General features: G+C 66.3%; 50 protein-coding genes and 1 pseudogene (2 of these 51 cut by a window edge). 28 read left to right on the plus strand and 23 right to left on the minus strand.

Annotation, left to right across the window (positions count from 1 at the left end):
* The 3 genes in view from ACAH41_RS16005 to cydX are tightly spaced (at most 36 nt apart) and all read left to right on the plus strand, a layout consistent with a single transcriptional unit that may run on beyond the window.
* Positions 1-507, plus strand: the final stretch of a protein-coding gene (locus tag ACAH41_RS16005) for a cytochrome ubiquinol oxidase subunit I (RefSeq protein WP_325649976.1). Its footprint begins 1068 nt before the window's first position; the window shows 507 of its 1575 coding nt (coding positions 1069-1575); the start codon falls outside the window, past its left edge; the stop codon is at positions 505-507.
* Between the two features lie 24 nt (positions 508-531).
* Positions 532-1677, plus strand: coding sequence for a cytochrome d ubiquinol oxidase subunit II (cydB, locus tag ACAH41_RS16010; protein WP_325649974.1), 1146 nt, complete (start codon positions 532-534; stop codon positions 1675-1677).
* A 36-nt stretch (positions 1678-1713) separates the two neighbouring features.
* The gene (cydX, locus tag ACAH41_RS16015; RefSeq protein WP_325649973.1) at positions 1714-1827 is read left to right on the plus strand and encodes a cytochrome bd-I oxidase subunit CydX; all 114 of its coding nucleotides are present in this window, start codon (positions 1714-1716) and stop codon (positions 1825-1827) included.
* Between the two features lie 62 nt (positions 1828-1889).
* Here cydX and ACAH41_RS16020 read toward each other — a convergent pair whose 3' ends face one another.
* The 8 genes from ACAH41_RS16020 to ACAH41_RS16055 form a co-directional block, all read right to left on the minus strand.
* On the minus strand, positions 1890-3269 hold the full coding sequence (locus tag ACAH41_RS16020; protein WP_325649972.1) for an HlyD family type I secretion periplasmic adaptor subunit: 1380 nt from the start codon (positions 3267-3269) through the stop codon (positions 1890-1892).
* A complete protein-coding gene (locus ACAH41_RS16025; protein WP_370538366.1) occupies positions 3266-5575 on the minus strand; it encodes a type I secretion system permease/ATPase in 2310 nt (769 codons plus the stop codon). Before ACAH41_RS16025 ends, ACAH41_RS16020 begins: the two co-directional genes overlap by 4 nt.
* Positions 5576-5589: 14 nt before the next feature.
* Positions 5590-7488 carry a tetratricopeptide repeat protein gene (locus ACAH41_RS16030; RefSeq protein WP_325649969.1) on the minus strand — a complete coding sequence of 633 codons (1899 nt, stop codon included), beginning with the start codon at positions 7486-7488 and terminating at the stop codon, positions 5590-5592.
* Positions 7489-7617: 129 nt separating this feature from the next.
* On the minus strand, positions 7618-8052 hold the full coding sequence (locus ACAH41_RS16035) for a TA system VapC family ribonuclease toxin (protein WP_325649968.1): 435 nt from the start codon (positions 8050-8052) through the stop codon (positions 7618-7620).
* A gap of 10 nt (positions 8053-8062) precedes the next feature.
* Complete coding sequence (locus ACAH41_RS16040) at positions 8063-8305, minus strand: DUF6364 family protein (RefSeq protein WP_325649967.1); 243 nt, start codon at positions 8303-8305, stop codon at positions 8063-8065.
* 69 nt (positions 8306-8374) lie between these two features.
* Entirely contained in the window at positions 8375-9340 is a 966-nt protein-coding gene (locus ACAH41_RS16045; RefSeq protein ID WP_325649966.1) for an alpha/beta hydrolase, read from the minus strand.
* Positions 9337-10119 carry a sulfurtransferase gene (locus ACAH41_RS16050; RefSeq protein WP_325649964.1) on the minus strand — a complete coding sequence of 261 codons (783 nt, stop codon included), beginning with the start codon at positions 10117-10119 and terminating at the stop codon, positions 9337-9339. Before ACAH41_RS16050 ends, ACAH41_RS16045 begins: the two co-directional genes overlap by 4 nt.
* Before the next feature lie 43 nt (positions 10120-10162).
* Complete coding sequence (locus tag ACAH41_RS16055; RefSeq protein WP_325649963.1) at positions 10163-11083, minus strand: alpha/beta hydrolase-fold protein; 921 nt, start codon at positions 11081-11083, stop codon at positions 10163-10165.
* Between the two features lie 227 nt (positions 11084-11310).
* Here ACAH41_RS16055 and ACAH41_RS16060 point away from each other — a divergent pair, with 227 nt between their 5' ends.
* Positions 11311-11556, plus strand: a complete 246-nt coding sequence (locus tag ACAH41_RS16060) for a hypothetical protein (protein WP_325649962.1) — start codon at positions 11311-11313, stop codon at positions 11554-11556.
* Positions 11557-11591: 35 nt separating this feature from the next.
* On the opposite strand, the pseudogene ACAH41_RS16065 reads toward ACAH41_RS16060, so the two are convergent.
* Positions 11592-12209 (minus strand): annotated as a pseudogene (locus ACAH41_RS16065) (FAD-binding oxidoreductase); the annotation flags it as partial.
* Here ACAH41_RS16065 and norR point away from each other — a divergent pair.
* The 4 genes from norR to ACAH41_RS16085 all read left to right on the plus strand — a co-directional run bounded on the left by norR (position 12204) and on the right by ACAH41_RS16085 (position 17735).
* Positions 12204-13745: a nitric oxide reductase transcriptional regulator NorR gene (norR, locus tag ACAH41_RS16070; protein ID WP_325649961.1), complete on the plus strand. Its 1542-nt coding sequence runs from the start codon at positions 12204-12206 to the stop codon at positions 13743-13745. The pseudogene ACAH41_RS16065 and the gene norR sit on opposite strands and share 6 nt — an antisense overlap.
* 65 nt (positions 13746-13810) lie before the next feature.
* Entirely contained in the window at positions 13811-15466 is a 1656-nt protein-coding gene (locus ACAH41_RS16075; RefSeq protein ID WP_325649960.1) for a hypothetical protein, read from the plus strand.
* Positions 15467-15698: 232 nt separating this feature from the next.
* A complete protein-coding gene (locus ACAH41_RS16080) occupies positions 15699-17111 on the plus strand; it encodes a DUF1996 domain-containing protein (protein WP_325649958.1) in 1413 nt (470 codons plus the stop codon).
* Positions 17112-17117: 6 nt separating this feature from the next.
* A complete protein-coding gene (locus tag ACAH41_RS16085) occupies positions 17118-17735 on the plus strand; it encodes a hypothetical protein (protein WP_325649957.1) in 618 nt (205 codons plus the stop codon).
* Positions 17736-17777: 42 nt separating this feature from the next.
* Here ACAH41_RS16085 and ACAH41_RS16090 read toward each other — a convergent pair whose 3' ends face one another.
* On the minus strand, positions 17778-19361 hold the full coding sequence (locus ACAH41_RS16090) for a hypothetical protein (RefSeq protein ID WP_325649956.1): 1584 nt from the start codon (positions 19359-19361) through the stop codon (positions 17778-17780).
* Entirely contained in the window at positions 19358-20617 is a 1260-nt protein-coding gene (locus ACAH41_RS16095; protein WP_325649954.1) for an SPFH domain-containing protein, read from the minus strand. Before ACAH41_RS16095 ends, ACAH41_RS16090 begins: the two co-directional genes overlap by 4 nt.
* Before the next feature lie 181 nt (positions 20618-20798).
* Here ACAH41_RS16095 and ACAH41_RS16100 point away from each other — a divergent pair, with 181 nt between their 5' ends.
* Positions 20799-21515 (plus strand): response regulator, encoded by a 717-nt coding sequence (locus tag ACAH41_RS16100; protein WP_325649952.1) that lies wholly within the window; start codon positions 20799-20801, stop codon positions 21513-21515.
* A gap of 2 nt (positions 21516-21517) precedes the next feature.
* Positions 21518-23659 carry a HAMP domain-containing sensor histidine kinase gene (locus ACAH41_RS16105; protein WP_325649951.1) on the plus strand — a complete coding sequence of 714 codons (2142 nt, stop codon included), beginning with the start codon at positions 21518-21520 and terminating at the stop codon, positions 23657-23659.
* A 24-nt stretch (positions 23660-23683) separates the two neighbouring features.
* On the opposite strand, the gene ACAH41_RS16110 is transcribed toward ACAH41_RS16105, so the two are convergent.
* Genes ACAH41_RS16110 through ACAH41_RS16120 form a run of 3 tightly spaced genes read right to left on the minus strand, consistent with a single transcriptional unit; the run spans position 23684 to position 27797 of the window.
* The gene (locus ACAH41_RS16110) at positions 23684-25243 is read right to left on the minus strand and encodes an amidase family protein (protein ID WP_325649949.1); all 1560 of its coding nucleotides are present in this window, start codon (positions 25241-25243) and stop codon (positions 23684-23686) included.
* Between the two features lie 18 nt (positions 25244-25261).
* Positions 25262-26266: a tripartite tricarboxylate transporter substrate binding protein gene (locus ACAH41_RS16115; protein WP_325649947.1), complete on the minus strand. Its 1005-nt coding sequence runs from the start codon at positions 26264-26266 to the stop codon at positions 25262-25264.
* 25 nt (positions 26267-26291) lie between these two features.
* Positions 26292-27797 (minus strand): D-serine ammonia-lyase, encoded by a 1506-nt coding sequence (locus tag ACAH41_RS16120; protein ID WP_370538367.1) that lies wholly within the window; start codon positions 27795-27797, stop codon positions 26292-26294.
* Between the two features lie 77 nt (positions 27798-27874).
* On the opposite strand from ACAH41_RS16120, the gene ACAH41_RS16125 reads away from it, so the two are divergent.
* The 5 genes from ACAH41_RS16125 to ACAH41_RS16145 all read left to right on the plus strand — a co-directional run bounded on the left by ACAH41_RS16125 (position 27875) and on the right by ACAH41_RS16145 (position 32494).
* Positions 27875-28855, plus strand: a complete 981-nt coding sequence (locus ACAH41_RS16125; protein WP_325649945.1) for a LysR family transcriptional regulator — start codon at positions 27875-27877, stop codon at positions 28853-28855.
* Positions 28856-28972: 117 nt separating this feature from the next.
* Positions 28973-30625, plus strand: coding sequence for a HAMP domain-containing sensor histidine kinase (locus tag ACAH41_RS16130; protein ID WP_325649943.1), 1653 nt, complete (start codon positions 28973-28975; stop codon positions 30623-30625).
* Complete coding sequence (locus tag ACAH41_RS16135) at positions 30622-31305, plus strand: response regulator transcription factor (protein ID WP_325649941.1); 684 nt, start codon at positions 30622-30624, stop codon at positions 31303-31305. The genes ACAH41_RS16130 and ACAH41_RS16135 overlap by 4 nt, the downstream gene beginning before the upstream one ends.
* 178 nt (positions 31306-31483) lie before the next feature.
* Positions 31484-31978, plus strand: coding sequence for an SgcJ/EcaC family oxidoreductase (locus tag ACAH41_RS16140; protein WP_325649940.1), 495 nt, complete (start codon positions 31484-31486; stop codon positions 31976-31978).
* An 87-nt stretch (positions 31979-32065) separates the two neighbouring features.
* The gene (locus ACAH41_RS16145; protein WP_325649938.1) at positions 32066-32494 is read left to right on the plus strand and encodes a carboxypeptidase-like regulatory domain-containing protein; all 429 of its coding nucleotides are present in this window, start codon (positions 32066-32068) and stop codon (positions 32492-32494) included.
* Between the two features lie 6 nt (positions 32495-32500).
* Here the strand turns inward: ACAH41_RS16145 and ACAH41_RS16150 are convergent, their stop codons facing one another.
* The 9 genes from ACAH41_RS16150 to queF all read right to left on the minus strand — a co-directional run bounded on the left by ACAH41_RS16150 (position 32501) and on the right by queF (position 41743).
* Positions 32501-33043 carry a DUF924 family protein gene (locus ACAH41_RS16150; protein WP_325650112.1) on the minus strand — a complete coding sequence of 181 codons (543 nt, stop codon included), beginning with the start codon at positions 33041-33043 and terminating at the stop codon, positions 32501-32503.
* Between the two features lie 67 nt (positions 33044-33110).
* A complete protein-coding gene (locus ACAH41_RS16155) occupies positions 33111-35123 on the minus strand; it encodes an ATP-binding cassette domain-containing protein (protein ID WP_325649937.1) in 2013 nt (670 codons plus the stop codon).
* A complete protein-coding gene (gene prmB, locus ACAH41_RS16160; RefSeq protein WP_325649935.1) occupies positions 35120-36022 on the minus strand; it encodes a 50S ribosomal protein L3 N(5)-glutamine methyltransferase in 903 nt (300 codons plus the stop codon). Before prmB ends, ACAH41_RS16155 begins: the two co-directional genes overlap by 4 nt.
* Positions 36019-37164 carry a succinyl-diaminopimelate desuccinylase gene (gene dapE / locus ACAH41_RS16165; protein WP_325649933.1) on the minus strand — a complete coding sequence of 382 codons (1146 nt, stop codon included), beginning with the start codon at positions 37162-37164 and terminating at the stop codon, positions 36019-36021. The genes prmB and dapE overlap by 4 nt, the downstream gene beginning before the upstream one ends.
* A gap of 92 nt (positions 37165-37256) precedes the next feature.
* Positions 37257-38435 carry a PilT/PilU family type 4a pilus ATPase gene (locus ACAH41_RS16170; RefSeq protein WP_325649931.1) on the minus strand — a complete coding sequence of 393 codons (1179 nt, stop codon included), beginning with the start codon at positions 38433-38435 and terminating at the stop codon, positions 37257-37259.
* 81 nt (positions 38436-38516) lie between these two features.
* Entirely contained in the window at positions 38517-39353 is an 837-nt protein-coding gene (gene dapD / locus ACAH41_RS16175) for a 2,3,4,5-tetrahydropyridine-2,6-dicarboxylate N-succinyltransferase (protein ID WP_325649928.1), read from the minus strand.
* A gap of 80 nt (positions 39354-39433) precedes the next feature.
* Positions 39434-40639, minus strand: a complete 1206-nt coding sequence (gene dapC / locus ACAH41_RS16180; RefSeq protein WP_370538368.1) for a succinyldiaminopimelate transaminase — start codon at positions 40637-40639, stop codon at positions 39434-39436.
* A gap of 173 nt (positions 40640-40812) precedes the next feature.
* Positions 40813-41241, minus strand: a complete 429-nt coding sequence (locus ACAH41_RS16185) for an SET domain-containing protein (protein ID WP_325649924.1) — start codon at positions 41239-41241, stop codon at positions 40813-40815.
* A gap of 73 nt (positions 41242-41314) precedes the next feature.
* A complete protein-coding gene (queF, locus tag ACAH41_RS16190; protein ID WP_325650111.1) occupies positions 41315-41743 on the minus strand; it encodes a preQ(1) synthase in 429 nt (142 codons plus the stop codon).
* 373 nt (positions 41744-42116) lie between these two features.
* Here queF and smc point away from each other — a divergent pair, with 373 nt between their 5' ends.
* From smc to ACAH41_RS16255, 13 genes are all read left to right on the plus strand, one after another.
* Entirely contained in the window at positions 42117-45632 is a 3516-nt protein-coding gene (gene smc, locus ACAH41_RS16195; RefSeq protein WP_325650109.1) for a chromosome segregation protein SMC, read from the plus strand.
* A complete protein-coding gene (locus tag ACAH41_RS16200) occupies positions 45629-46714 on the plus strand; it encodes a cell division protein ZipA C-terminal FtsZ-binding domain-containing protein (RefSeq protein WP_325649922.1) in 1086 nt (361 codons plus the stop codon). The genes smc and ACAH41_RS16200 overlap by 4 nt, the downstream gene beginning before the upstream one ends.
* Before the next feature lie 4 nt (positions 46715-46718).
* Complete coding sequence (locus ACAH41_RS16205) at positions 46719-48017, plus strand: hemolysin family protein (protein ID WP_325649920.1); 1299 nt, start codon at positions 46719-46721, stop codon at positions 48015-48017.
* A gap of 308 nt (positions 48018-48325) precedes the next feature.
* Entirely contained in the window at positions 48326-48565 is a 240-nt protein-coding gene (locus tag ACAH41_RS16210; RefSeq protein WP_370538369.1) for a hypothetical protein, read from the plus strand.
* Positions 48566-48866: 301 nt separating this feature from the next.
* Positions 48867-49211, plus strand: coding sequence for a hypothetical protein (locus ACAH41_RS16215; protein WP_325649918.1), 345 nt, complete (start codon positions 48867-48869; stop codon positions 49209-49211).
* 215 nt (positions 49212-49426) lie between these two features.
* Positions 49427-49981 (plus strand): hypothetical protein, encoded by a 555-nt coding sequence (locus ACAH41_RS16220; protein WP_325649916.1) that lies wholly within the window; start codon positions 49427-49429, stop codon positions 49979-49981.
* Complete coding sequence (locus ACAH41_RS16225) at positions 49978-50505, plus strand: hypothetical protein (RefSeq protein ID WP_325649914.1); 528 nt, start codon at positions 49978-49980, stop codon at positions 50503-50505. The genes ACAH41_RS16220 and ACAH41_RS16225 overlap by 4 nt, the downstream gene beginning before the upstream one ends.
* An 11-nt stretch (positions 50506-50516) precedes the next feature.
* On the plus strand, positions 50517-52826 hold the full coding sequence (locus tag ACAH41_RS16230; RefSeq protein WP_325649912.1) for a secretin and TonB N-terminal domain-containing protein: 2310 nt from the start codon (positions 50517-50519) through the stop codon (positions 52824-52826).
* A gap of 4 nt (positions 52827-52830) precedes the next feature.
* Positions 52831-53298 carry a type II secretion system protein gene (locus ACAH41_RS16235; protein ID WP_325649910.1) on the plus strand — a complete coding sequence of 156 codons (468 nt, stop codon included), beginning with the start codon at positions 52831-52833 and terminating at the stop codon, positions 53296-53298.
* The gene (locus ACAH41_RS16240; RefSeq protein ID WP_325649908.1) at positions 53298-53678 is read left to right on the plus strand and encodes a prepilin-type N-terminal cleavage/methylation domain-containing protein; all 381 of its coding nucleotides are present in this window, start codon (positions 53298-53300) and stop codon (positions 53676-53678) included. Before ACAH41_RS16235 ends, ACAH41_RS16240 begins: the two co-directional genes overlap by 1 nt.
* Complete coding sequence (locus ACAH41_RS16245) at positions 53608-54144, plus strand: type II secretion system protein (protein WP_325649907.1); 537 nt, start codon at positions 53608-53610, stop codon at positions 54142-54144. The genes ACAH41_RS16240 and ACAH41_RS16245 overlap by 71 nt, the downstream gene beginning before the upstream one ends.
* The gene (gspG, locus tag ACAH41_RS16250) at positions 54141-54572 is read left to right on the plus strand and encodes a type II secretion system major pseudopilin GspG (protein ID WP_325649906.1); all 432 of its coding nucleotides are present in this window, start codon (positions 54141-54143) and stop codon (positions 54570-54572) included. Before ACAH41_RS16245 ends, gspG begins: the two co-directional genes overlap by 4 nt.
* A 95-nt stretch (positions 54573-54667) precedes the next feature.
* Positions 54668-56981 carry the 5' portion of an FG-GAP-like repeat-containing protein gene (locus ACAH41_RS16255; RefSeq protein WP_325649904.1) on the plus strand. The gene runs 1208 nt beyond the window's last position, so 2314 of the gene's 3522 nt are visible here — the first part of the coding sequence; it begins with the start codon at positions 54668-54670; its stop codon lies beyond the right edge, outside the window.

The following is a 56981-nucleotide window of genomic DNA, read 5'->3' on the forward strand; positions in this document are numbered from 1 at the left end:
CTGCTCAAGCGCACGATGGCCGACCCGCGCCAGGCAACAAAGCAGCAGATCGCCGCCACCGCCTGGGACACCGTGCCCAGCGTGCCGCTGATGTTCTGGGCTTTCCGCGTCATGGCCTTCATCGGCTTCGCGATGATCGCGCTGTTCGCCACCGCCTTTGTGCTGTGCTCGATGCGCAAGCACGGCCAGGCACGCTGGTTCTGGAAGCTTGCGGTGCTGGCCATTCCGCTGCCATGGATCGCCATCGAACTGGGCTGGGTCGTGGCCGAACTGGGCCGCCAGCCGTGGGCGATCGACGGCGTGCTGCCAACCTTCCTGGCCGCTTCGTCGCTCAGCCGCACTTCGCTGTGGATCACCATCATCGGCTTCACCGCGCTCTACGGCACGCTGGCCGTGATCGAGGTCCGGCTGATGCTCGCGGCCATCCGCAAGGGCCCGTACGAGCACAGCGACGACCCGCAGCCCGCGCCCGGCCCGGTGCCGGCCAGCTCACCCGTCGCCGGCTGAGCCCACCAGAAGGACAACAACATCATGGCTTTCTTCGACTACGAAACCCTGCGCTTCATCTGGTGGGGGCTGGTCGGCGTGCTGCTGATCGGCTTTGCGCTGACGGACGGCTACGACCTCGGCGTGGGTGCGCTGCTGCCCTTTGTCGGCAAGACAGATGCCGAGCGGCGCATGGTCATCAACTCGGTGGGCCCGCACTGGGAGGGCCACCAGGTGTGGTTCATCCTGGGCGGCGGCGCGATCTTCGCGGCCTGGCCGTTTGTCTATGCCGTGAGCTTCTCCGGCTTCTACCTGGCGATGTTCGTGGTGCTGGCCGCGCTCATCCTGCGGCCGGTCGGCTTCAAGTACCGCTCCAAGCATGAAGACAGCGCGTGGCGCACGCGCTGGGACTGGGCGCTGTTCATCGGCGGGCTGGTGCCGGCGCTGGTCTTTGGCGTGGCGGTGGGCAACGTGCTGCTGGGCGTGCCGTTCCGCCTGGACAGCGACCTGCGCGCGTTCTACGAAGGTAGCTTCTTTGCGCTGTTCACGCCATTCTCGCTGCTGTGCGGCCTGTTGTCGGTGGCGATGCTGGTGCTGCATGGCAGCGCCTGGCTGACGATCAAGGTCGAGCCCGGCCCTGTGCATGTGCGTGCCCGGCGCTATGGCACGGTGGCCGGCCTGGCCAGCCTGCTGCTGTTCGCCGCCGGCGGCTTGTTCGTGGCCTACGGGGACCTGGGCTACAAGCTCACCGCGCCGGCCGACCACTTCGGCCCGTCCAACCCGCTGCGCTCGGAGGCTTTGCACACCGCAGGCGCCTGGCTCGCGAACTACGCGGCAGCACCGCTGACGATGCTCGCTCCGGCCGCCGGTTTCCTCGGTGCACTGCTGGCGCTGCTGGGCATCCGCCTGCGCAGCGAAGGCCTGGCCTTCTCCGGCTCGTCGCTGTCGGCCGCCGGCATCATCGCCACCGTCGGCGTGTCGATGTTCCCGTTTTTCCTGCCGTCCAGCATCGACCCGCGATCCAGCCTCACCGTCTGGAACGCCTCGTCCACCGAAACCACGCTGGGCATCATGCTGTTCGTCACCGCGGTTTTCCTGCCCCTCGTGCTGGCCTACACCGCCTGGGCGCTGCGCGTGATGCGCGGCACCGTGACCACCGCCGAGATGGCGACCCACCCGGACCGCTATTGAGCGGCCGTGGCATCAAACCAATCGAAAGGACACCCGATGTGGTACTTCACCTGGATCCTCGGCCTCGGCCTGGCCGTCGGCTTCGGCATCCTCAACGGCATGTGGCATGAGTTCCATTTGCCGGAGGACGGGCAGGGCAGCGGCGCATAGGGCTCGCGCCAGCGTTTCCTTGTCCGTTCGCCTGGAGCTTGTCGAAGGGTTCGCGAACCCGCTCAACGTTCCTTGAACGCCTCGCGCGCCTTCAAGAGTGGCCGCAACACAAACTCCAGCACCGTGCGTTCGCCGGTGTTGATCTCGACGGTGGCCGTCATGCCGGGGCGGATGGGCAGGGCCTTGCCGCCGGCTTCCAGGGACGAGTGGTCGACGCGCACCAGCGCGCGGAAGTAGGTGTTGTCGGGGCCGCCGTTGTTGCGTTCGGCGTCGCCCAGCGCGTCCGGGCTGATCGAGTCCACCGTGCCGCGCAGGCCGCCGTAGAGGTTGTAGTCGTAGGCGCTGAGCTTGATCTCGGCCACCTGGCCAACCTTGACGAAGCCGATCTCGCTGGGCTTGATGCGGGCCTCGACCAGCATGCGGCTGGTCAGCGGCACGATCTCCATGATGGCGGCACCCGGGTTGACCACGCCGCCCAGCGTGTTGTTGCGGATGTTCTTGACCAGGCCAACGACCGGCGACTCGATCACGGTGCGCTTGACCATGTCTTCACGCGCCACCATCTGCTGCTCGATCTGCGCCAGGTCCGACTGCACGCGCAGCATCTCGGTGCTGGCCTCCTGGCGGAAGCGGCTGCGGCGTTCGGTGGACTGCTGCTGCATCTCGCCGATCTGGCGCTGCAGCCGCATCACCTCGACCTCGGACATCAGCCCGCGGGCCGACATGCTCTGCGCCATCGTCAGCTCTCGTTGAACCAGACCGACGCTGCGCTGGTACGAGGCCACGGCCTCGTTGAGCAATTGCCGGCGGGCATTGAAGGCCTCGATCTCGATGGCCACCAGCTTGGGCTTGGCGGCCAGCTCCGGCGGGAAGTTCAGCGTGTTGGCGCCGGAGGCTTCAGCGCGCAGCCGCACCATGGTCGCCTGCAGGGCCAGTTGCTTGACCTCGCCTTCGTTCTGCTGGGACTCGAAGCGCGTCGGGTCCAGCCGGGCCAGCGGCTGGCCGACCTTCACTTCCGAGCCTTCCTTGACCATCAGCTCGCGCAGGATGCCGCCTTCCAGGCTGGCGATGACCTGCTCGCGGCCGTCTGGTACCACGCGGGCGTCGGTGCGGGTGATCTCTTCGACCTTGGTCATGCTGGCCCAGGTGCCGGCTGCGATCACAGTGGCCAGCATCAGCCAGATGGCTGCGCCGGCGCCGGTGCGAGATTCCAGCACCTGCGCTTCGCGCACGCTGCTGAGGAACTGCACGTCGCCCGGTTTCAGGCGGCGCTGCTCGCGCTCCTCGGCAGTCTTGCGCCAGCGCTGCATGAGCGATGGCTTGGGTGGCTTGGCGCCAGGCTGCAGCGGCAGGTCGGCCGCGTGCACCAGCCCGGTCGGATCGATGCGGCCTTCGCCGCCTTCATCCGTTGCATGCCAGCTGCGTTTGCTCAACGAACTCATGCCGGCACCCTGCCGCCCATGCCAGGTGGCATGCCGCCTTGAGCGGGCTGCGCTGCGGGCGGGCGGGCCTGTGGCTGGCCGGACAACGCGGCCAACACTTGGCCCTTGGGTCCGTCCATCAAGACCCTGCCGCCGTCGACCACCACCAGCCGGTTGACCATCTCCAGCACTGCCGGCCGGTGGGTGACGATGACCAGCGTGCGGTTGCCGACCGAGGCCTGCAGCCGCTGCAGGAATTGCACTTCGCTTTGCGCGTCCATCGAGCTGGTGGGCTCGTCCATCAGCAGGATCTGCGGTGAGGTGACCAGCGAGCGGGCCAGCGCCACCAGCTGGCGCTGGCCGCCCGAGAGCAGGCCGCCGCGCTCGCCCACCGGCATGTCCCAGCCCAGCGGATGCGAGGCGATCACCCGGTCCAGCCCGGTGAGCTGGGCCACGCTGTTGAGGCGGTTCACGTCGGCCGCGGTGCGGTTCAGCAGCACGTTGTCTTTCAAGGTGCCGGCAAACAGGCGAGGGTCTTGCGTGACAAAGCCGACGCGGGCGCGGAAGTCGGCCGGGTCGATCTGGCGCAGGTCCACGCCGTCCACGTCCACCCGGCCTTCGCTGGGTTGGTAGAGGCCGGCCAGCAGCCGCAGGATGGTGGACTTGCCCGAGCCGATGCGGCCAAGGATGGCCACGCGGTCGCCCGGCTTGAAGGCCAGGCTGACGTTCTGCAGCACCATGGGCGCGGCGTCCTTGCCGGTGGGCGGGTAGGCGAAGCCGGCCTGGCTCAGCGCAATGCCGCCTTCGATCTTCGGCGTGGCCACGTAGGCGCGTTGTTCGTCGCGCTCCAGCGGCAGCTGCATCAGCCGGTCCAGCGACTTCATCGCCGCGCGCGCGCCCTGGTAGCGCACGGCCAGGCCGACCACGCTGCCCAGCGGCGCCACGGCGCGGCCGGCGAACATCACCGAGCCGATCAGCGCACCGGCGGTGATGGTGCCGTCCTTGATCAGGTACACGCCCCAGACCAGCATCACCAGTGTGACGGCCTGCTGGGCTGCGGAGGAAATGTTGTTCGACCAGCTCGACAGCGAGCGGGCGCGCAGCGAGGAATTGGCCGCCTGCGCGGTGGCCGATTCATAGCGCTGCAGGAAGCGCCCTTGCGCGCCGCAGCTCTTCAGGTCTTCCAGGCCTTCCACCGCTTCGACCAGCACGCCCTGCAGGTCCACCTGGTGGCCGAGGTTGGCCTGCATGGATTTTTTGAGCGAACCCTGGATGACGATCACCACGCCCAGGATGATGGGAATGGCCATCGCCAGCACCAAGCCCAGCGGGCCGCCGGTGATGAAGCACATGGCGACGAACATCGCGATGAACGGCAGGTCCGACAGCGTGGACAGCGTGGCCGAAGCGAAAAAGTCGCGCACGGTCTCGATCTGCGCCAGGTGGTGGGCAAATGCGCCGGACGAGGCCGGGCGATGCTCCATGCGCACGCCCAGGGTCTGGCGGAACAGCAGCGAGCCGATGATCATGTCCGCCTTGCGGCCGGACAGGTCGATCAGATGGCTGCGCAGCTGGCGCGCGGCCAGGTCCATGCACAGCGCCAGGAAGGCGCCGCTGGCCAGGGTCCACAGCGTGACGAATGCCTGGTGCGGGATGACCTTGTCGAACACCACCGAGGTGACCATGCCGGTGACCAGCATCATCACGTTGCTGACCAGCGCGGCCATCAGCGCCGAGCGGTAGTAGGGCATGAAGCGCCGCAGCGTGCCCCACAGCCAGTGGCTGCCGGACTGCAGCACCTTGTGCTCGTTCTGCCCAAGTTCCACGCGCGGCGCCACGGCCAGCGCATGGCCCAGGTATTCGCCCTTGAGCTCGGTTTCGCTGACGATGCAGGTGGCGCCGCCAGCTGCCGGCAGCACGATCTCGTAGCTGCATTCGGTGGACGATGCGCCCTTGCTGCTCTTGGCCGGCAGGCGCTTGGAAATCACGCAGGTGTCACCCTCGCGCAGCAGCGCCACGACCGGCATCATCAGCGCGCTGATCTGGTCCAGCGGGCGCTCGATCAGGCTGGCGTGGTAGTCCGCCTCCTGCATCACCCGCACGGCCTGGTTGGGCCGCAGTGCACCGTCTACCGCCACGCCGGCCAGCAGCGAGGCGGCAGAGCGCGGCCTGCCGTAGTGGAAGGTGATCCAGATCAGGCTTTGCACCAGCGCGTCGTCGTCCGGGCTGACGGCCTTGGTGCCGGCGGTTGCACCTGCGGCGGCCGATGGCGGCAGCTCGATCGCCGGCACGGCGTCGGCCATTGAGAGCGTGATCGCTTCCGACACAGAGGTTCCTCAGTTCAACCGCGGGCGCGCTGTTCCAGCGCCATGGTCTCGAATGCGTCTTCGATGTCCCGCACGATCTGCGGCATGTCGAACAAGGCCGAGCTGCGGCCGTGTTCGGCCAGGTAGCGCTTGTACGAAGCCACCCGCTTGGGGTTGCGGCCGAGCTGGATCGCCAGGCGCTCGTAATCGGCGATGGACTCGGTGATCAGGTCCGGCAGGCCGACGGCGGTCAGCAGGCTGCCGGCCATGCGCGAGATGTAGCTTCGGCCCGAGCAGGTGAGGATCGGCAGGCCCATCCACAGCGCGTCGCTGGCGGTGGTGCCGGCGTTGTAGGGGAAGGTGTCCAGCATCAGGTCGGCGAGCTGAAAGCGGGCCAGGTAGTCCGGCGGCGCCACACGCGGCGCGAAGATCAGCCGCTCGCGGGCGACGCCCGCCGCGTCCGCCTGGCGCAGCATGTTCTCGCGCGCCCATTCGTTGTCCGCCAGCAGCCACAGCACGCTGTTCGGCACCTCGTGCAGGATGTGCATCCAGGCCGCGAACACGGGTTCGGTGAACTTGAAGTTGTTATTGAAAGAGCAGAAGACAAACGCGTCCTCCGGCAGCTCGTACTGCGCGCGGGTCGGCATCTTGCCGATCTCGCGCTGGCGGTCGCTCACCTGGTAGCAGTGCGGCAGGTAGATCGGCTTTTCGGTGTGGAAAGGCTGCAGCGCTTCGGGCATCACGAAGCGGTCGGCCAGGATCCAGTCCACGCCGGGCAGGGCGCAGGTGCCCGGAAAGCCCAGGTAGCTCACCTGGATGGGCGCCGGGCGCTGGGCCAGGATGTTGGCGCGTGCGCCGTTGGTCAGGCCCTGCAGGTCCACCAGCACGTCAATGCCGCAGCTGGCGATCATGCGGGCGGCGGTGTGGTCGTCCACGCCGCCAATGCGGTAGTAGTGGTCGAAGCTCTTCACGAGCCGGGCGCGCAGCGGCGTGCCGTCGTCGCGGCTCCAGCTGAAGGCGAAGGTCTCGAAGCGCTCGTGGTCGTGCAGGTCCAGCAGCTCGGCCGTCAGCAGGCCCACGGCGTGCATGTGCAGGTCGCCCGAGAGGTAGCCGATCTTGACCTTGCCGGTGCGCGGCGGGAAGGCGGTGTGCATGGCCTTGGCCGGCGGCGCAGGCAGGCGCTCGTGCACGAAGCGCTGCGCGGCCATCAACTGCAGCACGGGGTCGTCGCTCGCGCTCAGCATGGCCAGTGCCGAGGTGCCGATCAGCAACTGGTTCTGCGTCACCTCGCCAACGGTCTTGTACAGCGGCCATTCGCACTGCTTCTGGCGAATGTGCACATAGTGCTGCAGCACGTCGAACTGGTCCGGCTTGGCCGTCAGGCTCTCGCACATGTAGCGCTCGGCCACGTCGAAGCGGCGCAGCGTCTCGTTCAGGCGCGCCAGGTTGTTCAGTGCATGCAGGCGCAGCGGCAGCGCGTCGGCCCCGCCGTCCTGGGTGTCGTCCAGCACGCCTTGCCACTGGGCCTGCGCCTCGTCATGCGCGCCGCGGCGTTCCAACGCGTGGCCCAGGTTCAGCTTGGCTTGCGGGAAATGCGGCGACAGCGCCAGCGCCAGCTGGTAGGCCGCTTCGGCCTCCGGCAGCCGGTTCTGCGCGGCCAGCACCGTGCCGTGGTTGAAGCAGGCCACGTACTTGACGGGCGAGTCGGTGTGCGTGATCCACAGCCGGTAGACCTCTGCCGCCTCGGCCATCAGCCCCTGTTCCTGCCAACGCCCGGCAAAGTCCAGCAACTCATTGATGGGCATCTCGCCGCTCTGCGCCCGCGCCAGTTGCGGCACGCAGGCCGCCTGGAAGGCAGGCACGCCAGGCGTGGCGCCAGCCGCCTCAAGGGCAGAGGTCTCGGTCACGGGGCGCGGCAAGGTGGTCACGGTCATGTTCGGCGAGCTGATGGAAAGCTTCACCGATGGTAGGAAAGACCGCCCTGATGTGGTGCCCGGAAATGGTGGGGGATTGGGGGCTTCTTGCTCCAACGCTTGCTGGTCACTGAGCGGCCACCGTGCCGCTCACACTTGCAAACGGGTGAATTGCGTCTTGGCCAGGAGGCGATTGAAATCAGCGTCGAAACTGGCGATGTGTTCGCCTTGATGAATGGCGGCTGCTGCCAGCCAGGCATCGGGGATGTCGTTCGCCGCCAGCCTTTTGTCGGCGCACAGTTTGCGCAGTGCCGGCCACTCGGCGCCAAGCGAGGGTTGCATCACGCCGGGCGAACCAAGCAGTGCATCCACGAAGAGCAGCGCGTCGGCCATGGGCGTGGGTTCGACGAAGATCTTCGGGTGTGTGACCAGCCGCAGGAAACTGGCGACGACCATGGGCTGCAGTTTCAGCGGGATGCCGTGAGCAGCGTCCGCCAGAGCTTGTTCAAGCCAAGCTCGCGCTACCGGGTGATGAGGATGGTCGGCTCGTGAGGCTGCGACCAGCACATTCACATCGGGAGTCATCGGCGCTGGCTCACACGTCTTGCTGATCCGCAGCGTCCAGCATCGCCTTGTTGCTTAGCCCATCGAGTCCGGCGACCAGCCCACCCTTACCGCGGTATACCGGGAGGCGCACCGGCTTGACGGGGGCTTGCTGCGCACGCAGGCGCAGTTGCAGCCCTTCTTCGATCAAGCGGGTGAGGCTGGTGCGCTGCTGAGCCGCCAAGGTCTTGGCCTCGGTGAGCAGTGCGTCGTTGAGGTCAAGCGTGGTCTTCATGGTTGCCCTTGCTGGACGAAATCCCGTACAGATTTCTGTATCTTACGAGCGGCGCGCCCAGTACGCAATTCAGTGTGCCGGCGATTGCTCCGCCAGAAACCGCTTCACCGGCGCCACGCTCGCCGCCGGGTCTTCCTCCTGCGGCACATGCCCCAGCCCGTCCAGCATCACCAGTTGGCTGCCGGGGATGTCGTGTGCGAAACGCTGGGCGTTTTCCGGGGGGATCAGCTTGTCCTGCTGGCCCCAGAGGATGAGCGTGGGTTGGCGCAATGTGGCGATCTGGGTGGCGCCGGCGCCGCGTTCGATCTGGCGCATGCGCAGGCCCAGCGCGCGGCGGTTGCCCTCGCGCAGCGTCAGTTCGTAGAAGCGCTCGACGAGTTCGGGCGTCACGCGGTCCTGGTGGGCATAGACGGCGCGCAGGCTGGCTTCGACGGCGGCGCGGGGCAGCAGGTATTCGCCCAGCTTGCTCAGCACCGGCACCTGGGCCAGCAGCAAGCCGATGGGCACGGCCTGGGACTTGAAGTCGTAGCCGGCGGAATCGACCAGGATCAGCTTGTCCACCCGCTGCGGCGCGGCGGCGGCCACGCGCCAGGCGACTTCGCCACCCAGCGAGTTGCCGCCGATGATCACCTTCTGCAGTTTGAGCTGGTCCATCAGGTCCAGCGTGAACTGGGCCAGCGTGGCGTCGTGGTAATCGTCTGGCGGGTACTGGCCGGTGAACGGGCCGGTGAGGCCAAAGCCGGGCAGGTCGAAGCGGATCACCCGGCGCTCGCCTTTGAGCGCCTGAGTCCAGCCTTCCCAGGTGTGCAGGCTGTCGCCGGTGCCGTGGATCAGCAGCAGCGGCGTCGGATCGTCCCGCGGGCCTTCGTCGCGGAGGTGCACCAGCTGGCCCTTGACGTCGATGAAGTCCGACGGCGGCAGGGCCCAGTGGGCCACCAGGGTTTCGACCGCCCGGTCCGGCGCCTGCATCAGCGGCAGCGACAGCGCCGTCAGCATCAGCAGGATGCCGAACATGCGCCACAGGATCATTTTCATGTGGCCGAGGCCTTGGCTGGCCGTCGCCCGACCGGTGCGGCCTGAAGCGCCGGGTCCAGCACTTCGCGTTCGTCGAACACGAAACAGCCGCCATGCCAGTGCGGTGCGCCTTCGGTCTCTTCGAAGTATTTGAGGATGCCGCCTTCGAGCTGGTAGCTGTGGGTGAGGCCGAGGTCCTGCATCACCAGCGCGGCTTTTTCGCAGCGGATGCCGCCGGTGCAGTAGCTGACGATGGTCTTGTCCTGCAGCGTATCGCGGTGCGCGGCCAGCGCGGCGGGGAAGTCGCTGAACTTCTCCAGCCGCCAGTCGATGGCATTGTCGAAAGCGCCAGCGTCCACCTCGAAGCCGTTGCGCGTGTCCAGCATGACGACCTCGCGGCCGGCGTCGTCATGGCCATCCGCCAGCCAGCGGGCGACGGTGGCCGGCGAGACGGCCGGCGCGCGGCCGCCCTGCGGACGCACGGTCGGCATGTTCATGCGGATGATCTCGCGCTTGACCTTGACCTTCAGGCGCTCGAAGGGCTGCGTCTCGCTCCAGCTTTCCTTGGCTGGCAGATCGGCAAACCGCGCGTCGGCGCGCAGCACGGCGAGCCAGCCGTTTACCGCCTCGGCCGGCCCGGCCAGGAACAGGTTGATGCCTTCCTCGGCCAGCAGCACCGTGCCTTTCAGGTCGCGGGCCTCGGCCTCGGCGTGCAGGTGGTCGCGCAGCGCGGGCAGTTCATCGAGGGCGACGAAGCGGTAGGTGGAGACGTTGAGGATGGACGGGCTGTTCGCGGACATCGGCGAATTTTACGGACCTGGCGCGCTGGCCGACGATGCGAGGCTACCGCGGCCCCAAGGCCCAGACCAGCCCGCGGGTGATCAGGATGGGCGCGACGGTGAGGTGGTCCTCGCCGGTGATCACGTCGGTGCGCAGGCGCAGGCCGTCGCGCTGGTGCGCGTTCAGCGCTGCGGCGAAGGCGCGCACGTCGGCCACCATGTCACCCTCGCTGGCGTAGCGGGACTTGTCCCTGGCGCCCTTGGGCGCGCGAGCTTCGTATTCGCCGGCACCGAGATAGACGTCGGCCCGCGGGCCTGGCGTGGAACTGCCCAGCGCCCAGGCTTTTTCGCGGTTCATCAGCCAGCGGTGGTCGAACCACAGCGAAGGGCTGCCGAGCACGTAGGCCTGGAACAGGCCAGGCTCGCTGGTCAGCATGTCGGCGCCCAGCAGCCCGCCATAGGAATGGCCCGCAAAGACCTTGCGGGTCATGTCGGCGCGGTAGTGCGAGGCGATGAAGGGGAACACCTCATCGGCGAGGAAACGGCGGTAGCCGGCGGCTTCGCCGAAGGCCGGCGCGCGGCCGGGCATGTCCGAGACCAGCTCGGCGCCGCGATTGGCCGAAGGCGTGTAGTCCCTGCGGCGGCTGAACTCGGGCGTGTCGCCCTTGCCGTAGCCCAGGCCCACCAGGATGAACTCCGGCAGCGCCGGGCCATGGCCGCCCACCCGCGCGGCGATGGCGCGCGTCACCGGGAAGGCATAGGGCGCGTCGGTGACGAAGACGACCGGGTAGCTGCGCCCGGCGGCGCTGGCATAGGACTTGGGCAGGCTGACGTACAGCTCGTAGTCCCGGTTCAGGCGGGCAGCGTGCAGCAGGTGCACGGCCGTGTCGGGCAGCGCGTAGGCGGGCGCTGCGTCGGCGGCGCGGGCGGTGGGGGGCAGTGCGGCCAGGCACAGGGCGGCGAGCAGGGGCAGGAGGTGGCGCATCAGGCTGGAAGCGAGGGCAAAGGGCGCGATGCTAACGGCGGCGGGTGCGCGGCTCGGCGTGCGTTTGTGGCCGCAATCGCCCGCGCCGTGCGGGACCTTGTCCACATTTCGCTCAATTTCTCGGCAACGTGGCCCGATGTAGCAAAGGCAACCTGAACCATGTGCCGGGTGGGCTCGCGCTTTTCATTGCGCACGCCTGCCGGCCGATCAACACCTTGGAGACTTCGATGGCCGCTCTGTACCTGACCGCGATGGGGGCTTTTGTCCTGGCCGTCATCGGCCTGTGGGACACCCTGCGCGCGCTGACACGCCGCGCCACCTGGGAAGAGCAGCACCATGCCGTCGCTGCGCCATTGATGGCGCTGAGCGAAGCCAGGACCGCGCTGCGGCGCGCGAAGAACCCGCTGCTGGCAGGCGCGAGCCGCAAGCCTGCCGAGCGCGCAAGCGCGGAAGTAGCACAGGCGTCAGCCTAACCTGCCGGCGGCGCGCCTGGCGCCGCCGGGTTCTGTCAGATCGCTTCGGCAGGCCCGAAGAACTCGTGGTGGATCTGGCCTTCCGGCACGCCGAGCGCCAGCAGCGAGTGCCGCACCTCGCGCATGAAGGGCTTGGGGCCGAGGAAATAGGCGTCCACGTCACGGCTGCCGGCCGGTAGCCAGTCGGCCAGGCGCTGCGTGTCCAGCCGGCCCACGGCATGCGGCAGGCGCGCGCCGGGCAAGGTCTCGTCGTAGCAGTAGAAGCGCTGCAGTTGCGGGTGCTGCGCGGCCAGCGTGTCCACCGTGTCGCCGAAGGCATGGGCACCGGCGTTGCGGGCGCAATGGATGAAATGCACAGGCCGATCCTGCGCCAGTGCCGCGTCCAGCATCGCCAGCGTGGGCGTGATGCCCACGCCGCCGCTGATCAGCACGACAGGCTTGGCGCCCGGCTTCAGCGTGAACTGGCCCGAGGGCGGGAACAGCGTCAGCATGTCGCCCACCTGCAGTTGGTCATGCAGGAAGTTGGAGGCCTTGCCGCCCGCTTCGCGCTTCACGCTGATGCGGTAGTCGCGGCCGTTTGGCGCAGCGGACAGCGAGTAGGTGCGGCGGATCTCTTCGCCGTCCACGAACAGCTGCATGGAGTCAACATGACCACGCCAACGACGATGGACGCGCTGGTGGCGGACCTGGCGCGCGAGATGCCCGAAACCGAGCGCTACCGGCGCCTGCTGCACGGCTTGCGCCAGCTCATTCCCTGTGATGCGATTGCGCTGCTGCGGCTGGAAGGCGAGCGCCTGCAGCCGCTGGCCGTCGAGGGCCTGAGCGCCGACACGCTGGGTCGCCAGTTCATGCCCACCGAGCACCCGCGGCTGCAGGCCTTGCTGAACGCGCCCGGCCCACTGCCGGTACACGACTGCGCCGGCTGTGCCGTCAAGCTGGACGGCCAGCTTTGGGGCCTGCTGACGGTGGACGCGCTGAGCGTCGGCCGCTTCGATGGCATTGAACTGTCTGCGCTGCAGGCCTTTGCCGAACTCGCTGCGGCCACTGTCTCGGTGATCCGCCGCATGGAGGCGCTGGCGGTGCGCGCTGAGCAGGAGCGGCGGCGCGCCGAGGGCTACCGCGAGGCTGCGGTGGCGGCCCGCGCACCGCGCCGCCTGCTGGGCCAGAGCAAGCCGTTCAAGGCGCTGCTGGCCGAGATCGAACTGGTCGCGGCCAGCGACCTGCCGGTGCTGATCCACGGCGAAACCGGGGTGGGCAAGGAACTGGTCGCGCAAGCGCTGCACGAGCGCTCGGCGCGCGCGGCCCAGCCCATGGTCAGCGTGAACTGCGCGGCGCTGCCGGACACGCTGGTCGAGAGCGAACTCTTCGGCCATGTGCGCGGCGCCTTCACCGGCGCGCATGGGGACCGGCGCGGCAGGTTCGAGCTGGCGCACGGCAGCACGCTGTTCCTCGACGAAGTGGGCGAGCTGCCGCTGGGCGTGCAGGCCAAGCTGCTGCGCGTGCTGCAAAGCGGCGAGCTGCAGCGCCTGGGCTCGGACCGGCCGCACCGCGTGGACGTGCGCCTGATCGCCGCCAGCAACCGCAAGCTGGCCGACGAAGTGAAGGCCGGCCGCATGCGCGCCGACTTCTACCACCGCCTCAGCGTCTTCCCGCTGCAGGTGCCGCCGCTGCGCGAGCGCGGACGAGACGTGCTGCTGCTGGCCGGCTTCTGCCTCGAAGAAAACCGCAGCCGCCTGGGCCTGGGCTCGCTGCGGCTGGAGCCCGAAGCCCAGGCCGCGTTGCTGGCCTACGCCTGGCCCGGCAACGTGCGTGAACTCGAACACGTGATGGCCCGCGCCGCACTGCGCGCACAAAGCCGCCAGCCCGACAGGCCGCGCATCCTCGGCGTGGCCGCGGAGGACCTGGACTTGCCCAAGGTCGCGTCAGAACCCCCCACCGCACCAGCCGAATCGTCTCCGCAAAGCATCCCGCTCGACCCCGGCACCGGCTGGCGCGAAGCCGTCACAGCATTCGAGAAGGACCTGCTCTCAAAGGCACTCGCCGCACACGGCGGCAAGCCCAGCGCCGCCGCACGCGCGCTCGGGCTGGACCGGGCGAACCTGGCGAGGTTGGCGAAACGGCTGGGACTTGCCGGCAGGCCGAGCGCAAGCGCTGAGCCACGGGCGCCGCTGTCATCCGTTCGGCCATGAACAGGGGGCGATGCGCCGTGCCCACCGTCCTACACTCGGCGCAACTCAAGCCGGGAGGCCTGCGCATGAAGAGCCGATCTGTGTTGGCCGCAGCCTTGCTGGCAGTGCAGCTGGGCGTGGCGGGCGCGCATGCGCCGGAGGCACCGACGCCAGCAACCGCTCCCGCACCTCCGGTTGCGGCCCCGGCCAGCGTGGGCGAGGTGAAGTTCGCGAACTCGGGCTCGCCTGCGGCGCAGGCCGACTTCGCCTACGGCCTCGCGCAGCTGCACAACTTCCAGTACCCGGCCGCCGCCGCCGCCTTCCGGCGCGCGCACGCGCTCGACCCGAGCTTTGCCATGGCCTACTGGGGCGAGGCCATGACCTACAACCACCCGGTGTGGATGCAGCAGGACGCCGCTGCCGCCCGTGCGGTGCTGGCCAGGCTGGGGCCGGACCGCGCGGCTCGCGTGGCCAAGGGACAGACCGAACGCGAGCGGGCCTACCTCGACGCTGCGGAAGTCCTCTACGCCGAGCAGGGCGACAAGTTCGAGCGCGACAAGCGCTACGCCCTGGCCATGCAGCGCCTGCATGAGCGCTGGCCCGACGACATCGACGGCACCGCCTTCTACGCGCTTTCGCTGCTCGGCACCGCGCACGCCGGGCGCGACGTGGCCACCTACATGAAGTCCTTCGCGCTGCTGGACGATCTGTTCCGGCAGTACCCGCAGCACCCCGGCATCACGCACTACCTGATCCACTCGGTGGATGACGCGGCGCACGCGCCGCTGGGCCTGCAGGCGGCACGCGCCTATGGCGAGATCGCGCCGGAGTCCTCGCACGCGCTGCACATGAGTTCGCACATCTACCTGGCCCTGGGCCTGTGGGACGAGGTGGTGGCGGCGAACGAGCGCTCGCTCGCGGTGGCCTCGCGCCGCAGCGGCATGCGGGGGGCGATGCCCATGGCTTGTGGCCACGGCCCGATCTGGCTGAACTACGGCTACCTGCAGCAAGGCCGGTACGCCGATGCCAAGCGCTTGCTGGCCGAGTGCCTGGCACTGGGGCGGCAACACCCGGGCGCCGGCACTGCAGGCGAGTTCAATCCCGAAGCCTCGCCCGTCGGCGCCTTCTACATCATGCGGCTGCGCTACCTGCTGGACGCACCGGCCGACGCCGAAGTGATGGGCTGGACACCGGCCGCCAGCAACCTGCCGTATGCCGAGTTCCTGCGCGACTATGGCGATGCCATCCTCGCCGTGCGCAGGCAGGCCGCCGGCGAGTTCGCTGCGGCTGCCACGCGGGCACGCGCCAGCGCGGCGCGGCTGCGTGCCGAGATCGACCAGGCGGCCATGCCCGCGGACGATACCTTCCGCCGCTTGCTCGCCATCCAGCTCGGCCAACTGGAAGCCGCCGCGCCGCTGCTGGCCGGCCAGCGCGCCGCGGGCCTGGCGCAACTGGAGGCAGTCGCGCGCGAAGAGGATGTCTTGCCCGCCGCCTTCGGCCCGCCCCAGGTCGACGAGCCCACGCGCGAACTGCTGGGCCGCCTGCTGGCCGCTTCGGACCCCGCCGAGGCGCGCCAGCAGTTCGAGCGTGCCTTGGCGCTCAACCCCGGCCGCGTGGACCCCAGGCGCGGCCTGCTGGCGGCCACTCGCGCTTTGGGCGACACCGCAGAAGCCGACGCGATCGAAGCGGCGCTGAACGACACGCTGCGCCGCGCCGATGCCAAGCCAGGCGCGACACGCTGAGCGTATTTCCGCCCTGGCATTTACGCTTGTTCACAGCTGGCAAAGCGCCTCCCTCGTACCATCAAAGTGATTCCCGATGATGTATCGGCCTAGCTGGCTCATGGACATTCCAAAGGGAACATCCCAAGGCCACCGCAGCGAGGCGGCATCGGGCAGCGCATTTCGATGTGAGCGAGTCCCCTGGTCGGGCTGAAGCTCGAACGAGGGAGATCTCATGAGGGAAGACAGACCCATGCCGACGCGCGCGCCGAGTCCCGGCGGCGGGTTCCTCCGCGCCGACCGGCCCGCCATGCGCATGGCAGGCGCCGCAGCGGCCTGCTTGATATTCAGTTCGTGCGGTGGGAGTTCTTCGACCACGGCCGACAAGGGTGCCGCGGCGACCTTGCCGGCCGAAGCGTCGGCGAGTCGCGCTGTGCAGGCCACCAAGGCGGTCGACGGGCGTTCAGCCTCCGCGTTCGAGACCGCGACTGCAACGGTGGAGTGGACCTGGCTGGCGAACGAGAACGAGTCCTTCAAGGTGAAGGGCAAACAGGTCGTGCGCTATGGCTCGGACAAGAGCTGGGTGAAGAAAACGATGAAAGGCGCGGGCACTTGCTCGACCGCCTTTTTCGGCGTGGACCCGGCACCTGGCAAAGCCAAGCACTGTGAGCTGAAGGTCGTTCCGCCGCCACCGCCGCCTCCGCCGCCACCGCCGCCAGTGGTCTATGTCAATCCGGCCTTGATTCCTGCGGTGAACCAGAACCCTGTGGGAGGCTGGTCGCAAGACATGCTGCTGCCCACCACCGAGGTAGCGCCTCCCTCCGACATCGGTGCATTCCGCACGGGCTGCCAGGTGTCGAAATACGCATTTGACGATCCGATCGTGTTCCCGGGCCAACCCGGCAAGAGCCACCTGCACACCTTCTTTGGCAACACCGGGGTCAATGCCGGCAGCACGGCCGACAGCCTGGCCACCACCGGCAACAGCACCTGCCGGGGGGGAACCATCAATCGCAGTGCTTACTGGGTGCCCAGCATGGTCGACACGCGGACGGGCGCACCGTTGGCGCCCATGTTCGAATCGAACTTCTATTACAAGACCGGCTATGCCTTGCCGCCCAGCGTCATCACCGCAATGCCTGCCGGCCTGCGCATGATTGCCGGCGATTCCAAGGGAACGCCCGAAGCACCCAGCGCTGCGGTGATGTATGCCTGCGTCTGGGACGGTGGCAATGGCGACTGGCAAAACAGCATTCCAACCGACTGCCCCGTTGTCGGCACGTCCTGGCTGATCATGGCCATCGACTTCCCGCAATGCTGGGACGGCGTCAATCTCGACGCGCCGGATCACATCAGCCACATGGCCAATCCGGTGAACGTGAAGGCCAACAACACCGGCAATTGCCCCAGCTCGCACCCGGTGGCCATTCCGCAGATCGCATTCCAGGTGCTGTATCAGCTGAAAGCCGCCGGTGAGACCAAGTATTGGCGTCTGGCGAGCGACAACTACGACCTGACCAAGCCGGCGGGCTACTCCGGCCACGGCGACTGGTTCAACGGCTGGAAACCGGAGATCGTCGATGTCTGGGTGAAGAACTGCGACCGTGCCCAGCGCGATTGCCATTCGCACCTGCTTGGCGACGGCCGCATGATGGTCATTCCCTGAGAAGCCGTGCAAGCCTTTCGACCGGGGCGATCCGGCTTCAAGAGCATGCTCTGGCTGGGCTGCGGCGCCGCGGCGCTGCTGGCTTGCTGGCACGGCGCCAGGTGGGCGATGCTGCTGCCGGGCGCACGTGCGGCAGCAGCCGAAGCTGCGATGGCGGAGGTGCTGGCCGAGCCCAGCGCCCTGCGTTGCAGCGACAGCAACGCCAAGGGCACCGGCCTGCAGGCCGACTACTTTGCCGGTGCCGCCTTGAGCGGGCGGCCGCTGCTGTCCCGCCTGGAACCCACGGTCGAATTCGAGCTTGCGACCGATTGGCCCGCAGCAGCGGCCCGGCCCCGCTCGGCCCGCTGGCAGGGATGGATCAAGGCGCCGCTCAAGGGCGCCTACCGTTTCCACGCCATGCCCGGCAGCGCCGTCATCGTTGCCGGCCAATGGCTGATGGGCGGCACCGCGGCGCCCAACGCCGCGATCGAGCTTCAGCCCGGCCGCTTCTACCCGATCGAGGTGCGGGCTGATTTGTCCACCAGTGTCAGCGCGCGGCTCGAATGGACAGCGCCGCACGGGCTGCGTTATGTCGTGCCACGGGCGCTGCTGTTTCCGCCAAGTCCGAAGGCCGCAGGCGCTTGAGACATCGTGTGCCCTGTCGTGAGCGGCGGGGCCACCGGTGATTCAGCGCAGGCTCACGCTGCCGCGCTTCCATGCCGGATCTTGCCAGCGCTGGAACATCGCCAGCAGTTGCGGCGAACTGGCCGACTTGTCCAGGTCCAGGGCGCCCAGCTTGGTCACCTCGAAGCGGCGGGTGCTGCGGCCTTCGACGCGGGCTTCGCGGGCGACCAGCAGGCGCGGTTCGCCTTCGGGAACAAAGCCGGCAGCTTCGATGTAGCCCAGGTCGCTGCCGAGCGGATTGCCGGCGGCGGGCGGCAGCACCTCCAGCGTCCAGCCGCCATTGGCTTCAGCGCTGCGGCGCATCAGCCAGAGTTCGCGCCAGCCCGGCAGGGGTTGCACGGCGACGGTGAAGGCGGTGCCGTCGCGGCTCGCGCTGGCCGAGGCCATCCAGGCGACGCCCCAGGTGCAGCGGCGCATCAGCGGTTTGGCGGCGTCGTGTTGGATGTCGACCAGCAGCACGCAGGTTTCTCCGGCCTGGCCGGGAGCGCTGACAAGGCGAGGGCGGTTGCCAGTTGCACTCGATGCGGCGCCGGCGATGTTCGGCTCGGCGGCCCAGCGGGAGGCGCCAACGCGGATGGCGGCTTCCTGGTAGTCGAGCTGGTCATCGTCGCTCAGCTCGGTCTTGACGACACCGGCCAGCGCGTCCAGCGCGCGCTGGCCGGCGGCTTGCGAAGCTTCGCCGCGGCGGGCCTGCTGGAAGGCCAGCGTGGCCCACACACCGGCACTGCGCAGGCGCAGGCGGTTGCGGGTCTGCTCGGGCAGGGCGGTCCAGTCTGCAGGCGTGAGGCGGTTCAGCACCTCGCCGCGCCAGCGGTCCAGCGCTTCGCGGGCGGTGGCGGTGAGCGCGGGGTCAATGCAGTCTTCGCGGGTGAGCGCCAGCGCGGCGCGGGCGCGCTGGGCGGGCGTGGCGCCGGGCATGGCGAGCACGCGGCGGAAGGCTTCGCCGTCGTAGCAGAGCTGGACCTGGCCGTCCTGCTCGAAGCTGGCGATCTTCACGCCATAGCTCGCCACGCCTTCGAGGTGGGCGGCGAGCTTGTTGTCGGTGGTGTTCGCCGCATTGCGGGCCGAGGCGCGGCGCGCCAGGCGCTCGGCCAGCGTGCCCAGCGCGTCGAAGGGCTCGGCGGTGAGCTGCTTGGCCGGCACGGCTTGCAGGTAGGCGGCGGCATAGGCCACGCCCAGTGCCTCGGCGGCCGGCGTGTCGCGCACAAAGCGCAGCACGGCCAGCAGTTCGGGCGCATCGGCCTCTGTGGTGCCGATGCGGCGCACGCTGCTGGCGCGCACATAGCCGGCGCGCTCGCGGCGGTGGTCATACACCTGCAGGTAGTCCAACTTCTCGCCACGCACTTCCAGCAGGTCGCCCTGCCAGAGCTGGGCCTGCTGCAGTGCGCTGTCTTTCGGGCCGGCGCGCAGCGAGGTGTTGTCGATCGAGACGATGGCCAGCGGCACGGAGGGCTCGGCCGCGGACGGCAGCGGCGCGGCGTCGGCCTGGGCTGGCAGCATGGCCGCGGCGATCAGCAGCGCGGCGCTGGCCAGTGCGCCGGCAAGCGTGCCCAGCGTCACGGCGGACAGGCACAGCTTGCGGTTCATTGCGCTTCCCCCGCTTCTTGCGGCTGCTGCGGCGTGACCGCCGCGGTGCGCTGCATGCCGCCCACCAGCGCGCTGCCGATGAAGTCGCCATTGGCCGGCGGGGGCGCGATGATGACCTGGATCTTGTCGCTCAGCTTGTCGGCCAGGGTCTTCTGGATCAGCAGCGGGTGGCGGGTGATCAGCGCGCCTTCCTTGGCCATCTGCTCGGCATTCGCCTGGCCCACCTTCTGCAGGCGATAGACCTCGGCGTCGGCCAGCTTCTGGCGGGAATCGGCCTCGCCCTGGCTCTCGATGCGGCGGGCCTGGGCGCTGGCTTCCGCGCCCTTGATGCGGGTCTGCTTGTCGGCCTCGGCTTCCAGCGAGCGCTGCTCGATCTGCTTTTGCTTGAACGGCAGCACGTGCTTCATCGCTTCTTCCTGGGCTTGCGCGGCGATCAGGGTTTCGCGGGCGCTGGCCTCGGCGTTTTTCTCGCGGCGCACCTTCTGCGCTTCGGCCTCCAGCGCGGTTTGCTGCACTTCCTTTTCCTTCAATTGCAGCGTGTACTGCATCTTCTCGGTGGCCAGTTCCTCGGCCAGCAGGCGGTCCATGCCGGCGCGGTAGTCGGGCGGCAGGTCAACCTTGCCCATCTGCACGCTGCGCAGCAGGATGCCGTCGGCCGCCAGGCGCGGGCGCAGCTCGGCTTCAATCTGCTGCTGGATCTCGGCGCGGCGGCTGGAGAAGATCTCGCGCACCGTGTAGCGGGTGAAGACCTTGAAGATCACGCCTTGCACGGCGGGCTGCACCACGTCCTTGCCGAGGTCCGCGGGCAGGTCGCGGCTCATCGCGGCCACGCGGGCCGGGTCCAGCGCGTAGCGCACCGAGAGGTCCACCCCCAGCGACAGGCCTTCGACCGACTGGAACGGCGCGGCGCCGTCGGCTGTGGCGCTGTCCGCCGGGCGGTAGACCTGGTCGCGCAGCGGGTAGCGGTGCAGCTCGTGCAGGCCGGGAACGAGGAACACCGTGCCGGCGCTGGCGGCAGTGGCGCCGCCGGTCAGCACATTGGTGCGCACCGCCAGTTCGCCGGGGGCGACCGTCTGCACCGGTGGATGCTTCACCAGCGCGTAGCCCGCCAGCCCGATGCCCGCCAGCAGGACCAGGCCGGTGCGGGCCGCGAAGACGCGGCCGGCGCCGGCCGAGGTGACGCGGGCCAGGCCGCGGCCGGTGCGCGACAAGGCGCTGCGCACAGCCTGGGCCAGGGAAGAAAGGCGGGGGTTCATGTGGGGCTCCGTTCAAATGGTGTGGAAGTCATTCTTCGGAAATGGCCCGGAAGGCAACAGCGGCTGCGCGAGGCGTCTTTGCTCGGCGGCGTGAGCCTGGTTTCCGGCCGCGGAAGAAACCTTCACGCGGGCGGCCAAGGCAGGCCCGGATAATCCGCGGCCAGCAGGAGGAACCAGCGCAATGGCCAGTGCAGCAAACCCATCGCGGGTGGCAGTGATCGAGGACGACCAGCCCACCAGCCAGCAGCTGCGCGGCTGGATCGAAGCGGCGCGGCCGGGCATCGTGGTGGACCAGTGGTTCAACCGCGACGACGCCGAGGCCGCGCTGGCCCGCGAGCGCTATGACCTGGTGGTGCTGGACATCGAGCTGGGCCGCGAGCGCAATGCAGGCGTGGCCATCATCAACGCGATCAACAAGCAGCACGCCGGCACGCCGGTGCTGGTGGTCTCGGCCATGCCTGCTGCGATCTACCGCAGCATCATGAAGGCGCTGGACGCCTGGGACTACCTGCAGAAGACCACCTTCGAAGAGGCCGACTTCATCGAGACCTTCCTCGACATCCTGCGGGCCACGCGCGACCGCGCCCCGGCCGTCCCTGTCGCCCTGGCCGCCCCCGCGCAGGAGCTGCAGCTGGACCCGCTGCGCCAGGGCAGCGCCATCTGGCGCGGCCAGCGCATCAACCTGCCGCTCACTGCGCAGCGCATCCTGGCCGCGCTGGTGGCGCGCCAGGGCGAAGTGGTCAGCTACGAAGACCTCTACCTCGTCGTGAAAAGCGGGCGCAACCGGGACAACATCCGCAAGCACGTGAGCACCATCCGCGATGCCTTCCGCGAGATCGACCCGGCCTTCGACGCGATTGCCAACATCCCGATGCGCGGCTTTCGCTGGGGCGGCTGAGCATGGTTTCGGGCCTGCGCTTCCCGACCGCCGAGATCCTCAGCCTGCCCGGCCGCATCCGCATCCCGCTGCGGCTGCGGGTCTTCTTCCGCGGCGCCTTCCTGCTGCTGGCGCTGGCCACGCTGGCACTGGCGCTGGGCGTCTTGCAGGACGAGAAGCAGCGCGGCTGGCGGGCCTACCAGGACGGGCTGGCCAAGACACAGGCGCAGATCGTCGCCCGGCTGCGCCACCCGGCCGGCCAGCTGGCGTTGCTGAACCCCGGCAGCCGCGGCGGCAGTGCCAGCGCCGCGCTGCGCCCGCTGGTGCTGCCGTTTGCTGCGATTGACTTCGACGACCGCGTGAAGGCGCAGCAGGCCGTGGAGATGGCCGGCTGCCAGGTGCAATACGGCGATGGCGCGAAGCTCTGCCTGGCCGTAGGCAACAGCGCGATGGCCGGTGCGTTTCTCTATGCCGTCGGCAGCTTCGGCAGCGAAGGCCCGCTGATCGCCCGCCGCCTCGGTTCGGCCGACCTGGCGCAGGCGCACCGGCTGAAAGTGAGCGTGACGCTGCGCGGGCAGACCACGCAATGGCTGGCGCCGCTGGAGGCCGGCGCAGAGGGCGGCCCGGCCACGCGTGGCCGGCTGGCAGGCTTTGCCGAAGACGCACAAGGCCAGCTCGGCACGCGGCCGGTGCGGGACTTCCGCGGCTGGTGGTGGCAGGACGCCCGCTGCCTTGGCGAAGCTGACTTGCCGACGGCCACCGACACACCCGGCTGCCGCCAGCTGTCCTTCTTCTCGGTGCGCCTGCCGGTGGAGCTGTTCCGCGAGGAGCTGATGGCCCAGCGCGAGCGCCTGGCCTGGCCGCCGCCTGACCTGGACCGCGTGCAGGTGCGCGTGCAGGCCTTGGCCGGTGGCAGTCAGCAGCCCCTGTTCGACTCTGACCAGCCCGACGCCACACCGCCGTTTTCGCTGGCCGACCTGACGCCGCTGCTGCTGCCGGGCGAGACGCTGCGCATCCGCAAGGCCGGCGCGCCAGCAGGCGCCGAGATCGCCACGCTCACCGGCAGCGTCGACAAAAGCCAGGCCACCTCGCCGCTGCTGGACCGGCTGATCCGCCAGCTGCCGGTGGACGGCTACGACCGGCCCATCCAGATCGACGACAGCATTGCCACGCCGCTCGGCCGCTACGAGCTGCAACTCAGCGGCGACCTGCGCGGCGTGAACCGCGCGCTGAGCCTGGTCGCGGCGCGCGTGGCGGGCTATGTCGGCGCAATGCTGGCGGCCATCGTGCTGACCTGGGCCGCGATCGAGCTGGCGATGATGCGGCGCATCACCTTGCTGACCAAGCGCGCCGCCGCAGTCTCGCAAGGCCTGCGCGAGGGCGATCTGGTGCTGGACGTGTCCGGCCTGCGTGGCAGCGACGAGCTGGGCCTCCTGGCCGGCACGCTGGCCGAGCTGATGCAGCGGGTGAACGACGCCGTGCGGCGCGAGCACATCCGCGCCCAGCAGGAAAAGGACCAGTGGCACGCGGTGGGCCACGAGATCATGTCGCCGCTGCAGTCGCTGATGGTGCTGCACCCGCGGCCGGACGACGCCAGCCACCGCTACATCCAGCGCATGCAGCAGGCGGTGCGCGTGCTGTACGGCCAGGCCAGTCCCAGCGAAGCCTTCGAGGCCACCACGCTGGGGCTGGACGCGCTGGACCTGGACGCCTTCCTCGCCGAGGTGGCGGCCAATGCGCCGCACGCGGGTGTCGAGCACGTCGTCTACACGCCGCTGGGCCAGCCCGTGCCGGTGCAGGCAGATCCCTACGCGCTGGAAGACGCGGTGACCCACATCCTCAGCAATGCGCAGCGCTATCGCCCGCCCGGTACGCCCATCAGCTTGACGCTGGCATTGGACGGCGACTCCGCGGAGCTGCGCATCCACAACGACGGCCCGCCGATTGCGACGGAACAACTCGAACGCATCTTCGAATACGGCGTGTCCAGCCAGGAAGAAGGTTCTAGCGACAGGCCTGGCCAGCGTGGCCAGGGCCTGTTCGTCGTGCGCACCTACCTGGCCAAGATGGGTGGCATGGTGAGGGCGGAGAACGGGAATGGCGAGCCGGGCGAGTCCGGCGGCGTCAGCTTCGTGCTGACGCTGGCCAGGGCGAAGCTGCGCTGAGCGTCTGCCGCCTTCCGCCCGGTTTCAGACCGCGCTGGCGCTGGACGCTACGCCCAGCGTCGCGGCGTCCAGCACCGGGGGCTCGGTGACGATGGAGCGCAGCGCGGGCTCGACCGGGCCCAGCCGCGCGGGGTCGGGGCGCGGGCGGTTCAGCAGCGGGTTGGGGGCGCAGGCGTCTTCCAGTGCCTGGGCGGCGGCCAGCGTGAAGCGGTCGCCTCGGAACGGGCCCACCAGTTGCAAGCCGAAAGGCATGCCTTGCGCGTCGCTGCCGCAGGGCAGGCTCAGGGCGGGATGGGTGGTCAGCGTGGTCACGTAGGTCAGCGCCAGCCAGCGGTAGTAGTTGGCCTGCGGGCGGCCCTGCACCGTGGCCGCATGCGGCTGGGTCCAGGGGAAGGGCGAGACGGGTGTGACGGGCGAGAGCAGCAGGTCCACCTCTTCATAGACCTGCTGGAAGCGCTTGAGCAGCCGGGTCTGTTCGCTTTGGGCCCAGGCCACGTCCAGCAGGCTCATGCGGGCGCCCATCTCGTAGTTGCTGCGCGGGTTCGGGCCGAGGTTGGCGGGGTCGCGTTCATAGGCTTCGCGCATGCCGGCCACGAAGGCCTCGGCGCGCAGCACGTCGAAGCAGCGGTGGGCGTCGCCCATGGCATGCTTGCCGCTGAAGTCCAGCTCGGTGCAGGACTTGAACAGCGGCGCCAGGGCCGCGACCTTGGCGCGGAAGGTGGCGCGGATGTCTTCGTCCACATCGCACAGGCCGAAGTCTTCGGTGAAGCCCACCCGAAGCCGGCCCAGGTCCAGGTCCGGCAGGCGCAGGAAACTCTGGGCATCGACCTCGTGGCTGAGCGGGTCCACCGCGGCCATGCCGGCGCTGGCGGCGAGTTGCAGGCAGGCATCCGCCACGCTGCGGCCCATGGGCCCCACGACCGAGATGGGCGACCAGCCCAGCGGCCGGCGCGCGCTGGGCACCAGGCCGGGCGAGGGCCGGAAGCCCACCACGCCGCACTTGGCAGCCGGAATGCGCAGCGAGCCGCCGGTGTCAGAGCCGGTGCACATCGGCAGCAGGTCCAGCGCCAGCGCGCAGGCCGAGCCGCCGGACGAGCCACCGGCGTTCAGGCGCGGGTCGAAGGGGTTGCCGGTCGCGCCCCAGACGGGGTTGAAGCTGTTGGCGCCGGCGCCCATCTCCGGCACGTTGGTTTTGCCGGCGACGATGGCGCCTGCCGCACGCAGGCGGGCCACCAGCAGGTTGTCTGCCGCCGGCACATGGGCGCGGTACAGCGGCGAGCCGTGGGTGGTCAGCAGGCCTGCCGTTTCCTCCAGGTCCTTCACGCCCAGCGGCAGGCCGTGCAGCAAGCCCAGCGGCTCGCCGCGCATGACGGCTGCCTCGGCCTGGCGCGCCTCGGCGCGGGCGCGGTCAAAGCAGGTGGCGGTGACCGCGTTGACAAAAGGATTGAGCGCTTCGATGCGGGCAATGCAGGCATCCAGCAGTTCAACAGGAGAAAGCTGCCGGGCGCCGATGCGGCGGCGCATTTCCACGGCAGACAGCGCCAGCAGCTCGGCCTGGGGTGAGGACGGAGAGGAGGAGGACATGGGCTTTGCTGTCTTTCTTCATTCGATCCGGATGTTCGCGCGGGTCGCGGTGGCCCGCATCACCGGCAAGTCCGCCTCGATGATGCGCTCGACCTTGGCGCCCGGCACGAAGCCGGCCTCGAAGCCCACGCTCGCCATTTGCGCCTTCACTTCGGGCAGCCCGGCCAGTTCGGCCAGCGCCTTCTCCAGCTTGGCCCGCACGGCAGCCGGCAGGCCGCGGGGCGCTGCGACCGACAGCCAGGTGTCGGCATCGATGGCATAGCCCTGCTCCTGGAAGCTGGGCACATTGGGCAGCAGGGCCGAGCGCTTGGCCATGGTCACGCCAATGGCCTTGACCTTGCCGGCCTTGAGCTGCGGCAGTGCGGCCGCCACCGTGTCCACCGAGAACTGCACCTGGCCGGCGATCAGGTCGATCATGGCCGGCGAGCTGCCCTTGTAGGGCACGTGCAGCATCTGGGTGTCGGTGGCGCGCTGCAGCAGCTCGCCGGTGAAGTGCGAGGTGGTGCCGTTGCCAAACGAGGCCCAGGCGAACTTGCCGGGCGCCGGATGCACCAGGGCGACGAAGCTCTTGGGAGAGTCGGCCTTGACCTGCGGGTTGGCCAGCAGGATCAGCCCGGTGCGGCCGACGATGCCCAACTGCTCGAAGCTCTTGAGCGGGTCATAGCCCAGCTTGGGGTTGATGGCCGGATTGGCGGTGTAGGTGGTGCCGGAACTGATCAACAAGGTGTAGCCATCGGCCGGCGCCTTGGCCACGTAGCTGGCGCCAATGGCCGTGCCGGCGCCGGCGCGGTTTTCAACCACGATGCTCTGCCCGAGCTTGTCTCCCAGGCCCTTGGCCACCAGGCGGGCCAGCACGTCGGTGGCGCCACCCGGCGGGAAGGGCACGACCAATTGAAGGGGCTTGCTCGGATACGCGTCGGCGGCCAGCGCAGAAATCGCGGGCAGGGTCAGGCCGGCAAGGGCAAGGCCAGCCAGCAGGGCGCGGCGGGCAATGGACGGGGGCAGCAATGCGGAAGAGTTCATGTCGAGGCGCTCAAGTGGTTGGGGATCAGGGATGCGGGGAGGGCAGGCTTTGTCGCAGGGCGGGGTCGTCGGCCGGTGTGCGGGCCAGCTCGGCCGCGCGATGGCGGAAGCAGGCGAGTTCAGGCTCGGGCACCGCCTGGCCGCCGGTGGTCCAGGCGACGTGGGTGGCGACTGCCAGTTGCGGCGCCTGCAGGCCGCGGCGTGCCAGCCAGGCTTGCCCGGCTTCGCTGTGCAGCAGCCGCGCAGGGCCGGCCAGGCCGGCTGCGGCCGAAGGCTCCAGGCGCAGGTCCTCGCTCACGGCGGCGTGGTGCAGCAGGCGGTAGAGGTCGTCGTCGGTCACCGTGTAGGCGCCCGCCAGGCCTGGCCCGGCCAGCGCGCCGGCCAGTTCCGAGGCCCGCGCCACCGCCAGCCCGTCGGCCTCGGTCCGGTTGCTCAGGCCGATGTCATAGACCGAGGGCGGCTGCGGGCTGGCTGCCAGCGCAGCCAGCGGCGGCAGCGCAGCCCGGGCGCCAGCATGGTTCACCAGCAACTGCAGGAGGAAGCAGGGTGACTGCACCGGCTCGGCAAAGAAGCAGTGCACATGCGCCCCGAAATGCTGGCGCAGCGCCCAGGCCACGCCGCCTGGTGCACCGCCCACGCCGCAGGGCAGGTAGACGAGGAGCGGATGCGCCGCGTCCACCGTCCGGCCGGCGCTTTCCAACTGGGCCGCCAGGCGCTCGGCGGCGACTGCATAGCCCATGAACAGCGAGCTCGAATGTTCGTCGTCGACAAAATGGCCCTGCGGGTCGGCCTGCACGGCGCGCCGCCCTGCGGCCACTGCCTCGGCGTAGTCGCCTTCATGCTCCACCACCAGCACGCCCCGCTGGCGCAGGCGTGCTTTTTTCCACTCCTTGGCATCGGCCGACATGTGCACCGTGGCCTTGAAGCCCAGTGCAGCGGCCATCACGCCGATGGCCAGGCCCAGGTTGCCGGTGGAGCCCACGGCCACCTGGTGCGCGGCAAACAGCGCGCGGGCCGCCGGCGAGGCCAGCACACGGTAGTCGGCCAGGTCCAGATCCTGCTGCGGCAGCAGGCCATGGCGCAGCGCCAGCGCCTCGGCATGTTCCAGCACCTCATGAATGCCGCCGCGCGCCTTGATGGAGCCAGCCACCGGCAGCGCGTGGTCGGCCTTCACGAACAGCGTGCCCGCCTCGGCAGACATGCCCAGCGCCGCCTGCAGCGCCGGCACTGCCAGCAGCGGGGACTCGATCAGCCCGCCGCTGGCCCCCAGGGCGTCAGGAAACAGCTGCGCCAACAGCGGCGCAAAACGTGTCAGCCGGGCCGACGCCGCCTGCAGGGCAGTCAGGGACTCCTGCATGGCGCTAATGCCTGACTCGCCCGGTGGTGCGTTGTCAGGCGTGGCTGGGGGCGTGGCGTCCTGCGCCCAGAGCAGGGGGTGCGCAGCTTGCAGCGTTGCCCAGTTCAGCCCGGACTGCCAGGGAAGCAGTGTGCTGGATGGGGAAATGGCGGAGGAGGCGGGTGCAATCGACATGCCTCATGCTCGCCCGGCCCGGTGTGCGAGAGCAAGCCACTTATACTTGGTCGTTCATTAGTAATAGCAATGGCAACATGGGTCCAACGCTGAATCCGTCCTTGTTGTCCTGGTTGCGGTGCTTCGATGCTGCAGCACGGTGCGAAAGCTTCACCCAGGCTGCCTCAGTCTTGTGCATCACCCAGGGCGCGGTGAGCCAGCAGGTCAAACAGTTGGAGCAGTGGCTGCAGCGGCCGCTGTTCCTGCGCAGCCCGCGGACCCTGCTTTTGACGCCCGAGGGGCTGCGCCTGGCCACCGTGCTGCGCGAGTCCTTCGATGCGCTGGAAGCCGCCCTGCTGCAGCTGCGCAAACCCGAGCCCGGCGCGGCGCTGGCGCTGAGCTGCTCGCCTTCGTTCGCCATGGGCTGGCTCACGCCCCGCCTGGGGGACTTCTTCCGCCAGCACGCGGCGCTGGACCTGCGGGTGATCAGCGAGTTCCAGGGACTGGATCGCCAGCGCATGGCACAGCTGGGCCTGGCAGCAGCCGTGCGCTACGACCCAGGCTCGGCCTACAGCGACCTGCAGGCCACCGCCTTCCTGGACGAGTGGCTGCTGCCGGTCGCCAGCCCGGCCTGGCTGGCGGCGCACCCGGAAGTGCGCGGGGCGGGCGACCTGCGCCCCGAGCATCTGCTGCACGACGATCAGCCCTGGGACGGGGCCGGCCCGCATGAGGAATGGCAGGGCTGGCTGAGCGCGGCAGGTCTCGGCCTGGACCGGCTGCAGGGAGGCCGCCATTTCAACCTCTCGCAGCTGGCCGTGGGCGCCGCGCTGGCCGGGCAGGGCGTGGCCATGGGGCGGGCGGCGCTGGTGCTGGAGGATCTTGCCACCGGCCGCCTGGTCGCCCCCTTCGGCACGCCTGCAGGACCCGCCCTGCGCTCACCGGCGAGTTACCAGTTCGTCATCAGTGGCGAGCCATTGCCTGGTGCGGACCTGGTGCTGGCCTGGTTGAACGCCCAGGCAAAAAGCTTTGTGCGCCAGCGCGAGGCCTTGCTGGCCGGTTTGGTGAACCGCGCGGCTTGATGCGCGGCAGCCGGGCGGCGGGCCACGGTGCGGGCCCGCCGCCCCGGACGCCTTCTTCGCCGAGGAGGCCACCAACGCGCCGCATGCCGGCGCCGAGCGGCCCGGCTACATTGCTGCATGTTTCGCACCCGTCTTTCCTTGGCATTCGCGGCGCTGGTGGCGCTGGTGTTTGTGCAGGCCGGCTTTGTCTATTGGGGCGCGAACCGCGTCAATGACTACGCCCAGCACAGCCGGCTGGCCAGCGACATCCTGTCGGAACTGCTGGAGCTTTCGGCCAACAAGCAGCGCCTGCGCGTCTGGGCTTCGCAGCGCCTGATGAATGCGGAGGCTTCGGTGGAGGTGCGCGACCAGCTCGTGACCCGCATCCAGTCCAGCGCCGCCAAGCTCAAGGGCCTGGCGCGACGCGACCATGCCTTGTGGATCGAATTCTCGGCCCGGGAAGACACCCCCATCCCGCCCGATGTGCCCAAGCTGGTGGCCGTGACCGATTTGCTGGACCAGAACATCACGGCGGTGCAGTCGCGCCTGATGCGCTTGACGCCGATGGACCACGGAGCCGACTTTGCAGCGGTGTGGCATGAGCTCAACGAGGTGTTCGACATGGCGGGCGGGCGGGATCTGCGCGAGCTGGTCAATGGCGCGATCGAACGCCAGCGGGTGGTCGTTCCGGAGGCCCGCGCCGCCACCGAGCGCGGGCTGGATGCCTTGCGCCGGCAGGCCATTGGCATGGCGGTGACGATGCTGGCGGTGGCGGCAGCATTGGCGCTGCATTTGAACCGGCGCCTGAAGCAGCCGCTGGACCAGTTGCTGATCGGCACCCAGGCGCTGCAGGCTGGCGAGCTGGGCCATCGCATGGCGATCGGTTCGAGAGATGAATTCGAGCGGGTGGCCGAGAGCTTCAACCAGATGGCGGCCGAGCTGCAGCAGCATCGCAAGGCGGCCGACGAGGCGCGTCACCGGCTGGAGGCCGCCGTGCAGGACCGCACCGCGGAGCTGCGCGTCGCGCATGACGCCTTGCAGCGCGTGGACCAGCGGCGGCGCCAGTTGTTTGCCGATCTCGGGCACGAACTGCGCACGCCCGCAACGGCGATACGCGGCGAAGCCGAGATCGCCTTGCGCGGCCAGGACAAGCCGCCAGAGGAATACAAGCAGTCGCTGGCCCGCATCGTGGGCGGCGTGGGTCAGCTGACCGGCGTGATCGACGACCTGATGCTGGTCGCCAGGGCCGAGGTGGACCAGCTGGTGATGCAGCCGCACGAGCTGGACCTGCTGGTCTTGCTCGGCGAGGTGGTCGAGCAGGCCGAAGCCCTGGGCCAGCCGCAGGGCGTGCGGGTGCTGCTGGCGCCAGGCCATGCGCCGCACGGCCCGCCGCCCACCGAGCTGCCGGTGCATGCGGATGCAGAGCGGCTGCGCCGGGCGGTGATGATTGTGCTGGACAACGCGGTGCGCTACTCGCGCCCCGGTGGCGAAGTGAGGCTGGGCTGGCAGGTCTCGCCGCAGGACGTGGCGCTGCTGGTGAGCGACGAGGGCATTGGCATTGATGCCGACGAGCTGCCGCTGGTGTTCGAGCGCTTCACGCGCGGTCGCCGCGCGCGGGCGTACCGGGCAGACGGCACGGGCATCGGGCTGTCCATCGCCCAGACCATCATCGCCGCCCACCAGGGCAGCATCCACATCGACAGCCGGGTTGACCACGGCACCCAGGTCCGCATGGTGCTCCCGCTGTCACAGCGGGCGCCGCAAACACTGTCCGAAGGCTTGCCGGCATGAACATCCTGGTGGTGGAAGACGACGCGCGGGTGGGCGACTTCCTGCTGCGCGGCTTGCGTGCCGAGGGCTATGCCGTGCAGCTGGCCCGCACCGGCCCGGAGGGCTTGGCGCTGGCCCGCGCCGATGACAGGGCGCTGCTGATCCTGGACCTGATGCTGCCGGGCATGAGCGGAATCGAGGTTTGCCAGACGCTGCGCGCCGAAGGCTTTCAGGTCCCGGTGCTGATGCTCAGCGCGATGAACCAGACCGAGGACAAGGTGAATGGCTTGCGCCTGGGCGCGGACGACTACCTGACCAAGCCCTTCGCCTTTGAGGAGTTGCTGGCCCGCATCGAGGCCCTGCTGCGCCGGGGCCGGCAGCAGCGGCCGCGCGCCGCCACACTGCAGGTGGCCGATCTGCAGCTTGACCGTGAGCGCATGCATGTCAGCCGGGCTGGCCGGACTGTGGTGCTGACCGCCAAGGAGCTGGCATTTCTGGAGTTGCTGATGAGCGCGCCCGGCAGGGTCTACAGCCGCGAGCGCATCCTGGCCAATGTCTGGGGCACCAATGAAGATCCGCTGACCAACGTGGTGGACGTGTACGTGCGGCGCCTGCGCAGCAAGATCGACGAAGGCCACGCGCTGGCCCTGCTCAAGACGGTGCGAGGCTTTGGCTACAAGCTGGACGCCGAGCCCGGCTGAAAAAGCTCAGGCGAGGCGATGGCGCGCAGTTCACCTGCCGTTCATCTTCACGTCAGTGCCTGTTCATGGCGCACCGTGGCTGCTGTTCATCCAGCACCCGAAGAATGAGTTCTTGTGACGCAAGGCCCTCAGGCGGGGCGTCACTTCATTCAACTCATTGCTTCGAGCACGTCACGACATGAAATTTCCAACACTCTCGCCCCTGTTCGCGGCTGCCAGCCTGGCGCTGGGCTTGTCCACACCTGCGCTGGCGCAGGGCACCGCCGGTACGAGCGCCGTCTGCCAGGCGACCAGCGAACAGCAGGTGGCGGCCCTGTTCGATCGCTGGAACGCCTCGCTGCGCACGCTGGATCCGGACAAGGTGGTGGCCAACTATGCTCCCGACGGCGTGTTGCTGCCCACCGTGTCCAATCAGCCGCGGACCAGCCCGGCAGAGATTCGCGACTATTTCGTCAAGTTCCTGAAATCGGAACCACAAGGCACGATTGACAAGCGCCTCATCAAGATCGGCTGCAACGTGGCGCAGGACGTCGGCACCTACACCTTCCGGTTCAAGGACGGCCAGTCGGTGAAGGCGCGCTACACCTACGTCTATGAGTGGGAGAACGGCCAGTGGCTGATCGCCCACCATCATTCGTCCGCCATGCCGGAGGCCATGGCCAGCGCCAAATAAGCCACAAGCCCGGCCCGCCGATTGCCCCTGAACAACGCGACCTCAGCCTGCGAAGGTTCGTGTTGCTGCAGCAAAGGAGCTTCTGCGATGAAACACCCCAGTCATGCCCAGTGGATGGGCGTAGTCAAAGTGTTGTTGGCCGTGGGCCTGGCGGCGGCGGCCATCGAAGCCCTGGCACTGGACCGCGGCACCGGCCCGCTGGGCCAGCCCTTCGTGATGGGCGGCATCGGCCAGGACGAGCAAGGCCAGATCGAGCACGAACGCGCCGGCTTTACGCTGAAGGTGCTGACGGCAGCACCTTCCGGCGAATTCCTGGCCGACGTCCGCACCCGCATCGTGGGCCCCAATGACCAGGTCTTCTTCGACCGCAAACTCAGCGGCCCGGTGCTGCTGATCAACCTGCCGCCCGGCCACTACCAGGTGCAGACCGCATTCAAAGGCAAGCAGGAAGCCAAGCCTGTGGACCTGCGCGCCGGCCAGCAAGCCTCGCTGGACTTCCGCTTCAACCCGGAGTGAACCAGCTCATCCCTTGAAACCGCCGTCCGCGAGGAAGGCGATTTCCTCGGGCGTGGACACGCGACCCAGCACCGCATTGCGATGGGGAAAGCGTCCGAAGCGGGCAATGATGTCGCGGTGCGTCACCGCGGCGCGCTGGGTGCTCGTATCCACCCCGGCGCACAGCGCCACGCAGTGCTGCTGGTCCGCAAGGTGCTCCGAGTGCATGAACGGCATGTAGAAAAACGGCCGCAGCACCTCGCCCACTTGCCGGTCGAACCCCTTCACGATGGCCAGGTCCGCCGTCTCCCGCGCCAACGCATCCGTCTCGAAGGCACGCGGCATGTCACGGAAAGCGTTGCGCGGGAATTGGTCAAGCAACAACACCAGGGCCAACGTACCTTCGGCCGTCAATGACCAGCCGATCAGGTAACCCCGTAAGGCCGCTTCATGCGCCGCAAGAAAGCATTGCTTGAACTCGGCATCAAAGGCCTTGCTCTTGGAGAACCAGCGTTTGGAGCCGGCGGCTTGCCAGAACTCGATCACTTCGCTGAAGGATACGGGATGCATTCTTGGCCTCCAATGTACCGCCGCTCGATTCCGCCCGTGAATGATCAACTCGCGGGCCTGGGTTCGATCAACCCCCGCCTTGAATCGCCTCGATCTGCTCGGTCAGTTCCAGCCAGCGTTCTTCGCCCATCGCGATCTCGGCCTGGGCGTGGCTGAGCTGGCGGCCGAGGTCGGCGATCTTGGGGCCGGCGAGGCCGGGTTGGGCGAGCTGGGTTTCGAGCGAGGTTTTTTCGGCGTTGAGCTTTTCGAGCTTCTTGTCGAGCATGGACAGCTCGTTGCGCATCGGGCGGGTCTGGTCGGCCAGCTTGGCGCGGTTCTGGGCGGCGTTCTTGCGGTCATCGCGGCTGGCCGGGGCGGGTGCGGCGACAGGCTTGGGCGCCGGGGCTGCAGGCGCGGGTGCCGGGGCGGCAGGCGCGGGCGTGGCGGCAGCTTTCTCCGCTTTCGCGGCCTTGCCGCTGAGCGCGCGCTGGGCCTCGCGGCTGCGTTCGAGCAGCCAGCGCTGGTAGTCGTCCAGGTCGCCGTCGAAGGGCTTGACCACGCCGTCGGCGACCATCCAGAACTCGTCGCAGACTTCGCGCAGCAGCGCCCGGTCGTGGCTGACCAGCATCACCGTGCCTTCGAACTCGTTGAGCGCCATCGAGAGCGCCTCACGGGTCTGCAGGTCCAGGTGGTTGGTCGGTTCGTCCAGCAGCAGCAGGTTGGGGCGCTGCCAGACCAGCGTGCCCAGTACCAGGCGGGCCTTCTCGCCGCCGGAGAGCGTGCCGACCTGCTGGTGCACCATTTCGCCGACAAAGCGGAACTGGCCGAGGAAGTCGCGCAGTTCCTGTTCGCGGGCGTTGATGCCCAGGGTCTTGGCGGTGCGCACCATGTGCTGCAGCGGTGTGTCGTCGCTGTGCAGCAAGTCCATCTCCTGCTGCGCGAAGTAGCCGATGGCCAGGCCCTTGCCTTCGACCATGGTGCCGGCCAGGGCCGGGTGCGCATGGGCGATGGTCTTCACCACGGTGGACTTGCCCTGGCCGTTGGCGCCCAGCACGCCAATGCGCTGGCCGGCCAGTACCGTGCGGTTGATGCCATGCACGATGGCCTTGTTCGAGCCGTCCTCGTTGGCGGCCATGTAGCCACAGACGACGTCGTTCATCGCCAGCATCGGGTCCGGCAAGCTCAGCGGCTCGCGGAATTCGAAGCTGAAGTCAGCTGACGTGAGCACGGGCGCCAGCTTCTCCATGCGCTCCAGGGCCTTCACGCGGCTTTGCGCCTGCTTGGCCTTGCTGGCCTTGGCCTTGAAGCGGTCGATGAATTTCTGCAGGTGGGCCACACGCTCCTGCTGCTTGCCATAGGCGGCGGCCTGCTGCTCCATGCGCTCGGCGCGCATTTCCTCGAAGCGGGTGTAGTTGCCGCCGTAGCGCGTCAGCTTGGCGTCTTCCAGGTGCAGCGTGACGGTGGTGATCGCGTCCAGGAATTCGCGGTCATGGCTGATCATCAGCAGCGTGCCGGTGTAACGCTTGAGCCAGCCTTCCAGCCAGACCAGGGCGTCCAGGTCCAAGTGGTTGGTCGGCTCGTCCAGCAGCATCAGGTCCGACGGGCACATCAGCGCTCGCGCCAGTTGCAGGCGCATGCGCCAGCCGCCGGAGAAGCTGTTGACCGGCGCTTCGAGCTGGTCCACCCGGAAGCCCAGGCCCATCAGCAGGGTGTGGGCGCGGGCGCGAGAGTCGAAGGCGCTGGCTTCTTCCAGCTTCAGGTAGGCGTGGGCCATGGCCTCGCCGTCGTCCGCGGCTTCGGCGGCGGCCAGTTCGGCTTCGGCTTCCATCAGCGGGATGTCGCCCTGCAGCACGAAGTCGGTGGCGGCGTCTTCGGTTTCGGGCATGTGCTGGGCGACCTCGCCCATGCGCCAGCGCGCGGGGATGTCGAAGTCGCCGGCATCGGCGCCCAGGCGGTTGGCCAGCAGCGCGAACAGGCTGGACTTGCCGGCGCCGTTGCGGCCGACCAGGCCGATTTTCTCGCCAGGATTGAGGGTGACGGTGGCGCTGTCGAGCACCACCTTGACGCCGCGGCGCAGCGTCACATTGCGAAGAGTGATCATGTTCGGGGAAGGGGAACAGCAGGCGAGGCGGGCTGCATCAGCAGGGCCTCGCGGGTCAGGAGCAGCACATCGTCGTCGCCGGCACTGGTGCTGAGCCAGATGGGCGCGAGTTGCGGGAAAGCGGCCTCGAAGTGCGGCCTTTCATGGCCGATCTCCAGCACCAGCAGGCCCTCGGCACTGAGGTGGGCGGGCGCGTCGCGCAGCAGGCTGCGGATGAAGTCCATGCCGTCGCTGCCGCCGGCCAGCGCGAGCGCGGGCTCGGCCTGGTATTCGGGTGGCAGCGCGGCCATTGATTGGCTGTTCACATAGGGCGGGTTGCAGAGGATGAGGTCGAACACGCGGCCGCCGGTGGCAGCCAGGCCGTCACCCTGGACCAGCAAGATGCGGTCCTGCAGGTGATGGCGTTCGACGTTGACGCGGGCCACGGCCAGTGCGTCGGCGGAAAGGTCGGCACCGACGACCTCGACCTCGGGCCAGGCCATGGCGGCCAGCACGGCCAGGCTGCCGTTGCCGGTGCACAAGTCCAGCACGTGGCGGGTTTGCTCGGTGAGCCAGGGGTCGATGCTGGCGTCGGCCAGGCATTCGGCGATCAAGGAGCGCGGCACGATCACGCGCTCGTCCACCGTGAACGGCACGCCTTGCAGCCAGGCTTCGCCGGTGAGATAGGCAGCGGGCTTGCGGGTGGCGATGCGCTGCTCGATCAACGCCATGGCCCTGGCCACGTCCGCCTCGGGCACCGTCACGTCGCCGCTGGTGTAGTCGCTGTCCAGCGGGAAATGCAGCGACCACAGCACCAGCCAGGCGGCTTCGTCATGCGCGTTGGTCGTGCCATGCCCAAACGAAACGCCCGCCTCGGTCAGGCGGGCGGTGGCGGCGGTGATCAGCTCGGCCAATGTCATGTCAGCAGCAGCTCCAGCGTGCGGCGGTAGATGTTCTTCAGCGGTTCGATGGCATCGACACGCACGTGTTCGTCGACCTTGTGGATGGTGGCGTTCACCGGGCCGAACTCGACCACCTGTTCGCAGGCCCTGGCGATGAAGCGGCCGTCGGACGTGCCGCCGGTGGTGGACAGCGTGGCGGCCACGCCGGTCTCGGCTTTGATGGCCTGCACCAGCGCGCCGACCAAGCTGCCGACGGGCGTGAGGAAAGGCTCGCCGCCGAGTGTCCAGTCAATGCGCCACTGCAATTCGTGGCGGTCCAGCGCCTGGGCCACGCGGGCCTTCAGGCTTTCGGGCGTGGAGGCGGTGGAGAAGCGGAAGTTGAAGTCCAGCACCGCTTCGCCTGGGATCACATTGGTCGCACCGGTGCCCGCGTGCAGGTTCGAGGCCTGCCAGGTGGTCGGTGGGAAGTATTCGTTGCCTTCGTCCCAGTGCATCGCTGCCAGCTCGGCCAGCGCGGGCGCCAGCAGGTGGATGGGGTTGCGCGCCAGTTGCGGGTAGGCGACGTGGCCCTGCACGCCGGTGATCGTGAGCTTGCCCGACAGCGAGCCGCGGCGGCCGTTCTTGATCATGTCGCCCAGCGTGTCGACCGAGGTTGGCTCGCCGACGATGCAGCAGTCCAGCGCCTCGCCGCGGGCCTTCAGCGCCTCGATGACCTTGACCGTACCGTCCACCGAAGGACCTTCTTCGTCGCTGGTCAACAGGAAGGCGATGCGGCCGGCGTGGTCCGGCTGGGCCTTCACGAACTCCTCGGCGGCGACGACCATCGCGGCGACCGAAGTCTTCATGTCGGCCGCGCCACGGCCATAGAGCTTGCCGTCGCGGTAGCTGGGCACAAAAGGGTCGCTGTTCCAGCGGTTCAGCGGGCCGGCGGGCACCACGTCGGTGTGGCCGGCGAAGACCATGGTCGGACCCGGGCGGCCACTGTCATGCACGGCCCACAGGTTGTCGACGCGGAAGTTGTCCGGGCCGAAAGGCATGGGCTCGCAGCTGAAGCCGGCGGCCGCCAGCCGCTGGGCGATCACGCCCTGGCAGCCGAAGTCGGCCGGCGTCACGGACGGGCGGGCGATCAGGTCTTCAAGCAGGTGCAGGGTGGCGGACATGGGCAACAACAGGGCAGGGCCGAAAAGGACCGCAGGCCACCGCGGCGTGCGGTGGGCAAGGCAACAACAGGGGCGGCACTTGCCGCAGAACTTCAGCGGGTGCGGGCGCTGATGCCGGGCGTGCGCGGCGCCTCCTGCACCACGTCCAGCGTGATTTCGGTGAACGAAGGCGTGTCCGGCTCGACCTTGACCGGCGGCACGCGCGAGACCGGCGCGCTGTCGTTCTGCAGGCGCCAGAGCAGGTTGGTCGGCGAGTCGGCATGCACCAGCGCTTCTTCGCGCGACACCAGGCCTTCGCCGATCAGCCGCGCCAGGTCCTGCTCGAAGGTCTGCGAGCCATCGGCCAGCGAACGCTCCATGGCTTCCTTGACGCCGGGGAAGTCGCCCTTCTCGATCATCTCCGAGACCAGCTTGGAGTTCTGCAGCACCTCCACCGCCGGGATGCGGCCGCCCTGCATCGAGCGCAGCAGCCGCTGCGAGACGATGGCATTCAAGGCCGCGCCGAGGTCGGCCAGCAGCGCGCCGCGGGATTCGGGCGTGTAGAACGACAGGATGCGGCCCAGCGCGTGATAGCTGTTGTTGGCGTGCAGCGTGGCCATCACCAAGTGGCCGGACAGCGCATACGAGATCGTCGCGGTCATGGTCTCGCGGTCGCGGATCTCGCCGATCATGATGCAGTCGGGTGCCTGGCGCAGTGCGTTTTTCAGGCCGATGTGCAGCGTGGCCGTGTCGCGGCCGACCTCGCGCTGGTTGACGATGGAGCGCTTGTTGCTGAAGAGGAACTCGATCGGGTCTTCGATCGTCAGGATGTGGCCGGAGAGGTGCTGGTTGCGCCACTCCAGCATCGAGGCCATGGTGGTGCTCTTGCCGGTGCCGGTGGCGCCGACCATCAGGATCAGCCCGCGCTTTTCCAGCGCCAGCGTGGACAGCACCGGCGGCACGTGCAGCGAGTCGATCGCCGGGATCTTGATGGGAATGCAGCGCACCACCGCAGCGATGGTGTTGCGCTGCTTGAAGGCCGACAGCCGGAAACCGCCGACCTTGGGCACGCCGATGCCGATGTTCAGCTCGCCTTCCCGGTCCAGCTCCTCCATCTGCGCCGGCGAGAGCACCTCGGACAGCATGGTGCGCGGCATCAGCGGCGGCAGCACATGGTCGGTGACCGGCAGCAACTGGCCGTTGACCTTCAGCAGCACCGGCGCATTGGCCGAGAGGTAAAGGTCGGAAGCGCCTTTTTCCGCCATCAACTGCAGGACACGTTGCATGTTCATCGGACAGCTCTTTCGCGGAAAAAGATCGGAAGGGGAGAAAGAAAGGCGCGGGCCGGACGATAACCCGGCCCGGCAGCGACATCAGTCGCGCAGCAGCTCGTTGATGCTGGTCTTCGAACGGGTCTGGGCGTCCACGCGCTTGACGATGATCGCAGCGTACATGCTGTACGGCGCGCCGTTGGCCGCCGTCTTGGGCAGGTTGCCGCTCACAACCACCGAGCCACTGGGCACGCGGCCGTAGCTGATCTCGCCGGTGGCACGGTCGAAGATGGGGGTGCTCTGGCCCAGGTACACGCCCATGCCGAGCACCGAGTTCTCTTCGACGATCACGCCTTCGACGACTTCCGAGCGGGCGCCGATGAAGCAGTTGTCCTCGATGATGGTCGGGTTGGCCTGCACCGGCTCCAGCACGCCGCCAATGCCCACGCCGCCGGACAGGTGCACATGCTTGCCGATCTGCGCGCAGGAGCCGACGGTGGCCCAGGTGTCGACCATCGTGCCCTCGTCCACGTAGGCGCCGATGTTGACGTACGACGGCATCAGGATCGCGCCCTTGGCGATGTAGCTGCCATGGCGGGCGACGGCCGGCGGCACCACGCGCACGCCGGTGGCGGCAATGGCCGCGTCGTCCAGGTCCGAGAACTTGGTGGCGACCTTGTCGAAGAAGGTCAGCTCGCCCGAGCGCATCGCCGCGTTGTCGGTCAGCCGGAAGCTCAGCAGCACGGCCTTCTTGATCCACTGGTTGACCTGCCACTGGCCCACGCCCTGGCGCTCGGCCACGCGCAGGCGGCCGGCGTTCAGCTCGTCTATCGTGTGCTTCACGGCGGCACGCACTTCGGCGGGCGCACTGGCAGGGCTGAACTCGGTGCGCTGCTCCCAGGCGGCGTCGATGGTGGCTTGCAGGTTGGCGGTGGTCATGGGTGAGAAAGGTTCAGGAGAATGGCGGGCCGGCGGCGATTGCCGAAGGAAGATGAGCGAAGAGCAGCGCGTGTCCTCGGTCAGGACAGTCCGCGGGCATGGGCCACGATGCGTTCAGCGGCCGCTACGCATTCGGCCGTGTCGGCCACCAGCGCCATGCGGATTCGGCCAGCCCCGGGGTTCACGCCATGCGCTTCGCGGGCCAGCAAGCTGCCAGGCAGCACCGCGACATTGTATTGAGCCAGCAGATCCAGGCTGTAGGCAATGTCGTCGCCGCCATGCAAGTGCTTCGGCAGGCCGGCCCAGAGGTAGAAACCGGCGTCCGGCAGGCGCACGTCCAGCACCTCGGACAGCAGCGGCGTGACGGCGGCGAACTTGGCCCGGTAGGCGGCGCGGTTGGCCTCCACGTGGGCCTCGTCGTTCCAGGCGGCGATGCTGGCGGCCTGGATCACCTTGCTCATCGCGCTGCCGTGGTAGGTGCGGTAGAGCAGGAAGGCCTTCATCACCTTGGCGTCCCCGGCGACGAAACCCGAGCGCATGCCGGGCACGTTGCTGCGCTTGGACAGGCTGGACAGCACGACCAGGTTGCGGAAGTCGTCCCGGCCCAGCGCCTTGGCGGCCGCCAGCGCGCCCAGCGGCGCGTCTTCGCGGAAATAGATCTCGGAGTAGCACTCGTCGCTGGCGATGACAAAGCCGAAACGGTCGCTCAGCTCGAACAACTGCTGCCATTCGGCCAGCGGCATCACCGCGCCGGTCGGGTTGCACGGCGAGCAGGCATAGACCAACTGGGTCCGGGCCCAGGTCGCGTCGTCGATCTGGTCCCAGTCGCAGGCGAAATTGCGTGCCGGGTTGCTGTTGACAAACGCAGTGCGGGCGCCGGCCAGCAGCGCGGCGCCTTCGTAGATTTGATAGAACGGATTCGGGCAGACGACCACCGCGTCGGCTGCGGTGGGGTCGACCACGGTCTGCGCCAGCGAGAACAGCGCCTCGCGCGAGCCGTTGACCGGCAGGATCTGCGTCCTGGCGTCCAGTTGCACGCCGTAGCGGCGGTCGATCCAGCCGGCAATGGCTTCTCGCAATGCCGGCTCGCCCGCGGTGGCGGGGTAGTTCGACAGGCCGGCCAGGTTGCTGCACAGCGCCTTTTCCACCAGCGCCGGCGCCGGGTGCTTGGGCTCGCCCAGGCCCAGGCTGATGTGGCGCAGGGCGGGGTTCGGAACGATGTCCTTCGAGAGCGCATTCAGGCGCTCGAAGGGGTAGGCGTGCAGGCGGCCAAGCAGCGGATTCATCGCCGGATTATCGGCGAGCGCTGCCGGCCATGCGGCCATGCATTGGCAGCTGGGCAGGAATCTGGCATGGACGCCCACATGGGAAAGCCGATGGACGCCGGTGCGCTGCATGCGTGCTTGTGTCCTGGCTCGGCGAACCGGCTGCCGGCGGGGCTTGGCCGGCCCGGCCCGTCTTAGAGCTTGCCCACGCAGCCCGGCGCGCCGCACTGGCAGACGAGCCGGCCTTCGTGGTGCGTCTCGCCGTAATTCACGGTGATCTCTTCACCCACCTCGATCTCGCGCAGCGCATAGAACTCGATGCGGCCGGCAATGATGCGCAGCTGGCCGTTGGGCTGGCAGCTGTGGTTGGTGAAGCGCATCGGGTCGCTGGACTGGGCCAGGTCGATGGCGGTCTTGTCCGACACCTCGACGATCATGATGCGCTTGAGCGTGGCCGCGCGGCGCCGCGCCTCGGCGATGCTGATGCTTTCGCCGCGCACCTCGCCGATCTTGTGCCAGCGCGGCACCGCCTCCGCCGCAAACACGCCGAAGCCGTCGATCGGGCTGCGCTTCACCGTCACGTCGTACTTCTGGTAGGGCGGACGGACGGCGAGGGTTCCCATGACGTCGATCAGGCGAGGCGTGGGTCGCGGTTCGGGCGAGACTGGCGGTTGAGGCGTGAGCTGCGGCAAGGTGTCAGCGCAGGCCGGTGGCCTGGGGCAGTTGCGGGGCCGGCACGATGGCGTCGTTCTTCCAGCCCTTGGCGCGGTGCTCGGCCACCACATTGGTGTAGATGCCGCCTCGCACGTACCAGCGCGCGGTGATGCGGGCGTAGCGCGGTTGGGTCACGCCGACGATCTTGCTCAGGATGTCGTTGGTGACCTTCTCGTGGAACGCGCCTTCGTGGCGGAAGCTCCACATGTACATCTTCAGGCTCTTCAGCTCGATGCAGAGTTCGTCGCAGACCATGTCGATGGTGAAGTGCGCGAAGTCCGGCTGGCCGGTCAGCGGGCAGTGGCAGGTGAACTCGGGAATCTGGAACTGGATCACGTAGTCCCGCTCGGCCGCCGGGTTCGGGAACACGTGCAGTTCCTTCGAAGGCGCGGTCGGCGGGTTCGGCGGCATCGGGCGCTCTTGCGCAGCCTCCTTGGGGACCTTGACGGCCTTCACAGGCTTGCCAGCGGACTTGGCGGATTTCTGGGCAGATTTTTCGACGGATTTTTCGGCTGAAGGGGCGGAAGAGCGGGCCATGGCAAATGCAAATGGACGCCTGCCGGCGCCACGCGGCGCACAGTCAGGCAAACAATGGGGCCACGGGCTGCTGCACCAACCCGGGAAGAAGGGGTGCGATGCTATCATCCCGGCCAGTCAGGTCACCGAATGGCGACCTAAAATTCCAAGTAAATCAACGACTTAAGGCGCAGTCCACAGCGTCGCGACGGGTATTCGAATGCCTTGCCGCGGTGCCGGCGTGGGACTGCGTGTCACGCCCCATTTCATGCGGCTCAACCAGATCAAGCTGTCAGGCTTCAAATCCTTCGCCGAGCCCACCACCTTCCAGCTGCCGGGCCAGCGCGTGGGCGTGGTCGGGCCGAATGGTTGCGGCAAGTCCAACATCATGGATGCGGTGCGCTGGGTGCTGGGCGAATCCAAGGCCAGCGAGCTGCGTGGCGAGTCCATGCAGGACGTGATCTTCAACGGCTCGGGCAACCGCAAGCCGGCCAGTCGCGCCAGCGTGGAACTGGTGTTCAGCAATGAAGACGGCCGTGCCGGTGGCTCGTGGAACCAGTACGCCGAGATCGCCGTCAAGCGCGTGCTGACGCGGGACGGCACCAGCAGCTACTTCATCAACAACCAGGCCGTGCGTCGCCGCGACGTGCAGGATGTGTTCCTCGGGACGGGCCTGGGCCCGCGCGCCTACGCCATCATCGGCCAGGGCACGATCAGCCGCATCATCGAGTCGCGCCCCGAAGAGCTGCGGCTCTTCCTCGAAGAGGCCGCCGGTGTCTCGAAGTACAAGGAGCGCCGCCGCGAGACCGAGCTGCGGCTGCGCGACACGCGCGAGAACCTGACCCGGGTCGACGACATCCTGCGCGAGCTGAATGCCAACCTCGACAAGTTGGAGCGCCAAGCCGAGGTGGCCACGCGTTTCCACGGCCTGCAGAAAAGCGGCACGCTGAAGCTGCACCAGCTGTGGTTCCTGAAGCACCGCGACGCGGCCGCCGAGGAAGACCGCCTGAAGCTGGCCACGCTGGACGCAACCAACGCGCTGGAAGCCAAGCTGGCCGACCTGCGCCACGTGGAAGCGCAGCTGGAAGTGGTGCGCCAGTCGCACTACGAAGCCTCCGACGCGCTGCATGCCAAGCAGGGCGACCTTGCGCAGGCTTCGCTGGAAGTGAGCCGGCTCGAAGAGCGCATCCGCTACGTGGTCGAGGGCCGGCAGCGCGCGCAGGCACGCTTGGCCGACCTGGAAAGCCAGAACCAGCAGTGGGCCCAGCGCCGGGACGATGCGGTCGCCGAACAGGAAACCATTGCCGAGCAGATTGCCGCGGCCGAGGAGCAGGCCGAGATCCTGGCCGCGCAAGCCGAGGAAGAAGCCGGCAGCGGCCCGCAGCAGGAAGAGGCCGTGCGGGCAGCGCAGGCGCGGGCCAACGAGCAACGCGGCCGGGTGGCGCAGGTGCAGCAGCAGATCCAGGTGCTGGCAGCCGAGAGCCGCAACATCGAGGAACAGACCCGCGCCTTGCGCACCCGCCGCGAGCGCCTGGCCACCGAGCGCCAGGGCCTGGCTGCACCGGACGCCGACAAGCTGGCTGCATTGCGCGAAGACAGCGCGATGGCCGACGAGGCCAACGCCGAAGCCGAAGCCCGCCTGCACGATCTGGGTGAACAGGTACCTCTTCTGGACGAGCAGCGCCGCGAGCAGCAGGCGCTGGTCAACCGCGAGGCTGCCAAACACGCCGAGCTGAGCGCCCGCCTGGAAGCGCTGCGCGCGCTGCAGGAGAAGGTGCAGACCGAAGGCAAGCTCAAGCCCTGGCTGGCCAAGCACGGGCTGGACGGCTTGCCGGGCCTGTGGACCAAGGTACACATCGAGCAAGGCTGGGAAGTGGCGCTGGAAGCGGCGCTGCGCGAGCGGCTGAGCGCGCTGCAGGTCGGCAGGCTGGACACGGTGCGCGCGTTTGCGAGCGACGCGCCGCCGGCCAAGCTGGCTTTCTATTCCCCACCCGCCAGTGGGCACGCTGACAGTCACAGGACTCTGCCACGCCTGGCCGACCTGTTGAAGCTCAACGATGCCGGCCTGACAGCGTTGTTGAATGACTGGCTGGAAGGCGTGTACACGGCAGACACCGTGGAAGCCGCGCTGGCCCAGCGCGCGCAGCTGACGTACGGCGAGGTCATCATGACCCGCGAAGGCCATGCGGTCTCGCAGTTCGCGGTGGCCTTCTACGCGCCCGATTCCGAACAGGCCGGCATGCTGGCCCGGGCGCAGGAAATCGAAAACCTGGAACGCAGCAGCCGCGTGCAAGCCCTGCTGGCCGACGACTCGCGCACCGCGCTGATCCGCCAGGAAGCGCAGTACACCGAAGCGGCCTCGCGCCTGGCCGCGGCCCGCCGCGAAGCCGCCGAGGCGCAGACGCGTGCGCACCAGCTGCAAGTCCAGCTGATGCAGTTGAACCAGCAGGCCCAGGCTGCGAACTCGCGCCGCGGCCAACTCGAAGAAGAGCTGGGCGAGATCGACGGCCAGATGGAAGAGTTGGCCGATCGCCGCATGACCGGCGAGGCCCGCTTCGAAGAGCTGGACATGGACCTGGCCAACACCCAGGAGCGCCACGCCGAGCTGGAAGACGCGGTGATTGCCGCCGAGCGCAAGCTCAGCGGCGCACGCGAACAGCTGCGCGCGCTGGAGCGTCAGGCACAGGAGGCGCAGTTCCAGGCCCGCGCGCTGGCCGCCCGCCGCGGCGAACTGCAGCGGGCCATCGAAACCGCGGCGCAGCAGATCCAGGCCAATGTGCAGGCCGAAGAGCAACTGCAAAGCGAGCTGGTCAGCTTCAATGACGCCGCGGCCCAGGCCGGGCTGCAGGAAGCGCTGGCCGTCAAGCTGGAGAAGGAACAGGCGCTGGGCGCGGCGCGCAGCGGTTACGACGAACTGTCGATGCAACTGCGCCAGGCCGACGAGCAGCGACTGACGCTGGAGCGCGGCATGGAGCCGCTGCGCGAGGCCATCACCCGGCTGCAGCTGGAATCGCAGGCAGCCCAGCTGGGCGGCGCGCAGTACATGGAACAGCTGACGGCTGCCGAGGTCGACCTCGCAGCGCTGGCCGCTTCCATCGAAGAAGGCCAGGTCAAGCTCTGGGGCCTGCAGGGCGAGATCGACCGCATCAACCGCGAGATTGCCGCGCTGGGCGCCGTCAACCTGGCGGCGCTGGACGAACTGGCCGCGGCGCGCGAGCGCAAGACCTTCCTGGACTCGCAGAACGCCGACCTGACGGACGCCATCAACACGCTGGAAGACGCGATCCACAAGATCGACCTCGAAACCCGCGACCTGCTGATGACCACCTTCAACCAGGTCAATGAAGGCTTCGGCCGCATGTTCCCGACGCTGTTCGGCGGCGGCCAGGCCAAGCTGACGATGGTGGGCGACGAAGTGCTGGACGCTGGCGTGCAGGTCATGGCGCAGCCGCCGGGCAAGAAAAACTCGACCATTCACCTGCTCTCGGGTGGCGAGAAAGCGCTGACCGCCATCGCGCTGGTGTTCGCGATCTTCCTGCTGAACCCGGCGCCTTTCTGCCTGCTTGACGAGGTGGACGCGCCGCTGGACGACGCCAACACCGAACGCTACGCGAACCTGGTCGCCGAAATGTCCAAGGGCACGCAGTTCCTGTTCATCTCGCACAACAAGATTGCAATGGAAATGGCCGAACAGCTGATCGGGGTCACGATGCAGGAACAAGGCGTCTCGCGCATCGTCGCCGTGGACATGGAAGCCGCGATCGGCATGGTGGAAGCGGCATGACTTTGACGACCGGACTGGCGATTCTGGCGGGCATTGTTCTGCTCGCGGTGGTGGTGCAGGGCGCCTGGGCCGCGCGACGCAGCGCACCGCGCCAAAGCCTGCCCGACGCGCCCACGGCGGCCAACGGTGAGCGCCAGGAACCCACGCTGAGCGGGTTGAGCAATGCCACCAGCAATGTCGGCCAGGACCTGGATCCTGTCGGCGTGCCCGGCGTGGCGCCGCTGCCGGAGGCGCTGCGCGCCGCTTCGCTGAGCCGCCGCAGCGCACGCATTGACGCCTTGATCGACGCGATCGCCACCGTGCGGCCTGATGCACCCGTCACCGGCGACCTGGCGCTGCAGCACCTGCCGCCCAGCCGCCGCGCCGGCGCCAAGCCTTTCCACATCGAAGGCCTGAATGCCGAGACCGGTGAATGGGAACTGCCACGGCCTGGCCAGCGCTACGGCGAGTTCCAGGCGGGCTTGCAGATGGCCAACCGCCACGGCCCGTTGAACGAGATCGAATACTCCGAGTTCGTGCAGAAGCTGCAGGCCTTTGCCGACGCGCTGAGCGCCAACCCGGATTTCCCGGACATGCTGGACGTGGTCGCCCGCGCCCGCGAGCTGGACAGCTTCGCCAGCCAGCACGACGCGCAACTGGGTGCTGTGCTGCGCGCCAACTCGGTTGCCTGGTCGGTCGGTTACCTGCAGCAATGCACCGGCCGCCACGGCTTTGTGCCCGGCGCCGTCGCCGGCCGCCAGGTGCTGCCTGCTGCAGAGGACGGCGCGCCGCCAGTGCTGGTGCTGTCCTTCGACTCGCAGGTCGCCCTGTCCGAAGACCCAGGCCAGGCTGCTTTGCGGGAAGTGACGCTGACGCTGGACGTGCCGCAAACCCCAGCGTCTGCCGAACCGTTTGCCGCCTGGCAGGACTGCGCCCGCCGCCTCGCCGAGGACCTGGACGCAACCCTGGTCGACGACCGCGGCACGCCCATCACGCTGCACGCCTTTGCCGCCATCGGCCTGGAGCTTGGCCGGCTCTACGAAGCGCTGGCCGCACGCGAACTGGAAGCCGGCAGCGCGGCTGCACGGCGGCTGTTCAGCTAGGCCCGTGGACCTGGTCGCCAGCCTGCTGCTGATTGCGCTGCTCATTGCAGCGTCGGCCTTCTTCTCAGTGGCCGAGATTGCGATGGCCGCTGCGCGCCGGCTCAAGCTGCGCCAGCTGGCCGACCTCGGCGAGCACCGCGCCACGCAGGTGCTGGCGGTGCAGGACGCGCCGGGGCACTACGTTACCGTGGTGCAGATCGGGCTGAACACCATTGCCATCCTCGCCGGCATCGTGGGTGACGGCGCGCTAACGCCGCATTTCGCTGCCGCGCTGCGCTGGGCCGGCGTGGGCGACGAACGGCTGGGCGGGCTGGCCCTCGCGCTGTCCTTCCTCACCGTCACCGTGCTGTTCGTGCTGCTGGCCGACCTGCTGCCCAAGCGCGTCGGCATGAACGACCCCGAGCGGCTGGCGATGCGCCTGGTCGGCCCGATGCTGTGGCTCAGCGCCTTGTTCAAGCCGGTGGTGTGGACCTTCACCCGCGCGGCGGACGGCCTGTCCAAGCTGTTCGGCCTGCCGCAGACGCGCGACGACCGCATCACGCACCACGACATCCTGGCGCTGACGGCCGCCGGCACCCTGACCGGCGCGGTGCACAGCTCCGAGCAGCAGATCATCGAAAACGTGTTCGAGCTGGACACCCGCACGGTCGAGAGCGCCATGACCTCGCGCGAGCGTGTCGTGTGGCTGGCGATGGACGACGATGAGGTGCTGCTGCGCACCCGCGTGGCCGACGACCCGCATTCCACCTACCTGGTTTGCGGCGAAAGCATCGACGAGGTCATCGGCTACGTGGACGCGACCGACATGTTCGCCCGCGTGCTGCGCGAGGAGCCCATCGGCCTGCGCGCCTGCGGCGACAGCGGCCTGATCAAGAAGGTGTTGATCGTGCCGGACCGGCTGACGCTGGCCGAGATGCTGACCCAGTTCCGCCAGGCGCACGAAGACTTCGCCGTCATCGTCAACGAATACAGCCTGGTGGTCGGCGTGATCACACTGAACGACGTGATGAGCACCGTGATGGGCGCGATGGTCGCGCCGCACGACGAGGAGCAGATCATCCGCCGCGACGACGGCAGTTTCCTCGCCGATGGCGTCACCCCCATCCCTGACCTCGAACGTGCGCTGGACATCGCCGAATGGCCACACGCCGGCCAGTACGACACCCTGGCCGGCTTCCTGATGGTGATGCTGCGCCGCATCCCAAAACGCACCGACACGGTCACCTGGGAAGGCTGGCGCTTCGAGGTGATGGACGTGGACCGGCACCGGGTGGATCAGGTGATGATTGCCAGGGTGGCCTGAGGCTGCAGCAGCCGGGCCCTCTGCAAGCGAGGTGCTGCCTGATGGCTGGCGAACAAGCCGGCAGAGTAGCCCGGTCAAGCCCGCGAGCCGCTGAATCAGCCGAAGCTGCAGCGCCCTGCTGGCGCATCAATGGCCGAGTCGCCCAGTCCAAGGGCGCCGTCGGCGGTTAGCATGATCGCAAACAAGTTTTGGAGGGTGGAAATGAATAGGTGGGTCACCAAGGCGCCTTTGTTCGTTGCGTTGTTGAGTGCAGCGGCTGTGGCACAGGCGGATTGGACTGGGGACAGTACAAGACGCCATCGAAACTGGTGGTCGAGACGGACAAGTTCTACGTCATCACCAAAGAGTCCATCCTCAATCCGCAAGGCTGTGCTGTGCCTGGCAGCGGTGTGGTGGTTCGCCAAGCGCTGGTGGGAAGCGATGCCTACAAACAGCTGTATGCACTGTTCTTGATGGCCTCAATGGCTCAGCGCCAAGTCGAGTTCAATGTGTCAGCAGACTGCAGCTTTGGCCCCAATGTGGTGGGGGCGGCCTTGTCGACGCCCTGAAGACCGCCGCTACCACGACAGCCCGGCCGGCTGCGCTGCGCCTCCAAACGCGTAGGCACCCTCATCTGAAGCGCTTGGGCTTCGAGGTGGTTGACGTGGAGCAGCACGGGGTGGATCAGGTAATGATTGCGAGGATTGCTTGAGAAAAAGTTGGCGCAGCTCGCCCGATAAAGCTCAGCCGTGGGGCTTGCTTGACGCGTAGCCCGGCGGATATAGTGACAGCCAAAGGACAGACTGCATCAATGCAGCAACAAGCCTGACCTAGCGCCCTGCAGGTCAATTGGTCTTCGAGGGAGGTTCCATGCGTCAATTGATGGCCGCCATAGGCTGCGCCGCTGCATTTCTTTCAGCTTCTGCATATGCCGGTGTCGACGGGGCCAACGGCCGCAAGATCGTCGACATCGGATGCCACAACGTCGATGGCACATGCTTCGTCACGCTAAGCGGGGCTGCCTTTGGGGCAAGCATGGGCTGCGGCGGAGCAACAAATGAGTTTCGATTTGACAACGGCGACACCGCAATTGGTAGGCGCTCGTACGCTTCACTGCTTGCCGCATATTTGGCTGGTAAAACAATATCTGTATATCTGGATGGCTGTACAGGGCAGAACATGCCGGCATTGAGGTATTTTCACATCAACGATTGACGCGCCTTGCAATGACGCAGATCGGTGACCGGGGATTATATTAAATAATGGTTTGCGTCTCGAGTGCGTTGTATTGCGTGCATCGATATTATTAGATATTGATCTGGCATTCAACAGGGTTGAGTCCAAATTCCACGGGCGACAAATCCCACATCGCCGTACAAGGGTAAATCATGTTGATGCCGGCTGGGTGGTTGTACTTGAGGGGTTAAAGATTGTATACCAAGATTACTCCTGCTTTCACCGTAGATCGGCTGTGGAGCAACTCTTCATTCCAAAGGTGGTTATTTATTTCCATGCTGGGGATTTCGACGGCTTGTGTTCTGATTGCGGGGGGGGGCATTTATGTGAATTCAATCCGCGACGATCTTCCGAAAAGCCCTGATAAGTGGGAGGGGGGGCATGGGTTGGAGAGAAAAGAAGAGGCTGTTTTGCGTGATTTGGAGGCGGCGCCGGACTCCTACTCATTTGTCACTGCCTTGCAGAGAGAGGTTGGGTATTCCTCTCAAATTCTAGAGTCAGTGGTGATCGATCAGAAAGATGCCAGCAGTACCAATCTTGGTGTGGTTTACTTTCATGTCTCGATGCGAGGGTCATATATTGGATCCAGGGAGGTCCTGGGTGCTTTGTTAAGCAAATTTCCGCAAGCGACCATTCACTCGCTCCGTTGGATGTCGGTTCCTGTCAGTCAAGAGGGGGCGCTGTCGATGGAATTGGCAATATGGCGGCCGGCCCTGGATCAGCGTTCGGTCCATTTGGAATTGAGATGAGACCCAGCATCATGTGGGCACTTGCCGCCACTACAGCGCTGTCGCTGGGGCTTGTTTTCTCCGAAAATAGGCAGCTGATGAACGCGCCTGACAATTATTCAAGGAATGACGAAGCTAGGGTGGTGGCGTCGGAAGTTAATTTGCATGCCGATGCAGGAGGGCTTGCCGCTGCTGATTATTCTCAAGTGTTAAGAGATATTTTCAAGCCGCCAACAATTTTGTTGCCGCCATTGCCAACCGTAAAGGTGGAAGGAACTCCAATAGAGGCGGGTCCAGCACCTGAGCCGACCCCGCCACCCATTGGTTACCGCTATATGGGTCGGATGCGAAGCCCGGAGGGGCAGGTTATCGTGTGGTTGGAACGCCAAGATCAAGCGATAGAAGCGAATGTGGGTACGCAGCTCGCCGACGGCTACGTGGTGGAAAAAATTGAAGATCGGGCCATTGAACTTTTATATCCGCCACTTGGTGTCAAGGCACTCATTGCGGTCCCTCCGCCTTCCGACTCTGATGTCGGATGGTAGCTGATCTTGAAATGAAATCGATGATTCGCTACGCGCGTAGTTTCCGCCAAGTTGGAGTGGCGTTGTTCATTGGGATAATCTTCCCATTTTTGTCGGGCTGTGTCGCTGAGAGAATCAGGGGCGATGCTCAGGAAAAAATACGTGCGGGCCAATACGAGACCGCCATGGACGAGCTGGAGCACGGTTTGGTGGAGGATCCCGAGTCCACGATCCTTAGATCCGGAACGCGTCAAGCAAAAACGGAGATCCTTTCGAGGCTTATCGCGGAGGCTGCGGGTGCGCGTGCTGTCGGGCGATACGAAGAGGCAGAGGCGTTGCTGTCGCGGGCGAAGAGATTTGACACGGATGGTCAACGTGTTGGCACGCTTTTGGCGGATGTTTCCATCGAACGAAGGCAGCGCGCTGCACTTTCCACAGCGCAGTTCATGGTTGAAGCAGGGAAGAAGACTGCCGCAATTCAATTGATTTCTGAGGCGTTGAAAGACAACCCAAGGAATCCAGACTTGACGGCGTTGAAGAGACGGTTGGAGTCAGATGTCCGGCAGGCCCAGGTCTCGGCTCTGCAGCAGGGGCTTTTGGAGTCTCGCCCCATATCCTTGGACTTCAGGGATGCCAGTTTAAAAACCGTCTTGGATGTGGTCAGTCGCAACAGTGGAATTAACTTTGTTCTAGATAAGGACATCAGAGTAGACGCTCGCGTGACAGTTTTTCTAAAGTCCGCACGAGTAGAAGATGCGATTGATTTGATTACCAGTACCAATGGGCTAAGCAAGAAGATCCTAGATGGCAAAACTTTGCTGATTTATCCGAATACGCCGGAGAAGCAAAAGGAACATCAGGAACAAGTTATTCGGGTTTTCCATCTTGCCAGCGCGGATGCCAAAGGAGCGGCCGCATTTCTTCGTGCAATGCTTCGAATTCGTGAGCCGTTCGTGGATGAGCGTGGCAATATGCTTGCGATACGCGAGTCACCGGAAAATATCACGTTGGCAGAGCGATTGATCGACCTCTACGATACGCCAGAGCCCGAAGTGTTGTTGGAACTAGAGGTCATTGAAGTTCGCACCACGAGGCTGCTTGAACTTGGCTTGAAATTTCCAGACACGCTGTCTCTTTCACCACTGGGTCCAGATGGCGGGGCTGGTGGTCTCACTTGGGCAAACCTCAAGAATTTTGGGCGTGATCAGATTGGTATCTCAGTCGGTGGACTGTTGTTCAATTTCAAGCGACAGGTCGGTGATTTCAACACGCTGGCAAATCCAAAAATTCGTGCAAAAAATAAGGAGAAGGCGAAGATCATGGTCGGCGACAAAGTCCCGGTGGTAACCACCACAACGGGCGTTGGTGGCTTTGTTTCGGACTCCGTCAGCTATTTAGATGTTGGATTGAAGCTCGACGTCGAGCCTACCGTCTATCCAGACGACGAGGTGGCCATCCGCATTGGGTTGGAAGTCAGTTCCGTTTCTCGCGAAGTCAAAACCAACAATGGCACGCTTGCCTATCAGATCGGGACCAGGAATGCCTCCACGATGCTCCGTTTGCGAGACGGCGAGACGCAACTCTTGGCAGGCCTGATCAACAACGAGGATCGCTCAAGCGCCAGTCGAATTCCTGGCTTGGGGGACTTGCCCATCGCAGGACGCTTATTTTCAAATCAAAGCGACGATTGGCAGCGAACTGAATTGGTACTTGCGGTTACGCCTCACATCATCCGCAATCTGCAACGTCCAGACGCAAGTCAGGCTGAATTGTGGGTGGGCACGGAGAGTGTGACCCGTCTTCGCTCTGTGGGCGGGCGGCCTGGTGTTGCTGACACGATGTCGGATTCGACGACTGTCTCACCGCCCGTTGCTGGCGGGCCATCATCGGCGGCTCGGATATCGGGGGTTGCGGAGCAGGTCGCGCAGTCGCGCGCTACGCTTCGCATTCGAGGTCCTGCTGTGGTGAAGCAAGGCGAAGAGTTTGAGATCGAATTGATGCTGGATACGCCAGTTCCACTTCGCGGACTGCCGATCGAGTTGGCTTTTGTTCCGGGTCAGCTGTCAATTTCGAATGTGCAAGAGGGCGAGTTTTTTGGTCAGGGCGGCGTCTTGACGAGTTTTACCCACAAGGTGGACGATGCGAAAGGCAGTATATCCGTTGGTGTTCTTCGTCAACCACTCTCGGGTCAAAAGGGGAATGGTGTGATTGCCAAGCTGAAGGTGAGAGCGCTTGGCAAGGGAGCGGTTGACCTGAATGCCATACGATTTGACGGAATGGTCATGGAGGGAGGGCAACTTCCAAAGTTTGAGGCATTTCCTTACCGTGTCATCGTGAACTAGCACCATGGTCAAGTTTCAGTCTCATGGCTTCACGATTCTTGAACTGGTTGCGGTAGTGGCCATTCTTGGAATTCTTGCCACAATGGCAATGCCATTGGTTGAAGTCAATCGCCGTCGTGAGCAGGAGAAAGAGTATCGTAGAGCGGTGTGGGAAATTCGTGATGCGATCGATGCATATAAAAAATCGGTGGAAGCAGGAGAAATATCTGCCGGGGGATCAAATTATCCACCTAGCCTCTCGACTCTTGTTGATGGTGCCGTTGATGTCAGAAATTCCGGCAAAATTCGCAGGTACTTAAGGCGCATACCTCGGGACCCATTTGCTCCTGAAAATTTGTCTGCTGCTACCAGCTGGGGATTGCGCAGTTACGCGAGTCCACCAGATGTGCCCGTGCCCGGTGCTGATGTCTATGACGTCTACACGCGCTACGGCAAGGTTGGCCTGGATGGTACGTCCATCAAGGATTGGTGATGCCGCAGCTGAAGCAAAGAGCTTTCACTCTGATCGAACTAATGGTGGTAATGGCCGTCATCGGCATGTTGCTTGCTGTCGCCATGCCGCGTTATGTAGCGCATGTAGATCGAGCTCGCGAGGCAGTGTTGCGAGCCAATCTAAGGGCGGTACGAGAAATCATCGATAAGTTCCACGGGGATCGGGGTCGCTATCCTGATAGCTTAGAGGAAATGGTAACCGCCGGCTACCTCCGACAGATACCCACCGATCCCATGACTGATTCCACTTTGACATGGCGGGTCATTCGTCAAGACGGCACAAACTCCGGTGCAATATCAGACCTTCAAAGCGGTGCCGCGGGTAAAGCGAGTGACGGAAGCCTCTATGCGGCATGGTAATCCGGCCGCGAAGCGTTCGAGTGGCTTTGCCTATGTGATGGTGCTGGTTGTGCTCGCACTGATGGGCACTACCATGGCCGTCGTTGGAACAATGTGGCAAGCCGAGCGACACCGGCTGCAAGAGGATGAATTGCTGCGAATTGGTGCAGCGTATGCGGAAGGTATTCGTTCCTATCAGTCGATTTCACAGGGTCATTTGAGGCAGTTTCCGCCAAGCTTGGACGCACTGTTGCTTGACCAGAGATTCGCCGGGACGGTACGCCACATTCGTCGCCTCTATCCCAATCCTTTGAATCCCTTGTTGCCCTGGGGTGTGATAAGGGGTGATGACGGCACAGTAAGAGGGGTCTACTGCCCTTCTGATGAGGTTCCGTTAAAAAGAATTGGTGTCGACCTTGGGAATGTTCAACTCATGCCAGCAACACATTACCGCGATTGGAAGTTCATTCCGACGCCGACGCCATGATGACTAATGAATTCAATCGTAAATCGAAGATCTCCGGCTTCACGCTGATGGAGTTGTTGGTTGTTGTCTTGATCATCGGGTTGCTGACTGGCATCGTGGCACCTCGACTGCTGGGGCAAGTGTCAAAGTCAGAGGTCACGGCGGCGAGAGCTCAGTTAGACGCACTCGAAAAGGCAATCCAAGCCTATCGACTGGATGTCGGTCACTATCCCACTACATCCGAAGGCCTGAAGGTCTTGTTAATACCCGTATCGGCTGACCCGCGATGGCGCGGCCCCTACCTTCGGAGCGAAATTCCGCTGGACCCTTGGGGCACACCTTATGGGTATCAATCCCCCGGCCGGGATGGGCGCGAATTTGAGCTGAGCAGCTTGGGGCGAGACAAAGCACCAGGTGGTGTTGCCGACGATGCTGATCTCGTTAGATGATGCGCTGCACTAATTTTTGAACTATAGTTCCGTAAAGTTCGTGTGAGGCTCGCATATCGGGCATCACTGCAAAGACACATTGGAGGGAGGCAGTCATGCGACTGATGAAGAATCTTGTGCGACGACTCGGTGTTGAACGCGCATGTCAGCGGCGTACCGGTCGGGGTTTGATGCTTGCGGCATTTTTGTCCGCGGTTACACCATTCGCTCATGCGAACACCATCGTCGTGAGCGATAGCGGACAGGCCAATTTCAGCTTGCCGATCGTTGGGGCTCCGGGCCGAGCGGGCATGGAGCCCAAATTGAGTTTGGTATACACCAGCTCTGGTGCCAACGGACCGGTTGGCGTGGGATGGTCCATTCAGGGCTTGTCCCAAATCGTTCGCTGTCAGGCCATCAACCTGCAGGATGGACGAAGGACTGTCAACTACGATGTGAATGACAAGCTGTGCTTGGATGGGCAGCGCATGATCATCAGCAATGCACCAAGCACAACGGATCCGGGTAGCGCCGCGAGTTCACAATCCAACGATGCAGGCTTGTTGACAGCAGTGCGAGAATTTCGCTTAGAAAATGATTCTTTTTCAAGAGTTGTCGCGAACGGCGTTGCCACAGACCCGCCTTTGTACTTCAAAGTTTGGTCGAAGGCTGGGTTGATGACCGAGTACGGAGCGACCGATGTTAACGGAACGGCCACGGTGGTGCCCGGTAGCTCAGATGCGCGTGTCACGGTAATTGGCAACGTTGACAGTGCACGCAACGGAATCACTGCGGCTTGGTTGGTCAAGCGCATTACGGACACGTTTCAGAACTTCATTCAGTTCGATTACGGGCAAGAGGCGGTATTGAAGGGAACAGGACCTGACGGCGTCACTGTGGCGGGGAAAGAGTGGTACATCAAAAAGGCCCGATATACCCCGGGTAGCAACGGTACGGTCAATGAAATTGAGTTTGTTTACAACAATGGAACCGGCAATGCCGATCCATTTGATAACTATCCTCGCGTAGATGTTGCGGAGGCCTACCACGCCGGAAACAAGGTTTCACAGGCTCGCCTGCTCCGGAAAGTTGTGGTGCGAAACAATGGTGTGGTAATTAGAGAATATCGCATAACGCATCGTGCCAGCGTGTCCACCGGACTTCCTCTGGTCAGCAAGGTTCAGGAGTGCAATGCTGCCGGTGCTTGCCTGCCTGCAACAACCTTTGAGTATCGGGATGCGTCCGCCGCCGCGTCGATGTCGCGGACGCTTGTAACTTCTTTTACTGCAGCGGACCTCGATGGGACCGACAGGGGTGTGTTGACGGGTGATTTCAACGGTGATGGTCGCACTGACATTATTCGCTGGCATACCGACCCTTCGCAGAACAAGCTCTACTTGGCGTCTGACAAGTCTGTGGGTAGCTTCAGTCAACTCACGTCCGGTTTTGACTTTGCTGCACACTATCTGGGTGGGTCGGGCGTTACCACTCACGTGGTTGACGTGAATGGCGATGGGCTTGCTGATTTGGTTCGTACTTGCGCCGACAGTGCCAAGTGTCCTTACATCAGCGTATGGCTCAGCAAGGGAGATGGCACATTCAAGAATGTGCCATCCTTCACGCCAGCAGCGAATTTGATGAGCAGCTATTCAAGCAGTACTCGCCGTTGTGGTTTCGACGAAAATGGTCAGCCTTACTATGCTGGATCCAGCACAACGAAGAGCGTTTTCTTCCAGGATGTGGACGGCGACGGCCGCCTTGATATCTTGAGCACTCAGAACACGTATGGAACGGGCTGCGGTGATGGCGGCAACGAGCCTTTACCTGGCACCGTTTCTGGAGTTTTTTACAAAGGGGTAGGCAATGGGCAATTCACTGAGACCGCTTCCTCTTTTAACTGGTCCCAGTTTCCCTCTGGTTTACCCAAAGAAACCCTTCGGGGAACAGACCTTGTCTCGTTGACCGATGTCAATGGCGATGGTTTGCCCGATTTATTGTCATCCGGCGTTGGCCTCAATTTGGGCGGTGTCGCCGGATTTGCGAACTCCAGCGCGAATTTTATCAAATCGGGCCTGTCTATCCGTGTGCCGGTAGATATTAACGGTGATGGCTTGATTGACGTCATCGTCTCTGGCGATACAGATACCTACAAAGATGCGGATCCATGGCTGTTCATCAACAAGGGCGACGGCACCTTTCAAAAAGATAACCGCGCGTTGGTGAACATCAAAGCCGACAGTACCTTCCGCTTTGGTTCCGGGCAGCTTGGATCCATGACGATGGATGTGAATGCGGATGGGTTGGCTGATTTTGTCGCCTGGGACAACCAAGGTAATCCGACGGTCTGGTTTGCGAAGCGCGCAACCACTGGTTTGGTGACTTATGTGAAGGATGCCTCCGGCAACGCGCATGGCATCCCGAACCTGTTCA

Origin of the sequence: Ideonella sp. (assembly GCF_041287625.1) — a bacterium.
In the GTDB taxonomy this organism is placed as follows: Bacteria; Pseudomonadota; Gammaproteobacteria; order Burkholderiales; family Burkholderiaceae_C; genus Ideonella.

Bases quoted from the DNA above. Each gene is read 5' to 3' on its own strand.
- cydB (WP_325649974.1), top strand. From the start codon at position 532: ATGGCTTTCTTCGACTACGAAACCCTGCGCTTCATCTGGTGGGGGCTG.
- cydX (WP_325649973.1), top strand. From the start codon at position 1,714: ATGTGGTACTTCACCTGGATCCTCGGCCTCGGCCTGGCCGTCGGCTTC.
- ACAH41_RS16020 (WP_325649972.1), bottom strand. From the start codon at position 3,269: ATGAGTTCGTTGAGCAAACGCAGCTGGCATGCAACGGATGAAGGCGGC.
- ACAH41_RS16030 (WP_325649969.1), bottom strand. From the start codon at position 7,488: ATGACCGTGACCACCTTGCCGCGCCCCGTGACCGAGACCTCTGCCCTT.
- ACAH41_RS16035 (WP_325649968.1), bottom strand. From the start codon at position 8,052: ATGACTCCCGATGTGAATGTGCTGGTCGCAGCCTCACGAGCCGACCAT.
- ACAH41_RS16040 (WP_325649967.1), bottom strand. From the start codon at position 8,305: ATGAAGACCACGCTTGACCTCAACGACGCACTGCTCACCGAGGCCAAG.
- ACAH41_RS16045 (WP_325649966.1), bottom strand. From the start codon at position 9,340: ATGAAAATGATCCTGTGGCGCATGTTCGGCATCCTGCTGATGCTGACG.
- ACAH41_RS16050 (WP_325649964.1), bottom strand. From the start codon at position 10,119: ATGTCCGCGAACAGCCCGTCCATCCTCAACGTCTCCACCTACCGCTTC.
- ACAH41_RS16055 (WP_325649963.1), bottom strand. From the start codon at position 11,083: ATGCGCCACCTCCTGCCCCTGCTCGCCGCCCTGTGCCTGGCCGCACTG.
- ACAH41_RS16060 (WP_325649962.1), top strand. From the start codon at position 11,311: ATGGCCGCTCTGTACCTGACCGCGATGGGGGCTTTTGTCCTGGCCGTC.
- norR (WP_325649961.1), top strand. From the start codon at position 12,204: ATGACCACGCCAACGACGATGGACGCGCTGGTGGCGGACCTGGCGCGC.
- ACAH41_RS16075 (WP_325649960.1), top strand. From the start codon at position 13,811: ATGAAGAGCCGATCTGTGTTGGCCGCAGCCTTGCTGGCAGTGCAGCTG.
- ACAH41_RS16080 (WP_325649958.1), top strand. From the start codon at position 15,699: ATGCCGACGCGCGCGCCGAGTCCCGGCGGCGGGTTCCTCCGCGCCGAC.
- ACAH41_RS16090 (WP_325649956.1), bottom strand. From the start codon at position 19,361: ATGAACCGCAAGCTGTGCCTGTCCGCCGTGACGCTGGGCACGCTTGCC.
- ACAH41_RS16095 (WP_325649954.1), bottom strand. From the start codon at position 20,617: ATGAACCCCCGCCTTTCTTCCCTGGCCCAGGCTGTGCGCAGCGCCTTG.
- ACAH41_RS16100 (WP_325649952.1), top strand. From the start codon at position 20,799: ATGGCCAGTGCAGCAAACCCATCGCGGGTGGCAGTGATCGAGGACGAC.
- ACAH41_RS16105 (WP_325649951.1), top strand. From the start codon at position 21,518: ATGGTTTCGGGCCTGCGCTTCCCGACCGCCGAGATCCTCAGCCTGCCC.
- ACAH41_RS16110 (WP_325649949.1), bottom strand. From the start codon at position 25,243: ATGTCCTCCTCCTCTCCGTCCTCACCCCAGGCCGAGCTGCTGGCGCTG.
- ACAH41_RS16115 (WP_325649947.1), bottom strand. From the start codon at position 26,266: ATGAACTCTTCCGCATTGCTGCCCCCGTCCATTGCCCGCCGCGCCCTG.
- ACAH41_RS16120 (WP_370538367.1), bottom strand. From the start codon at position 27,797: ATGTCGATTGCACCCGCCTCCTCCGCCATTTCCCCATCCAGCACACTG.
- ACAH41_RS16125 (WP_325649945.1), top strand. From the start codon at position 27,875: ATGGGTCCAACGCTGAATCCGTCCTTGTTGTCCTGGTTGCGGTGCTTC.
- ACAH41_RS16130 (WP_325649943.1), top strand. From the start codon at position 28,973: ATGTTTCGCACCCGTCTTTCCTTGGCATTCGCGGCGCTGGTGGCGCTG.
- ACAH41_RS16135 (WP_325649941.1), top strand. From the start codon at position 30,622: ATGAACATCCTGGTGGTGGAAGACGACGCGCGGGTGGGCGACTTCCTG.
- ACAH41_RS16140 (WP_325649940.1), top strand. From the start codon at position 31,484: ATGAAATTTCCAACACTCTCGCCCCTGTTCGCGGCTGCCAGCCTGGCG.
- ACAH41_RS16145 (WP_325649938.1), top strand. From the start codon at position 32,066: ATGAAACACCCCAGTCATGCCCAGTGGATGGGCGTAGTCAAAGTGTTG.
- ACAH41_RS16150 (WP_325650112.1), bottom strand. From the start codon at position 33,043: ATGCATCCCGTATCCTTCAGCGAAGTGATCGAGTTCTGGCAAGCCGCC.
- ACAH41_RS16155 (WP_325649937.1), bottom strand. From the start codon at position 35,123: ATGATCACTCTTCGCAATGTGACGCTGCGCCGCGGCGTCAAGGTGGTG.
- prmB (WP_325649935.1), bottom strand. From the start codon at position 36,022: ATGACATTGGCCGAGCTGATCACCGCCGCCACCGCCCGCCTGACCGAG.
- dapE (WP_325649933.1), bottom strand. From the start codon at position 37,164: ATGTCCGCCACCCTGCACCTGCTTGAAGACCTGATCGCCCGCCCGTCC.
- ACAH41_RS16170 (WP_325649931.1), bottom strand. From the start codon at position 38,435: ATGAACATGCAACGTGTCCTGCAGTTGATGGCGGAAAAAGGCGCTTCC.
- dapD (WP_325649928.1), bottom strand. From the start codon at position 39,353: ATGACCACCGCCAACCTGCAAGCCACCATCGACGCCGCCTGGGAGCAG.
- dapC (WP_370538368.1), bottom strand. From the start codon at position 40,639: ATGAATCCGCTGCTTGGCCGCCTGCACGCCTACCCCTTCGAGCGCCTG.
- ACAH41_RS16185 (WP_325649924.1), bottom strand. From the start codon at position 41,241: ATGGGAACCCTCGCCGTCCGTCCGCCCTACCAGAAGTACGACGTGACG.
- queF (WP_325650111.1), bottom strand. From the start codon at position 41,743: ATGCCGCCGAACCCGCCGACCGCGCCTTCGAAGGAACTGCACGTGTTC.
- smc (WP_325650109.1), top strand. From the start codon at position 42,117: ATGCGGCTCAACCAGATCAAGCTGTCAGGCTTCAAATCCTTCGCCGAG.
- ACAH41_RS16200 (WP_325649922.1), top strand. From the start codon at position 45,629: ATGACTTTGACGACCGGACTGGCGATTCTGGCGGGCATTGTTCTGCTC.
- ACAH41_RS16215 (WP_325649918.1), top strand. From the start codon at position 48,867: ATGCGTCAATTGATGGCCGCCATAGGCTGCGCCGCTGCATTTCTTTCA.
- ACAH41_RS16225 (WP_325649914.1), top strand. From the start codon at position 49,978: ATGAGACCCAGCATCATGTGGGCACTTGCCGCCACTACAGCGCTGTCG.
- ACAH41_RS16230 (WP_325649912.1), top strand. From the start codon at position 50,517: ATGAAATCGATGATTCGCTACGCGCGTAGTTTCCGCCAAGTTGGAGTG.
- ACAH41_RS16235 (WP_325649910.1), top strand. From the start codon at position 52,831: ATGGTCAAGTTTCAGTCTCATGGCTTCACGATTCTTGAACTGGTTGCG.
- ACAH41_RS16240 (WP_325649908.1), top strand. From the start codon at position 53,298: ATGCCGCAGCTGAAGCAAAGAGCTTTCACTCTGATCGAACTAATGGTG.
- gspG (WP_325649906.1), top strand. From the start codon at position 54,141: ATGATGACTAATGAATTCAATCGTAAATCGAAGATCTCCGGCTTCACG.